General features: G+C 71.8%; 52 protein-coding genes and 1 pseudogene (2 of these 53 cut by a window edge). 34 read left to right on the top strand and 19 right to left on the bottom strand.

From position 1 onward, the window contains the following. From typA to IH25_RS0125220, 6 genes are all read left to right on the top strand, one after another. A protein-coding gene (typA, locus tag IH25_RS0125245) for a translational GTPase TypA (protein ID WP_030614920.1) crosses the window boundary here: on the top strand, window positions 1–969 show its 3' portion. 939 nt of this gene lie to the left of the window's left edge; the window shows 969 of its 1908 coding nt (coding positions 940–1908); the start codon falls outside the window, past its left edge; its stop codon occupies window positions 967–969. Window positions 970–1450: 481 nt separating this feature from the next. Beyond that, the gene (locus IH25_RS0125240) at window positions 1451–2491 is read left to right on the top strand and encodes an ABC transporter permease (protein ID WP_030614917.1); all 1041 of its coding nucleotides are present in this window, start codon (window positions 1451–1453) and stop codon (window positions 2489–2491) included. Window positions 2492–2595: 104 nt separating this feature from the next. After that, window positions 2596–4389, top strand: coding sequence for an ABC transporter substrate-binding protein (locus tag IH25_RS0125235; protein WP_030614914.1), 1794 nt, complete (start codon window positions 2596–2598; stop codon window positions 4387–4389). A 93-nt stretch (window positions 4390–4482) separates the two neighbouring features. Continuing rightward, complete coding sequence (locus tag IH25_RS0125230) at window positions 4483–5460, top strand: ABC transporter permease (protein ID WP_030614911.1); 978 nt, start codon at window positions 4483–4485, stop codon at window positions 5458–5460. Between the two features lie 14 nt (window positions 5461–5474). After that, window positions 5475–6539, top strand: coding sequence for an ABC transporter ATP-binding protein (locus IH25_RS0125225; protein WP_030614908.1), 1065 nt, complete (start codon window positions 5475–5477; stop codon window positions 6537–6539). A gap of 13 nt (window positions 6540–6552) precedes the next feature. Beyond that, window positions 6553–7674 (top strand): ABC transporter ATP-binding protein, encoded by a 1122-nt coding sequence (locus IH25_RS0125220; protein ID WP_030614905.1) that lies wholly within the window; start codon window positions 6553–6555, stop codon window positions 7672–7674. Between the two features lie 170 nt (window positions 7675–7844). Here the strand turns inward: IH25_RS0125220 and IH25_RS0125215 are convergent, their stop codons facing one another. Then, window positions 7845–8468 carry a TetR/AcrR family transcriptional regulator gene (locus tag IH25_RS0125215; RefSeq protein ID WP_245172875.1) on the bottom strand — a complete coding sequence of 208 codons (624 nt, stop codon included), beginning with the start codon at window positions 8466–8468 and terminating at the stop codon, window positions 7845–7847. A 96-nt stretch (window positions 8469–8564) separates the two neighbouring features. Here IH25_RS0125215 and IH25_RS0125210 point away from each other — a divergent pair, with 96 nt between their 5' ends. Further along, a complete protein-coding gene (locus IH25_RS0125210; RefSeq protein WP_030614899.1) occupies window positions 8565–9389 on the top strand; it encodes an SDR family NAD(P)-dependent oxidoreductase in 825 nt (274 codons plus the stop codon). Window positions 9390–9434: 45 nt separating this feature from the next. On the opposite strand, the gene IH25_RS0125205 is transcribed toward IH25_RS0125210, so the two are convergent. The 6 genes from IH25_RS0125205 to IH25_RS0125180 form a co-directional block, all read right to left on the bottom strand. Continuing rightward, on the bottom strand, window positions 9435–10175 hold the full coding sequence (locus IH25_RS0125205; protein WP_030614897.1) for a class I SAM-dependent methyltransferase: 741 nt from the start codon (window positions 10173–10175) through the stop codon (window positions 9435–9437). Window positions 10176–10408: 233 nt separating this feature from the next. Next, window positions 10409–11452, bottom strand: coding sequence for an ABC transporter ATP-binding protein (locus IH25_RS0125200; protein ID WP_030614894.1), 1044 nt, complete (start codon window positions 11450–11452; stop codon window positions 10409–10411). A 26-nt stretch (window positions 11453–11478) separates the two neighbouring features. Continuing rightward, window positions 11479–12504 (bottom strand): ABC transporter ATP-binding protein, encoded by a 1026-nt coding sequence (locus IH25_RS0125195; RefSeq protein ID WP_030614891.1) that lies wholly within the window; start codon window positions 12502–12504, stop codon window positions 11479–11481. A gap of 10 nt (window positions 12505–12514) precedes the next feature. Continuing rightward, window positions 12515–13495, bottom strand: a complete 981-nt coding sequence (locus tag IH25_RS0125190; RefSeq protein WP_030614888.1) for an ABC transporter permease — start codon at window positions 13493–13495, stop codon at window positions 12515–12517. 84 nt (window positions 13496–13579) lie between these two features. After that, on the bottom strand, window positions 13580–15361 hold the full coding sequence (locus IH25_RS0125185; RefSeq protein WP_030614885.1) for an ABC transporter substrate-binding protein: 1782 nt from the start codon (window positions 15359–15361) through the stop codon (window positions 13580–13582). A 78-nt stretch (window positions 15362–15439) separates the two neighbouring features. Continuing rightward, window positions 15440–16468 carry an ABC transporter permease gene (locus IH25_RS0125180; protein ID WP_030614882.1) on the bottom strand — a complete coding sequence of 343 codons (1029 nt, stop codon included), beginning with the start codon at window positions 16466–16468 and terminating at the stop codon, window positions 15440–15442. Window positions 16469–16934: 466 nt separating this feature from the next. On the opposite strand from IH25_RS0125180, the gene IH25_RS0125175 reads away from it, so the two are divergent. From IH25_RS0125175 to IH25_RS0125155, 5 genes are read left to right on the top strand one after another with little or no spacing between them, the layout of a single operon-like run. Beyond that, the gene (locus tag IH25_RS0125175; protein WP_030614878.1) at window positions 16935–18560 is read left to right on the top strand and encodes a peptide ABC transporter substrate-binding protein; all 1626 of its coding nucleotides are present in this window, start codon (window positions 16935–16937) and stop codon (window positions 18558–18560) included. Window positions 18561–18563: 3 nt separating this feature from the next. After that, entirely contained in the window at window positions 18564–19484 is a 921-nt protein-coding gene (locus IH25_RS0125170; protein WP_030614877.1) for an ABC transporter permease, read from the top strand. Next, on the top strand, window positions 19477–20457 hold the full coding sequence (locus IH25_RS0125165; protein WP_030614876.1) for an ABC transporter permease: 981 nt from the start codon (window positions 19477–19479) through the stop codon (window positions 20455–20457). The genes IH25_RS0125170 and IH25_RS0125165 overlap by 8 nt, the downstream gene beginning before the upstream one ends. A 7-nt stretch (window positions 20458–20464) precedes the next feature. After that, window positions 20465–21439, top strand: coding sequence for an ABC transporter ATP-binding protein (locus IH25_RS0125160; RefSeq protein ID WP_030614875.1), 975 nt, complete (start codon window positions 20465–20467; stop codon window positions 21437–21439). After that, window positions 21432–22490, top strand: a complete 1059-nt coding sequence (locus IH25_RS0125155) for an ABC transporter ATP-binding protein (protein WP_030614874.1) — start codon at window positions 21432–21434, stop codon at window positions 22488–22490. The genes IH25_RS0125160 and IH25_RS0125155 overlap by 8 nt, the downstream gene beginning before the upstream one ends. Before the next feature lie 109 nt (window positions 22491–22599). On the opposite strand, the gene IH25_RS0125150 is transcribed toward IH25_RS0125155, so the two are convergent. Further along, window positions 22600–24729 carry a S9 family peptidase gene (locus IH25_RS0125150; protein WP_030614872.1) on the bottom strand — a complete coding sequence of 710 codons (2130 nt, stop codon included), beginning with the start codon at window positions 24727–24729 and terminating at the stop codon, window positions 22600–22602. Between the two features lie 172 nt (window positions 24730–24901). Here IH25_RS0125150 and IH25_RS0125145 point away from each other — a divergent pair, with 172 nt between their 5' ends. The 8 genes from IH25_RS0125145 (at window position 24902) to IH25_RS0125110 (ending at window position 32694) form a co-directional block, all read left to right on the top strand. Continuing rightward, the gene (locus tag IH25_RS0125145; RefSeq protein ID WP_030614868.1) at window positions 24902–25096 is read left to right on the top strand and encodes a hypothetical protein; all 195 of its coding nucleotides are present in this window, start codon (window positions 24902–24904) and stop codon (window positions 25094–25096) included. Window positions 25097–25144: 48 nt separating this feature from the next. After that, complete coding sequence (mshB, locus tag IH25_RS0125140; RefSeq protein WP_030614865.1) at window positions 25145–25999, top strand: N-acetyl-1-D-myo-inositol-2-amino-2-deoxy-alpha-D-glucopyranoside deacetylase; 855 nt, start codon at window positions 25145–25147, stop codon at window positions 25997–25999. Beyond that, on the top strand, window positions 25996–26412 hold the full coding sequence (locus IH25_RS0125135; protein ID WP_030614863.1) for a DUF6113 family protein: 417 nt from the start codon (window positions 25996–25998) through the stop codon (window positions 26410–26412). Before mshB ends, IH25_RS0125135 begins: the two co-directional genes overlap by 4 nt. A gap of 158 nt (window positions 26413–26570) precedes the next feature. Next, window positions 26571–29081, top strand: coding sequence for a hypothetical protein (locus IH25_RS0125130; RefSeq protein WP_030614860.1), 2511 nt, complete (start codon window positions 26571–26573; stop codon window positions 29079–29081). A 142-nt stretch (window positions 29082–29223) separates the two neighbouring features. Then, on the top strand, window positions 29224–30153 hold the full coding sequence (locus tag IH25_RS0125125; RefSeq protein ID WP_030614858.1) for an ABC transporter ATP-binding protein: 930 nt from the start codon (window positions 29224–29226) through the stop codon (window positions 30151–30153). Beyond that, the gene (locus IH25_RS0125120) at window positions 30150–30890 is read left to right on the top strand and encodes an ABC transporter permease (protein ID WP_030614854.1); all 741 of its coding nucleotides are present in this window, start codon (window positions 30150–30152) and stop codon (window positions 30888–30890) included. Before IH25_RS0125125 ends, IH25_RS0125120 begins: the two co-directional genes overlap by 4 nt. Window positions 30891–30922: 32 nt before the next feature. Then, the gene (locus IH25_RS0125115; protein WP_030614850.1) at window positions 30923–32083 is read left to right on the top strand and encodes a sensor histidine kinase; all 1161 of its coding nucleotides are present in this window, start codon (window positions 30923–30925) and stop codon (window positions 32081–32083) included. After that, complete coding sequence (locus tag IH25_RS0125110) at window positions 32080–32694, top strand: response regulator transcription factor (protein ID WP_030614847.1); 615 nt, start codon at window positions 32080–32082, stop codon at window positions 32692–32694. Before IH25_RS0125115 ends, IH25_RS0125110 begins: the two co-directional genes overlap by 4 nt. A 12-nt stretch (window positions 32695–32706) precedes the next feature. Here IH25_RS0125110 and IH25_RS0125105 read toward each other — a convergent pair whose 3' ends face one another. Further along, window positions 32707–33573: a transglutaminase family protein gene (locus IH25_RS0125105; protein ID WP_030614844.1), complete on the bottom strand. Its 867-nt coding sequence runs from the start codon at window positions 33571–33573 to the stop codon at window positions 32707–32709. 169 nt (window positions 33574–33742) lie between these two features. Continuing rightward, window positions 33743–34741, bottom strand: a pseudogene (locus IH25_RS37790) (GNAT family N-acetyltransferase); the annotation flags it as partial. Window positions 34742–34880: 139 nt separating this feature from the next. Between IH25_RS37790 and fdxA the strand changes: the two are divergent. After that, complete coding sequence (gene fdxA / locus IH25_RS0125095) at window positions 34881–35198, top strand: ferredoxin (protein ID WP_030614838.1); 318 nt, start codon at window positions 34881–34883, stop codon at window positions 35196–35198. A 124-nt stretch (window positions 35199–35322) separates the two neighbouring features. After that, on the top strand, window positions 35323–36420 hold the full coding sequence (locus IH25_RS0125090; protein ID WP_030614834.1) for a bifunctional succinyldiaminopimelate transaminase/glutamate-prephenate aminotransferase: 1098 nt from the start codon (window positions 35323–35325) through the stop codon (window positions 36418–36420). Window positions 36421–36571: 151 nt separating this feature from the next. Here IH25_RS0125090 and IH25_RS0125085 read toward each other — a convergent pair whose 3' ends face one another. Both IH25_RS0125085 and IH25_RS0125080 read right to left on the bottom strand, forming a co-directional pair. Further along, window positions 36572–37036, bottom strand: a complete 465-nt coding sequence (locus tag IH25_RS0125085; RefSeq protein ID WP_030614831.1) for a hypothetical protein — start codon at window positions 37034–37036, stop codon at window positions 36572–36574. 315 nt (window positions 37037–37351) lie between these two features. Then, window positions 37352–38344, bottom strand: coding sequence for a heavy metal transporter (locus IH25_RS0125080; protein ID WP_209445368.1), 993 nt, complete (start codon window positions 38342–38344; stop codon window positions 37352–37354). A 95-nt stretch (window positions 38345–38439) separates the two neighbouring features. Here IH25_RS0125080 and dapE point away from each other — a divergent pair, with 95 nt between their 5' ends. After that, entirely contained in the window at window positions 38440–39519 is a 1080-nt protein-coding gene (gene dapE, locus IH25_RS0125075; protein WP_030614827.1) for a succinyl-diaminopimelate desuccinylase, read from the top strand. Window positions 39520–39621: 102 nt separating this feature from the next. After that, window positions 39622–40380 (top strand): LOG family protein, encoded by a 759-nt coding sequence (locus IH25_RS0125070; RefSeq protein WP_030614825.1) that lies wholly within the window; start codon window positions 39622–39624, stop codon window positions 40378–40380. A gap of 42 nt (window positions 40381–40422) precedes the next feature. On the opposite strand, the gene folP is transcribed toward IH25_RS0125070, so the two are convergent. Next, on the bottom strand, window positions 40423–41283 hold the full coding sequence (gene folP, locus IH25_RS0125065) for a dihydropteroate synthase (protein ID WP_030614823.1): 861 nt from the start codon (window positions 41281–41283) through the stop codon (window positions 40423–40425). A 137-nt stretch (window positions 41284–41420) separates the two neighbouring features. Here folP and IH25_RS0125060 point away from each other — a divergent pair, with 137 nt between their 5' ends. Both IH25_RS0125060 and IH25_RS0125055 read left to right on the top strand, forming a co-directional pair. After that, window positions 41421–41792 (top strand): DivIVA domain-containing protein, encoded by a 372-nt coding sequence (locus tag IH25_RS0125060; RefSeq protein ID WP_030614821.1) that lies wholly within the window; start codon window positions 41421–41423, stop codon window positions 41790–41792. After that, the gene (locus IH25_RS0125055) at window positions 41789–42373 is read left to right on the top strand and encodes a DNA-3-methyladenine glycosylase I (protein WP_030614820.1); all 585 of its coding nucleotides are present in this window, start codon (window positions 41789–41791) and stop codon (window positions 42371–42373) included. The genes IH25_RS0125060 and IH25_RS0125055 overlap by 4 nt, the downstream gene beginning before the upstream one ends. 25 nt (window positions 42374–42398) lie before the next feature. On the opposite strand, the gene chcB is transcribed toward IH25_RS0125055, so the two are convergent. Next, window positions 42399–43202, bottom strand: a complete 804-nt coding sequence (gene chcB / locus IH25_RS0125050; protein WP_030614818.1) for a 2-cyclohexenylcarbonyl CoA isomerase — start codon at window positions 43200–43202, stop codon at window positions 42399–42401. Between the two features lie 378 nt (window positions 43203–43580). Here chcB and IH25_RS39770 point away from each other — a divergent pair, with 378 nt between their 5' ends. After that, a complete protein-coding gene (locus IH25_RS39770; protein WP_018544333.1) occupies window positions 43581–43748 on the top strand; it encodes a DUF3117 domain-containing protein in 168 nt (55 codons plus the stop codon). 129 nt (window positions 43749–43877) lie between these two features. Here the strand turns inward: IH25_RS39770 and IH25_RS0125040 are convergent, their stop codons facing one another. Next, entirely contained in the window at window positions 43878–44576 is a 699-nt protein-coding gene (locus IH25_RS0125040; protein ID WP_078844397.1) for an O-methyltransferase, read from the bottom strand. 234 nt (window positions 44577–44810) lie between these two features. Here IH25_RS0125040 and sigE point away from each other — a divergent pair, with 234 nt between their 5' ends. The 5 genes from sigE (at window position 44811) to IH25_RS0125010 (ending at window position 49821) form a co-directional block, all read left to right on the top strand. Beyond that, entirely contained in the window at window positions 44811–45524 is a 714-nt protein-coding gene (gene sigE, locus IH25_RS0125030; RefSeq protein WP_078844396.1) for an RNA polymerase sigma factor SigE, read from the top strand. Next, window positions 45521–46492, top strand: coding sequence for a zf-HC2 domain-containing protein (locus IH25_RS0125025; protein ID WP_030614810.1), 972 nt, complete (start codon window positions 45521–45523; stop codon window positions 46490–46492). Before sigE ends, IH25_RS0125025 begins: the two co-directional genes overlap by 4 nt. Window positions 46493–46598: 106 nt before the next feature. Next, the gene (locus IH25_RS38635; protein ID WP_030614808.1) at window positions 46599–48395 is read left to right on the top strand and encodes a S1C family serine protease; all 1797 of its coding nucleotides are present in this window, start codon (window positions 46599–46601) and stop codon (window positions 48393–48395) included. Window positions 48396–48479: 84 nt separating this feature from the next. Beyond that, window positions 48480–48920, top strand: a complete 441-nt coding sequence (locus IH25_RS0125015; RefSeq protein WP_030614806.1) for a sec-independent translocase — start codon at window positions 48480–48482, stop codon at window positions 48918–48920. Between the two features lie 238 nt (window positions 48921–49158). Continuing rightward, window positions 49159–49821 carry a hypothetical protein gene (locus tag IH25_RS0125010; RefSeq protein ID WP_030614804.1) on the top strand — a complete coding sequence of 221 codons (663 nt, stop codon included), beginning with the start codon at window positions 49159–49161 and terminating at the stop codon, window positions 49819–49821. Between the two features lie 53 nt (window positions 49822–49874). Here the strand turns inward: IH25_RS0125010 and IH25_RS0125005 are convergent, their stop codons facing one another. Then, window positions 49875–52310 (bottom strand): DUF6185 family protein, encoded by a 2436-nt coding sequence (locus IH25_RS0125005; protein WP_280842523.1) that lies wholly within the window; start codon window positions 52308–52310, stop codon window positions 49875–49877. 224 nt (window positions 52311–52534) lie between these two features. Between IH25_RS0125005 and IH25_RS0125000 the strand changes: the two genes are divergently transcribed. Next, complete coding sequence (locus tag IH25_RS0125000; RefSeq protein WP_030614801.1) at window positions 52535–52936, top strand: hypothetical protein; 402 nt, start codon at window positions 52535–52537, stop codon at window positions 52934–52936. Between the two features lie 95 nt (window positions 52937–53031). Here the strand turns inward: IH25_RS0125000 and IH25_RS0124995 are convergent, their stop codons facing one another. The 3 genes from IH25_RS0124995 to IH25_RS0124985 are packed head-to-tail and all read right to left on the bottom strand — an operon-like array spanning window position 53032 to window position 56102. Continuing rightward, window positions 53032–54165: an Mrp/NBP35 family ATP-binding protein gene (locus tag IH25_RS0124995; protein WP_030614799.1), complete on the bottom strand. Its 1134-nt coding sequence runs from the start codon at window positions 54163–54165 to the stop codon at window positions 53032–53034. A 43-nt stretch (window positions 54166–54208) separates the two neighbouring features. Then, a complete protein-coding gene (locus tag IH25_RS0124990; RefSeq protein ID WP_030614797.1) occupies window positions 54209–54823 on the bottom strand; it encodes a DUF1003 domain-containing protein in 615 nt (204 codons plus the stop codon). Continuing rightward, window positions 54813–56102, bottom strand: coding sequence for a magnesium transporter MgtE N-terminal domain-containing protein (locus IH25_RS0124985; RefSeq protein WP_030614794.1), 1290 nt, complete (start codon window positions 56100–56102; stop codon window positions 54813–54815). Before IH25_RS0124985 ends, IH25_RS0124990 begins: the two co-directional genes overlap by 11 nt. A gap of 190 nt (window positions 56103–56292) precedes the next feature. Here IH25_RS0124985 and IH25_RS0124980 point away from each other — a divergent pair, with 190 nt between their 5' ends. Further along, window positions 56293–56375: the beginning of a hypothetical protein gene (locus tag IH25_RS0124980; RefSeq protein WP_030614791.1), read on the top strand. 664 nt of this gene lie beyond the right edge of the window; only the first 83 of its 747 coding nucleotides appear in the window; its start codon is at window positions 56293–56295; its stop codon lies off the right edge, out of view.

Raw genomic sequence — 56375 nt, 5'->3', positions numbered from 1 at the left:
CCGCTGATCACGGTGGACGAGCCGGCCATCTCCATGGTGATCGGCACCAACACCTCCCCGCTGGTCGGCCGCGGCGCCACCGGCAAGGGCGCCGACAACAAGGCGGCCGTCAAGGACCGCAAGGTCACCGCCCGCCAGGTCAAGGACCGCCTGGACCGCGAGCTGATCGGTAACGTCAGCCTCCGGGTGCTCGACACCGAGCGCCCGGACGCCTGGGAGGTCCAGGGCCGTGGTGAGCTGGCGCTCGCCATCCTGGTCGAGACCATGCGCCGGGAGGGTTACGAGCTGACGGTCGGCAAGCCGCAGGTCGTCACCAAGGAGGTCGACGGCAAGGTCTACGAGCCGGTCGAGCGCATGACGATCGACGTGCCCGAGGAGCACATGGGCGCCGTCACGCAGCTCATGGGCGTCCGCAAGGGCCGCATGGACAACATGTCCAACCACGGCTCCGGCTGGGTCCGCATGGAGTTCGTCGTGCCGTCCCGCGGTCTGATCGGCTTCCGTACCGAGTTCCTGACCCAGACCCGCGGCACCGGCATCGCCCACTCCATCCACGAGGGCCACGAGCCCTGGTTCGGCACCCTGCAGACCCGCAACAACGGCTCGCTGGTCGCCGACCGCTCCGGTGCCGTCACCGCGTTCGCGATGACGAACCTCCAGGAGCGCGGCGTGCTCTTCGTGGAGCCGGGCACCGAGGTGTACGAGGGCATGATCGTCGGTGAGAACTCCCGCTCCGACGACATGGACGTCAACATCACCAAGGAGAAGAAGCTCACCAACATGCGGTCCTCCACGGCCGATGTGACCGAGTCGATCGTGCCGCCGCGCAAGCTGTCGCTGGAGCAGTCGCTGGAGTTCTGCCGCGACGACGAGTGCGTCGAGGTGACCCCGGAGGCCGTTCGCATCCGCAAGGTCGTGCTCGACCAGCGTGACCGCGCCCGCGCCGCGAGCCGCGCCAAGCACGGCTGATCTCCCGGCAGTTGAGCCCGGGTGCCCCCGCAAGGGGGGCGCCCGGGCTTTTTGCAACCCGTTTTCGGGGACCCGATGTCCGGCATGCGGTGACCTGTGACCGATAGCCATGTAACACGTCCGTTTCGCGCCTTCTTCCGGCGAACAGTTTGTCCAGATTTTGGAAGGTCTACGGGCGAGCTGTGACTGAATTGAGATCTACGGGCAGTGGTCGGTAGTCGACCGATGGCAGATAGTTAGCGGCGTAGCGCTCGGGTCAATGGGTCTCGCACTGTGGGGACAGTGCCCGACTCACGAGCACCAGGGGGTGTCTGACCCTCCGTCAGGGGTGTCGGAGGGAAGACGGAAACCCCCTCCCGTTGGTGAACACGTGAAGTCATGAGGAGGGAACCCCAGCCATCACGCGCGTCCGACCGCGGTCACGCGCGTCCTCGGAGTACCCGGGTGTCTCTCGCACTTATACCTGTGAAACGGACAAACCGTGACAAGTCCTATCGATACAGAGGGCGGCGGGGCGTCGGTCGTCGGCTCCGGCGCGTTATCGCCGGAGCCGGGGGCCCAGGCCGTCGAACTCGCGGGCCGGTCGCCCGGCCGGCTGATGTGGCTGCGCTTCAGACGCGACCGCACGGGCGTGGTCTGCGCCGTGGTGGTGATCGGCTACTTCGCCGTCGCGCTGCTCGCGCCGCTGCTGGTGAAGCTGCCCGGCACCGATCCGTACACCCTCTACGGCCAGGACCCCACCTACGCCGACCATCCCGTGCTCGACGAATTCGGGCTTCCGCTCGGCTACTTGGGGGGCGTCTCGGGCGCGCACTGGTTCGGCGTCGAGCCGCAGTACGGCCGTGATCTCTTCGCCATGCTGCTGTACGGCATGCGCACCTCCCTGTACATGGCGCTCGGCATCACCCTCCTCATCATGCTCACCGGAGTTGTGATCGGCCTGGTCGGCGGGTACTTCGGCGGCCGCACGGACTACTGGATCGGCCGCGGCACCGACTTCTTCCTCTCCTTTCCGCAGCAGCTGTTCTTCATCGCGTTCATGCCCGTCGTGACGTCGTTCTTCGTGGACCCGCGCGAGGAGACGCCGACCTACTTCCGCGCCGTGGCGATGCTGATCGTGCTGTGGCTGCTGGGCTGGATGGGCATGGCCCGGCTGGTGCGCTCCACCGTACTCTCCCTGCGCGAGCGGGAGTTCGTGGAGGCGGCCCGGGTCTCGGGCGCCTCGCCGTGGCGGATCGTCCGCAAGGAGATCCTGCCCAACGTCGTCACCCCGATCCTGGTGCAGTTCACGTACCAGCTGCCCAGCACCATCCTCAGCATCGCCTTCCTGTCCTTCGCCGGGGTCGGCTTCGTCGAGCCGACGCCCGACTGGGGACGCCTCTTCGCCGCCGGTGCCCGCTACGCCGAACAGGACCCGGCGTTCATGTTCTTCCCCGGGGTGGCGCTGGTGATCTTCGTCCTGTGCTTCAACCTCCTCGGGGACTCCGTACGGGACGCGTTCGACCCCAAGTCCGGGCGTTAGGACGTCCGTTGGGTGGGGGGTGGCTGCCGCCCCCGCCGGCCCGCCCGGCCGGCGCCCGGCAGATCTCACGGATAACGAACCCGACAGGTAGGTGGACAGCCCACATGATGTCTCAGCGTGCCCGCGCAGCGCGTGCCGTCGTGATCGCCCTCGCGGCCGGCTCCCTCGCCCTCACGGCCTGCTCGAAGAACGAGGGCGGCAAGGCCGGCAAGGACACCGAGAAGGACCAGAAGGAGGCCGCGGTCCAGTCCAAACCGGTCGCCTACGCCGACGCCGCCGGCTCGACCGGCCCCGCCAAGGACGTGCCCGGCGCCCGGTCCGGCGGCACGATCATCGTCTACCAGGAAGCGGGCCTGTCCCATCTGGACCCCGGCCAGATCTACGTCGCCGACTCCGGCCAGGTCGCCAATCTGCTCTTCCGCCGGCTGACCCAGTTCCAGGAGGACGACAAGGGCAACGTCACGGTCGTCGGCGACCTCGCCACCGACTCCGGCAAGTCCTCCGAAGGCGGCAGGACCTGGACGTTCACGCTGAAGGACGGCGTCAAGGACGAGAACGGCAACGCCCTCACCTCGGCCGACATCCGGCACACCGTCGAGCGCCAGTACGCGAAGTTCATCTTCGACGGCCCCACCTATCTGCAGACCTGGCTGAGCGGCGCCGACTACCGCAAGGCCCTGCCCGGCGGCGGCTTCGACGGCAAGCACCTGCCGGCCTCGGTGCTGGACACCCCCGACGACAAGACGGTGGTCTTCCACTTCGACCAGCCGCGCCCGGACCTGCCGCAGACGCTCGCCATGGCCGGCTACGCCGTCGTCCCCGCCAAGGGCGACACCAAGGAGCGGTACGAGAAGAAGCCGGTCGCCACCGGACCGTACAAGATCGCCGAGAACAAGGCCGGCAAGAGCCTGAAGCTGGTGCGCAACACCAACTGGGACCCCAAGACCGACGCCGTGCGCCACCAGTACGTCGACGGCTTCGACATCCAGTTCGGCGTCACCGAGTCCACCCAGACCAAGCGGCTGATCGCCGACGAGGGCGACAACAAGAACGCCATCCAGCTCACCCGCGGTGTCGACGCCACCCAGATCCAGGACGTCATCAAGAACCCGGCGGCCAACAAGCGCACCGTCCGCGGCTACCAGCCCTACGTCATGTCGCTGACCTTCAACCTCGACCGGGTCAAGGACAAGAAGGTCCGCGAGGCCGTCACCTACGCGGTCAACTCCAAGTCCCTCATCGCCGGCGAGGGCGGCGCCTACGGCGGTGACGTCGCGCCGAACCTCTTCGCGCCGACGCTGCCCGGCTACGAGCCCACCTACGATCCCTACGGCCGGCTGAAGTCACCGCAGGGCAACCTCGCCAAGGCCAAGGAGATCCTCAAGGACGTCCCGGCCGCCGGGAAGAAGCTCGTCTTCGCCTACGCCAACAGCGAGATCGGCCAGCGCCGCAAGGTCGCCGTCGAGGACGCGCTGAGCAAGGCCGGCTTCGACATCGTCGCCAAGGAGGTCGACGCGGCGAGCTACTACGAGCAGATCGGCAAGCTCGACAACCCCTACGACATCTACATCTCCGGCTGGGGCCAGGACTGGCCGTCCCCCGGCACGGTCGTCACCCCGATCTACGACGGCTCCCAGGTGTTCGACGGGTCCTCCAACTACTCGCACGTCAAGGACCCGAAGGTCGACGCCCTGATCAAGAAGGCGCTGACCCAGCAGCCGGCCGAGGCCGCCAAGACCTGGAAGGAAGCCCACCACTACCTGCTGGAGAACGTCATCCCGGCGGCCCCGCTGTGGTACGCGAAGAAGTTCCAGCTCTCCGGCTCCCACGTGGGCGGCGGACGCTACAGCTCGGTGTCCAGCCTCATCGACATCAACCGGCTGTACCTGAAGTCGTGACGCCCGGCCGGGGAGGCGGGGCGCACCCCGCCTCCCCGGCCGCCCGGCCCGCCCACCGTCCCCACCGACTCCGCAGAGAGCAGCCAGCCCGCCATGGTCCAGTTCATCATCCGGCGCACGGTCGGCGCCTTCGTCACGCTGTTCCTCATCGGGGCGGCGACGTTCTTCCTCTTCGTGGCCGCACCCTCCGACTACGCCTCCCTGGCCTGCGGCAAGGACTGCTCGCCCCAGCGGCTGGCGGACATCAGGGAGGCGCTGGGGCTCGACCTGCCCCTGGCCCGGCAGTTCTGGGACTTCATGTCCGGCATCGTCACGGGCCGGGACTTTCCGACCGGTCACTGCTCGGCGCCCTGCCTGGGCGTGTCGTTCTACTCCGGGGACATGGTCTGGAGCACCATCATGGACCGGTTCCCGCTGACCCTCACCCTGACCGCCGGGGGCGCCGTCGTCTTCCTCCTCGTCGGCATCGGCGCGGGCATGATCGCCGCCTACCGGCGCGGCACCCTGGTGGACAAGGTCGCCACCGGCGCCTCCATGGTGCTCAGCTCCTTCCAGATCTACTTCCTCGGCCCGGTCGTGCTGACGATCCTCGTCTACAGCACCGGCTGGATGGAGGACCCGAAGTACGTGCCCCTCACCCGGGACCCGGTCGGCTGGTTCATCGGGATGTCGATCCCGGTCTGCGTGCTGGCCACGATCTTCACCGCCCAGTACACCCGTATGGCGCGCTCGTCGATGATCGAGCAGCTCGCCGAGGACCATGTGCGCACCGCCCGCGCCAAGGGCATGTCCCGCAGATACGTCTTCCTGCGCTACGCCTGGCGCGGCTCGCTCATCCCCATCGTCACCATCCTCGGCATCGACGTCAGCTCCATGCTGGGCGGTGCCGTCGTCACCGAACTGACCTTCTCCCTCCAGGGCATCGGCCGGCTCGCCGTGGACGGCGCGGTCAACAAGGACCTGCCGCTGACGATGGGAGTGATGCTGTTCGGCGCCTTCTTCATCCTGCTCATCAACATCCTCACCGACATCACCTACGCGTGGATCGACCCGCGCATCCGGCTCTCCTAGGAAGACCAGCCATCGTGACCACAGTGACCAAGGCCGAGGGCGCGCCGGCCCCGACCGGGCCGGGCGGATTCCTCTCGGTGCGCGATCTCCAGGTGACGTTCTCCACCGAGGACGGCCCGGTCAGGGCCGTCGACGGGCTGTCCTTCGACGTCGACCGCGGCCGGACCCTCGGCATCGTGGGCGAGTCGGGCTCGGGCAAGTCGGTCACCAACCTGACCGTCCTCGGGCTGCACGACCCGCTGTTCACCACGGTCGACGGGGAGATCGTCCTGGACGGCAAGGAGCTGATCACCGCCACCGAGAAGGAGCTGGAGAAGCTCCGCGGCAACCGGGTGGCGATGATCTTCCAGGACCCGCTCACCGCGCTGTCGCCCTTCTACACCATCGGCCGGCAGATCGCCGAGCCGTACATGAAGCACACCGGCGCCTCGAAGAAGGCCGCCTGGGAGCGTGCCGTGGAGATGCTCGGCAAGGTCGGCATCCCGCACCCCGCGGAGCGCGCCCGGGACTATCCGCACCAGTTCTCCGGCGGCATGCGCCAGCGCGCGATGATCGCCATGGCGCTGGTGTGCGACCCGGACCTGCTGATCGCCGACGAGCCGACCACCGCGCTGGACGTGACCGTGCAGGCCCAGATCCTGGACCTGCTCAAGGACCTCCAGCGGGAGTTCGGCACCGCGATCGTCTTCATCACCCACGATCTCGGGGTCATCGCCGACATGGCCGACGACATCATGGTCATGTACGCCGGGCGCGCGGTGGAGCGCGGCACGGTCGACGAGGTGCTCCGCGCGCCGCGGCACCCGTACACCTGGGGACTGCTGAACTCCATGCCCCGGCTGGACTCCGACCTCGCCACCCCGCTGTCGCCCATTCCCGGGACGCCACCGAGCCTGCTCACCCCGCCGTCCGGCTGCCGCTTCCACCCCCGGTGCGCCTTCCGGGACCGGGTCGGCGGCGGCCGCTGCGTCACCGAGAGCCCCGCGCCGGCACCGGGCCACCGCTTCTCGGCGTGCCACCTCGGCGCCGCACAGCAACGCACCATCTTCGCCGACGAGATCAGGCCCCGACTGGGCTAGGAGGGCAACCGCCATGAAAGAGGACCTGGTCCTCCCCGCCGCCCGCGGGGCCGCCGCCGACGCGCCGCCGGAACCTTTGCTGGAGGTCTCGGGGCTGGTCAAGCACTTCCCGGTGAAGGGCGGCTTCCCCGTCAAGCGGACCGTCGGCGCCGTCCAGGCCGTGGACGGGCTGGACCTGACCGTGCACGCGGGGGAGAGCTTCGGCCTGGTCGGCGAGTCCGGCTGCGGCAAGTCGACCACCGGCCGGCTGATCACCCGCCTGCTGGAGCCGACCGGCGGCACGATCACCTACCGCGGCCGGGACATCAGCCACGCCACGCGCAGACAGCTCGCCCCCATCCGCTCCGAGATCCAGATGATCTTCCAGGACCCGTACTCGTCGCTGAACCCGCGGCAGACGGTCGGCAAGATCATCTCCGGGCCGATGGAGATCAACGACATCGATCCGGAGGGCGGCCGGGAGAAGCGGGTCCGGGAACTGCTGGAGATCGTGGGCCTGAACCCGGAGCACTACAACCGGTTCCCGCACGAGTTCTCCGGCGGCCAGCGCCAGCGCATCGGCGTGGCCCGCGCCCTCGCCCTGGAGCCGAAGCTGATCGTCGCCGACGAACCGGTCTCCGCGCTGGACGTCTCCATCCAGGCCCAGGTCGTCAACCTGCTCCAGAAGGTGCAGCGGGAACTCGGCATCGCGTTCGTGTTCATCGCCCACGACCTCGCCATCGTCCGGCACTTCTCCCAGCGCGTCGCCGTCATGTACCTCGGCAAGATCATCGAGGTGGGGGACCGCGACTCCATCTACGCCCGGCCGCGCCACCCCTACACCCACGCCCTGCTGTCCGCCGTCCCCGAGGTGACCCTGGCGCCGGACGAGGCGCCCCGGCGGGAGCGCATCCGGCTGGCCGGGGACGTGCCGTCGCCCATCTCCCCGCCCTCCGGCTGCCGCTTCCGCACCCGCTGCTGGAAGGCCCAGGACCGGTGCGCGACCGAGGAGCCCCCGCTGGTCCGGCTCTCCGGCAACCGGGACGGCCACCTGACGGCCTGCCACTTCCCGGAGGAGCCGAGCACCGGGGCCCGGGCCGAGGACATCGTGCTGGACCCGGCCCTGACGGCGCTGGAGGGGGAGCGGACCGACTAGACAGTCCGGGGAGCGGTGCGCCGGCGCCTCACCGGGACCTGCGGACGGCACCAGGGGAACCGGCCCGGTCAGGTGGCCGTCGCCATCCACGCCGGCCGGGCCGAGCGGTCACCGCCCGGCCCCGCCGCCGGGCAGGGGCATCGGCATCGGGCGGCCCTCCCGCCCGGGCCTCATGCGGCCAGGGTCTCCATCGCCCGGTCCAGGAGTACGGAGACGGGGGTGGCCCCGTCGCAGGCCAGCCACGCGGCACCGGCCGCGTCCAGGCATGCGAGCGCGGCACCGACGAGCGCGTGGGCCCGGGGGTCCTGTGCGTCGGCCGGGTCCACGCCCAGCCGCCGGGAGACCTCGGGCACCAGCAAGGTCTGCCAGTGCAGCTGCTTCTCCCAGTGCCGGGCCCTCAGGGACGGGGTCTCGCACAGCATGCGGAGCAGCTTCAGGGTCCGCTCCGGCGACTCCTCCTCGTCCCGGATGATCACGTCGAAGGCGCGGCGCAGTGCCTCCCACGGCGGCTCGCCCTCCGGCCGGGCGGCGAGCGCTTCCGCGAGCGCGTGGCCGTACCCCTCCAGATGGCCGAGGACGATGTCCTCTTTCGTGCCGAAGTGGCGGAAGAGGCTGGCCCGCGACAGCCCCGCCTCGGCGGCGATCTGGTCCACGGTCGTCCCGTCGAACCCCTGCTCGGCGAAGAGCCGGATCGCCACCTCGGCGACCTCGGCGCGCATCACCTGCCGCATGCGGTCCCGCAGTGCGGGCGGACGGGGGCCTGCGTCACCGGGGGTCCTCAAGGAAGTGGCCATGACGACCATCCTAGAGGAAGACCCACTTTGAGACTCAGTCTCAAGCCGAGCTAGAGTCGTATTGGAAAACTTCGTTTCACTTCTGTGAGGATCCCCATGGCCAAGACCTGGTTCATCACCGGCTCGTCCCGCGGTTTCGGCCGCCGGTTCGTGGAAGCGGCTCTCTCCCGGGGCGACAGGGTCGCGGCCACCGCCCGTGACTCCGCCGCGCTCGCGGACCTCGTCACCGCCTACGGAGACGCCGTACTGCCGATAGCCCTGGACGTGACGGACAGGGGTGCCGTCTTCGCCGCCGTCGAGCACGCCCACACGCACTTCGGCCGCCTCGACGTCGTCGTCAACAACGCCGGGTACGCCCTGTTCGGCGCGGTCGAGGAACTGGGCGAGGAGCAGATCCGGGACCAGTTCGAGACCAACTTCTTCGGCGCCCTGTGGGTGACACAGGCCGCCCTGCCCTTCCTGCGCGCCCAGGGCGGCGGCCACATCGTCCAGATCTCCTCCTTCGGCGGCGTCACGACCTGGCCCAACATGGGCGGCTACCACGCCTCGAAGTGGGCCCTGGAAGGGCTGACCGACACCCTGGCCCGGGAAGTCGCCGGGTTCGGCGTCAAGGTCACCCTCGTCGAGCCCAACAACTTCGCCACCGACGCGGCGGGCTCCTCCGGCGTCCACGCCCGGCCCCTGCCCGCCTACGACGGCGTGCGCGCCGCGGTGGCCGCCGCTTTCAGCGGCGCCCCGGCCGGCGACCCCGCCGCGGCCGGCCGGGCGCTGCTGAAGATCGTCGACGCCGAGAACCCGCCGCAGCGTGTCTTCTTCGGCGCCTCCTCCCTCCAGTCCATCGCCCAGATCTACGCCGAACGGCTCAAGACGTGGGAGGACTGGGCCGACGTGTCCGCGCTGGCCGAGGGCTCGCAGCGCTGACGAGGGGGCCGTACGTCGCCCATGGGGCCCTGGGGCACGGCACCCTCAGGTCCGGCGGGCCACCGTGATGATCTCCGGGGCCGTGGGGGTGAGCGGGGACCGGTCCCAGTCGCCGTACCGCGCGGCCACCGTCAGGCCGGCCTCGGTGAGGAAGCCCTCCAGCGCCGTGGCGTCCAGGAAGCGCAGGACGCCGGGCACGGAGCGCGGGGCCGGCCAGCGCGGGCCGGCGTAGGTCTCGGTGAAGCGCACCCGGCCCCGCTCCGGGCCGGTGCCGAGCGTCTCGTGCCAGACCCGCACCGGGGTGCCGTCGGGAGCGGTGATCTCGCGCACCCGGTCCGGGGTCCAGCGCTCCCAGGGCCGGGCGGCGGGGTTGCGGGTCTCGAAGACGAGACGGCCGCCGCTGCGGAGGGCGGCGTGGGCGGCGTGCAGGCAGGTCCGGATGTCGTCGTCCGTCAGCAGCTCCTGGAAGGCGTGGCCGGTCATGACGACCAGGTCGAACTCCTGCTGCCAGTGCCGTACCCGGACGTCGCCGAGGACCCACTCGACGTCGGGGCGCGCCCGGCGTGCCTGGACGAGCATCGCGGGGGCCGGATCGAGCCCCACCAGCCGCCCGGGATGGCCCTCGGCCCGCGCCCGGCGCAGCAACCGCCCGGTGCCGCACCCGATGTCCAGCACGGAGCCGGCCTCGCGCAGCAGCCCGAGGTAGAAGTCGTCATCCGGGCCCCAGGGGTTGAGGCTGTCGTACAGCGCGGCGAGCGAGGGATCGACAAAGGCTTGGTCCACCACCGCGGCAGTGTGACACACCGCACCGGACGACGGGCCGGGAACGGCGTACTTGTTCAAATCCCTTAATAAGCAGGGAAGTTGATGTTCGGTGACCCGAACCGCCGGCACACGAAGGAGGGCCCGCGCCTGGGCAGGCACGGGCCCTCGTCCCCTGGACCGGACGTTCATGGGCTCGGGTCAATGGGCCGGTGAAAGTCCGTTCCGCGAGGGGGCGGCTGACGGAAAGGGGTGTGTCAGGCCGCCGCCTCGGGGTCCTTGGAAAGGCGCGGGGCGGGCACGGTGCCGGCCGTCTCCGGGTAGTGGCAGGCCGTCAGGTGGCCCGGCTTGTTGCCCTCCACCTGCACCAGCGGCGGCGCCTCGGACGCGCACTTCTCGGTCGCCTTCCAGCAGCGGGTGCGGAAGCGGCAGCCGGAGGGCGGGTTGATCGGCGACGGCACGTCACCGGTCAGCCGGATGCGCTCGCGCGGCTCCTCCTCCACCGTCGCCTCGGGCACGGCGGACAGCAGGGCCCGCGTGTAGGGGTGGCGCGGGTTGCCGTACAGGTCCTCGCGGTCGGCGATCTCCACGATCTTGCCGAGGTACATGACAGCGACGCGCTGGGAGAAGTGCCGGACGATCGCGAGGTCGTGGGCGATGAACACGAACGCGATGCCCAGTTCCCGCTGCACCTTCTGGAGCAGGTTGACGACCTGGGCCTGGATGGAGACGTCCAGGGCGGAGACCGGCTCGTCGGCGACGATCAGCTTCGGTTCCAGGGCGAGGGCGCGGGCCACACCGATGCGCTGGCGCTGGCCGCCGGAGAACTCGTGCGGGAACCGGTTGTAGTGCTCCGGGTTCAGGCCCACGATCTCCAGCAGTTCGCGGACCCGCTTCTCCCGGCCGCCCTCCGGATCGATGTCGTTGATCTCCATCGGCCCGGAGATGATCTTGCCGACCGTCTGCCGCGGGTTCAGCGAGGCGTAGGGGTCCTGGAAGATCATCTGGATCTCGGAGCGGATCGGCGCCAGGTCCCTGCGGCCGGCGTGCGTGATGTCCTGGCCCCGGTAGGTGATCTTGCCGCCGGTGGGCTCCAGCAGGCGGGTGATCAGCCGGCCGGTGGTCGACTTGCCGCAGCCGGACTCGCCGACCAGGCCCAGGCTCTCGCCCTCGGCGACCTGGAAGTCCAGCCCGTCCACGGCCTGGACGGCGCCGACGGTCCGCTTGATGGGGAAGCCGCCCTTGATCGGGAAGTGCTTGGTGAGCCCGGAGACGTCCAGGAGGGGGGTGGTGCTGCTCATGGTGGTGAAGTCCCGTCTGAAGACCGTCAGTGGGTGCGGGCCGCGGCGTAGTCGGAGAACAACTCGCGCTTCTGCTCCGGCGTCAGATGGCAGGCGGCGGCCCGCCCGTCCACGAACTCCAGCGCGGGCCGCTCACTGGAGCACCGCCCGCCGGCCACCTGGCCGGCGAACGCGCACCGGGGGTGGAAACGGCAGCCGGACGGCGGGTTGAGCAGGGAGGGCGGCGAGCCGGGGATCGGCGACAGCGGTACGTCGACCGGACCGTCCAGGCTCGGCATGGAACCGAGCAGCCCCAGCGTGTACGGGTGCTGCGGGGTCTGGAGCACTTCCTTCTTGGTGCCGCGCTCCACGCACCGGCCGCCGTACATCACCAGCACGTCGTCCGCGATGTCCGCGATGACGCCCAGGTCGTGCGTGATGAAGATGATCGCGGTGCCGAACTCCTGCTGGAGGTCCTTCAGCAGGTCCATGATCTGCGCCTGGACCGTCACGTCGAGGGCCGTGGTCGGCTCGTCGGCGATCAGCAGCTCGGGGTCGCACACCAGCGCCATGGCGATCATCGCGCGCTGGCGCATACCGCCGGAGAACTGGTGCGGGTAGTCGTCCACCCGGACGTCGGGCTGCGGGATGCCGACCCGGCGGAGCATCTCGACCGAGCGCTCCCGGGCCTCCTTCTTGGAGCAGCCGGTGTGCTTGCGGTACGTCTCGCCGATCTGGGCGCCGATGGTGTGGTACGGCGACAGCGAGGCCAGCGCGTCCTGGAAGATCATCGACATCTTGTTGCCGCGGAGCTGCTCCAGCTCCTTCTCGGTGGCGGTGACCAGCTCCTTGCCGTCGAGCAGGACCTCGCCGTCGAGGGCGGTGTTGCGCGGGTCGTGCAGGCCCAGGATCGCCATGTTGGTGACGGACTTGCCGGAGCCGGACTCGCCGACGATGCCGAGGGTCTTGCCCTTCTCCAGGTCGAAGGAGAGCCCGTCGACGGCTTTGACGATGCCGTCCTCGGTGGAGAAGTGCACCTTGAGGTCGCGGACGGAGAGGAAGGGGGTGCTCATGGGTCTCTCCTTAGGCGAGGCGCACGCGCGGGTCGATCAGGGCGTACACGGCGTCCACAATGATGTTGAAGACGATGATCGCGGCAGCGGCGACCATGATGACGCCCAGCAGGATCGGCAGGTCGTTGGTGCCGACCGCCTTCACCGAGAGCATGCCGAGGCCCTGGAGGCTGAAGGTCGACTCGGTGATGATGGCGCCGCCGAGCAGCACACCGAGGTCGAGGCCGAAGATGGTGATGATCGGGCCCATGGCACCGCGCCAGGCGAACCGGAAGAACACCGTGCGGCGGGACAGGCCCTTGGCGCGGGCGGTGCGCACGTAGTCCTGGGTGAGCGACTCGACCATCTGCGAACGCGTCATACGGGTGTAGTTCGCGGTGAAGATCAGCGACAGCACCAGCCACGGCACCAGCAGACCGGAGAACCACTTGCCGGGGTTGTCGGTGAACGGCGTGTAGCTGGCCCGGTCGAGCAGGTGCAGCTGGTCGACCAGGAGGTAGGTGGCGAACACGCCGACCACGTAGATCTGCATCGAGGACGCGATCAGCGAGGCCGAGCTGGCGATCTTGTCCAGCGGCTTGCCCTGCTTGACGGCGGCCAGCATGCCGGTGCCGACACCGAAGATCAGGAAGACCACGGCGGCGCCGAGGGACAGGGAGATGGTGGTGGGGAAGCGGTCCAGGATGGTGTCCAGCACCGGCTCACGGCTCTGGAACGAGTAGCCCAGGCAGGGCGCGTCGCAGTGCCCGTACGAGGTGTAGTCCCGCCCCACGAACAGGCCCTTGAGCCATTCCCAGTACTGCATGGGGAGCGGATCGGAGATCCCCAGGTTCTTCTTCACCAACTCCAGGGTCTCCGGGGTGCAGACCTTGCCGCAGGCGATGCGGGCGGGGTCGCGCGGAGCGGCGTAGAACAGGACGAACACCAGGGCGCTGATGATCAGCAGAATCACCGCGGCGCCGAGGATCCGGCGGACGAGGAAGCGGAACATGGCAGTTGGGATTTCCTGACGGATGCCGTAGGGGGGAGAGACGGCGGGGCGGCACCGGGGCCGCCCCGCCTAGGGGGCCGTACGTCAGGCCTTGACGAAGGTCTTGTACAGCAGCGTGGCGGAGAAGTTCGGGTCGAACTGCGCGCCGCCGACCTTGTTTCCGTAGACGTAGAAGCGGCGGGTGAACGTCTCCGGGATGATCGGGGCGACCTCCTCCATGATCCGCTTGTCGAGGGCCATCCAGGCCTTGCCGGCCTCGTTCTGGTCGCTGATGACGGCGTTCTTCTTGATGCCCTCGTTGATCCAGTCGATGTCGGTCTGCGAGACGTTGTTCTTGCCGTTGCCGATGGCCTCGCCGTCGTACAGCGGCTGGAGCATCGTGAAGGCGGTCGGCCAGTCCGGGGACCAGCCGCCCCACATCACGTCGTAGCTGTTGTCGACCTGCTGGACCTGGTCGTAGTAGGACGTGGAGTCGATCGGCTTGATGACCGGGGAGAAGCCGGCCGCCTTGAGCGCGTTCTCGATGACGACCTTGGTCTTGTTGTAGGTCGGGTCGTTCGGGAAGGCGTAGACGATCTTCTGGCCTTCCTTGCCGGCCTCCTTCAGCAGCTTCTTCGCGGCCTCGGGGTCGCCCTGCGGCTTCTTCAGCTTGCCGTACACATCGGTCTTCTCGTAGCCGATGATGTCGGGGCTGATGGTCGTCGTGGCGATGTCACCGGCGGACGGGCCGCCGTAGATCTGCCGGATCTGCTGGAGCGGCCAGGCGTGGATCAGGGCCTGGCGGACCTTCAGGTCGGTGACCCGCTTGGTGTTGATCCAGTAGAAGTAGGTGCCGCTGATCAGGCCGTTGAAGGTGCGCTTCTTCAGGTCGGGGTCGGTCAGGACCTTCTGGATGCGCTCGGCCGGGACGCCCTTGTAGATGGAGACCGCGTAGGCGTCGTTGCCCTGGGAGGCGATGAGGCGGTCGGTGGAGTCGAGCGTCTCCACACCGAAGCGGAACTCGAAGCCGTCCGGGTAGGCGTTGCGGATCGGGTCGGTGTTCGGGTCCCAGTGCTTGTTGCGGACCAGCACCATCGACTTGTCGGTGGTGTGCGCCTTGACCATGTACGGGCCGCAGGCGACCGGCTTCTTGTCGTACTTCTCCTTGGTGTCCAGCTTCGCCGGCACCGGGGCGTACGAGTGCATCGCCAGCGTGAAGTTGAAGTCCGGCTTGGCCTCGGCCAGCTTGAAGGTGATCGTCCGCTTCGCCTTGTCGGTGACGATCGAGTCGAGGTGCTTGCCCTTGTACGGGCCCTCGTAGCCCTCACGCCACTTGCCGGCCTTGCCGGTCAGCGCCCGCTGGGCGTAGTCGGCGCCCTCGGTGATGAACGTGGCCCAGGAGCGCTCGATGCCGTGGCGGACGTCCTCGACGGTCAGCTCGCTGCCGTCCTCCCACTTCAGACCCTCCTTCAGCGTGAAGGTCCAGGTCTTGTTGTCGGCGGAGGCGGTGCCGGTGTCGGTGGCCAGGTCGCCGACCAGCTTCTGCCGGCCGTTGGCGTCGATCTTGTAGCCGGTCAGGCAGCGGTGCAGCACGTTCGCGACGGTGGAGTTGTACGCGTAGTAGATGCGCTGCGGGTCCAGGTGCGAGAAGTCGTCCGGGGCCAGACCGTAGATCGTCCCGCCCTTCTTCGCGCCGGGGACCTCCGGGGCCGGGCCGGTGGAGTCGGCCTTGGTGCCGATGGTGACCTGGGCGCCGGTGTACTCCGTGGCGCCGGCGCTCGGGGTGCTGCCACCGCCCCCGTCACCGCTGCTGCACGCGGACAGCACGGTCGAGCCCGCGGCCGCGACGGAGGTGGCGATCAGGAAGTTTCTGCGGGAAAAGGACATGGCTGGCCTGTTCTGCTGGAGGAACGAAGTGGTGCTGGGACCCCGGCCGGGCCCCGTCGCCGTGGCCGGGGATGGAGATCAGCGCTTGGTCTTGGGGTCCAGGGCGTCGCGGACCGAGTCACCGAGGAGGTTGAAGGCGACCACGAAGAGCACCATCGACAGGCCCGGGAAGAGCATGAAGGTGATGTCGTCCTGGTACACCTTGGCGCCGTTCTGGATCATCACGCCCCAGTCGGGGGTGGGGTCCGACAGACCGACGCCGAGGAAGGCGAGGCCCGCCTCCGCCGTGACGTACGCGGGTAGCAGGAGCGTTGCCTGGATGAGGATCGGCGTCCACAGGTTCGGCAGCAGTTCCTTGAAGATGATGCGCGCCGGGGACGCGCCGGTGACCTTGGCCGCCTCCACGAACTCCCGCTCGCGCAGGGCGAGCACCTCGCCGCGCAGCAGTCGGGCGATGGAGGCCCAGCCGAAGGCCGTCATCACGAGGATGAGGCTGGTGACGGTCAGCCAGACCGGGGTGTTCTCCTCCGGCGACACGAAGATGGCCATCACCACGGGCCAGAAGGCGATGAAGAAGAGGGTCTGCGGGAACGCCAGCAGGATGTCGATGACCCGGCCGACGAAGTAGTCAGTCTTGCCGCCGAGGTAACCGGCGGTGATGCCGACGACGACGCCGAGCAGGGTCGTCAGCAGGGCGGCCGCGGTCGCGATCAGCAGCGAGTTGCGGATGCCGTAGAGCAGGAAGGTGAAGACGTCCCGCCCGAGCTGCGGCTCGATGCCGAACCAGAAGTCCGAGCTGATGCCGCCGTTGGGCTTGACCGGGTAGTTGAACTCGTTCAGCAGGCCCGGGATGTTCATGCCGTAGGTGGTGTACGGGTCCTTGCCGTACAGCTTCGCTATGAGCGGGGCGAGGATGCCCACGACGAAGAAGAAGATCACCACGAAGGCGGATATGACGCCCGTCCGGTCCCGCTTGAAGCGGATCCAGGCCAGCCGTCCCGGAGAGCGGCTTTCGCTGCCCTTGGGGGTGCCGGGCTTCGCCGATGCGGCGCTGTCTTCGTCGGTCACCTCGAGCGGGGTGGCCGGGGAAGGGGTTGCGGGGGTCATGATGCTCCGTGCCTTGTGGGTCAAGGCTCCGCAGGGCGCTCCCCTACGGGCTACGCCGGACTTTTTCAACGCAATTCATTCAAGGTCAATAAATTCTCGACGCCCTTGGTTTTCTCTTTACCTTCTTTACTCTCCCTTGATCGTTCCGTAGCTACGCGGGTAGCGCGCCGTAATCAATCCGTGCTTCACATCGGACCAACTGCGCGAAACGGGCAAGGAGTTCGATATGCGGACGGTGGAGTGTCGACATGCGTACATCACCCCGTCCCAATCCAACGTTTCAGCATCGTTACGCGTCGATCTATTGCGCTCGATGGTCAAGATCATCAGTGGCCGGACGCCGGGTGCCTGCAATCGGATGACGCGTCCCCCTAAAGGCCGTCTTTTCGGGCGGTACGCACCGGCCGCGCGCGGTATGTGTCCCTCGACCCGTACTCGTTTTTTCCGGCTCACGAGGAGGCACGCCATGCGGCGCGGTACGCACGCCCGACGGGCCGCCGGAGCGGCGCTGGCCCTGGCGCTCACCGCCACTGGCTGCGCGGGCACGGGCGCCGGCGGCAACGGCGGCGCGGTGCTCAGCTCCTCCTGGGCCGACCCGCAGAACCCGCTGGAGCCGGCCAACACCAACGAGGTACAGGGCGGCAAGGTCCTCGACATGATCTTCCGGGGCCTGAAGCGGTACGACCCGAAAACGGGCAAGGCCCGCGACTGGCTGGCCCGGTCCATCGAGACCCGGGACTCGCGCACCTTCACCGTCCGCCTGAAAGACGGCTGGAACTTCTCCAACGGCGAGAAGGTGACCGCCCGCTCCTTCGTGGACGCCTGGAACTACGGGGCGAGCCTGCGCAACAACCAGAAGAACGCCTACTTCTTCGGCTACATCGACGGCTACGACCAGGTCCACCCCGCAAGCGGCCGGCAGCGCGCCGACACCCTGAGCGGACTGAGGGTGGTGGACGACCACACCTTCACCGTCCGGCTCAACCAGAAGTTCTCCGGCTTCCCCGACACCCTCGGCTACGCGGCCTTCGCCCCGCTGCCCCGCGCCTTCTTCACCGACCACGCGGCCTGGGTGCGCAAGCCGGTCGGCAACGGCCCGTACACCATCGAGTCCTATACAAAGGGCGCGCAGATGTACCTGAAGAAGTGGGACGGTTACCCCGGCCCGGACAAGGCGCGCAACGACGGCGTGACCCTGCTCGTCTACACCGACAGCAACACCGCCTACACCGACCTCCTGGCCGGCAACCTCGACCTCGCCGACGACATCCCCGCCGCCCAGCTGAAGAACGTGAAGAGCGACCTGGGCGACCGCTACCTCAACACCCCCGCGGGCATCATCCAGACCCTCGCCTTCCCCTACTACGACAAGGCCTGGAGCAGACCCGGCGCACAGAAGGTCCGCACCGGACTGTCCATGGCGATCAACCGCAGGCAGATCACCGACACGATCTTCCGCGGCACCCGCACCCCGGCCACCGACTGGACCTCCCCGGTGCTCGGCGCGGCCGGCGGCTACAAGAAGGGCCTGTGCGGCAGCGCCTGCGACTACGACCCCGGCCGGGCGCGCGAGCTGATCGAGGAAGGCGGCGGCATCCCCGGCGGCCGGCTCACCGTCACCTACAACGCGGACTCCGGCTCGCACCGGCAGTGGGTCGACGCGGTGTGCAACTCCATCAACAACGCGCTCGGCGACGACCGGGCCTGCGTCGGCAACCCCGTCGGCACCTTCGCCGACTTCCGCGACCAGCTCGGCGGGCACCGGATGACCGGCCCGTTCCGCGCGGGCTGGCAGATGGACTACCCGCTCATCCAGAACTTCCTCCAGCCCCTCTACTACACCGGCGCCTCCTCCAACGACGGCGCCTGGTCCGACGAGGAGTTCGACCGGCTGGTGGACCGGGCCAACGCCGAGACCGACCCCGCCGGGTCCGTCGCCCTCTTCCAGCGGGCCGAGAAGGTCGTCCGGGACCACATGGCCGCGATCCCGCTGTGGTACCAGAACGGCAACGCCGGCTACTCCGAGCGGCTCACCCACGTGGCGCTCAACCCCTTCAGCGTGCCCGTCTACAACGAGATCAGGGTCGGCTGAGCCATGGGACGCCATGTCCTGCGCCGGCTGCTGCAGATGATCCCGGTGTTCGTCGGGGCCACGCTGCTGATCTTCCTGATGGTCAACGTGATGGGCGATCCCGTCGCCGGCCTGTGCGGGGAACGGGCCTGCGACCCGGCGACCGCCGCCCAGCTCAGACGGGAGTTCGGCCTCGACCAGCCGGTGTGGCGGCAGTACCTCACGTATATGGGGAAGGTCTTCACCGGCGACTTCGGTACGGCGTTCAACGGACAGCCGGTCACCGAGCTGATGGCGACGGCGTTCCCGGTCACCGTCCGGCTGACCGTCGTGGCCGTCCTCTTCGAGGTCGTCGTCGGCGTCACGCTGGGCGTGGTGACCGGGCTCAGGCGCGGTCGGCCCGTGGACACCGCGGTGCTGCTGGCCACCCTGGTGGTCATCTCGGTGCCGACCTTCGTCACCGGCCTGCTGCTGCAACTGCTGCTCGGCATCAAGTGGCAGTGGATCAGACCCTCGGTACACGCCGGCGGCTTCGACGAGCTGATCGTGCCCGGGCTGGTCCTCGCCTCCGTCTCGCTCGCCTACGTCACCCGGCTGACCCGCACCTCCCTCGTGGAGAACCGGCGCTCCGACCACGTCCGCACCGCCGTCGCCAAGGGCCTGCCCCGCCGCCGGATCGTCACCCGGCACCTGCTGCGCAACTCGCTCATCCCCGTGGTCACCTTCATCGGCACCGACATCGGCGCGCTGATGGGCGGCGCCATCGTCACCGAGCGGATCTTCAACATCCACGGCGTCGGCTACCAGCTCTACCAGGGCATCCTGCGCCAGAACAGCCAGACCGTCGTCGGCTTCGTGACCGTGCTGGTCCTGGTCTTCCTGGTGGCCAACCTGCTCGTCGACCTGCTGTACGCCGTACTCGACCCGAGGATCCGCCATGCCTGAACAGCCCTACGAGCCCGAAGGCGCGATCGCCGGCACCGGCATGGGCGGCGCGATGGACCTCGGCGCGAGCGAGGCCGTCACCCTGGAGGGGACCCCGGGCGGACCACCGGGGCGGGGACCGGCGGCCCGGCCGCGCTCGCTGTGGTCCGACGCCTGGCGGGACCTGCGCCGCAACCCCGTCTTCCTGCTGTCGGCCCTGGTCATCTGCTTCCTGGCGCTGATCTCCCTGTGGCCCTCGCTGATCGCCCCCGGCTCCCCCCTGAGCTGCGACCTGGCCCGGTCCCAGGACGGCCCGGCCCCGGGCGCTCCCTTCGGCTACGACGGCCAGGGCTGCAACGTCTACACCCGCACCGTCCACGGCGCCCGTACGTCCGTCACGGTCGGCCTGTGCGCCACGCTCGGGGTGGCGCTGCTCGGCTCGGTGCTCGGCGGGCTCGCGGGCTACTTCGGCGGGATCTGGGACGCGCTGCTGTCCCGGCTCACCGACATCTTCTTCGCCATCCCGGTCGTCCTCGGCGGCCTGGTCCTGCTCTCGATGGTCACCTCCACCACGGTCTGGCCGGTCGTCGGGTTCATGGTGCTGCTGGGCTGGCCGCAGATCTCCCGGATCGCGCGCGGCTCGGTCATCACCGTCAAGCAGAACGACTACGTCCAGGCCGCCCGCGCCCTCGGCGCCTCCGACACCCGCATCCTGCTGCGGCACATCGCCCCCAACGCGGTGGCGCCCGTCATCGTCGTCGCCACCATCGCGCTCGGCACCTACATCGCCCTGGAGGCGACCCTGTCCTACCTCGGCGTCGGCCTGAGGCCGCCCAGCGTCTCCTGGGGCATCGACATCTCCGCCGCCTCCCCCTTCATCCGCAACGCCCCGCACGCCCTGCTGTGGCCCTCGGGCGCCCTGGCCGTGACGGTGCTGGCCTTCATCATGCTCGGCGACGCGGTCCGCGACGCCCTCGACCCGAAGCTGAGGTGACGGTGCCGTGCTGCTCGAAGTGCGGGATCTGCGCGTGGAGTTCCAAACCCGGGACGGCGTCGCCCGGGCCGTCGACGGGGTCGGCTACGCGGTGGACGCGGGCGAGACCCTGGCCGTGCTCGGCGAGTCCGGCTCCGGCAAGTCCGTCACCGCGCAGGCCGTGATGGGCATCCTGGACACCCCGCCCGGCCGGATCACCGGCGGGCGCGTCCTGTTCCAGGGCCGGGACCTGCTCACCCTCAAGGAGAGCGAGCGGCGCCGGATCCGGGGCGCGGCGATGGCGATGATCTTCCAGGACGCGCTGTCGGCCCTCAACCCCGTGCTCACCGTGGGGGACCAGCTCGGGGAGATGTTCGTGGTGCACCGGGGGATGTCCCGCAGGGACGCCCGGGCCCGGGCGGTGGAGCTGATGGAGCGGGTGCGCATCCCGGCGGCGGCCCAGCGGGTGCGGGACTACCCCCACCAGTTCTCCGGCGGCATGCGCCAGCGCATCATGATCGCGATGGCGCTGGCCCTGCGGCCGGCCCTCGTCATCGCCGACGAGCCCACCACCGCCCTGGACGTCACGGTCCAGGCCCAGGTCATGGACCTGCTGGCGGAGCTGCGGCGCGAGTACCGCATGGGGCTGATCCTGATCACCCACGACCTGGGCGTGGTCGCCGACGTCGCCGACCGGATCGCGGTGATGTACGCCGGGAGGATCGTCGAGTCCGCGCCCGTGCACGACCTCTACCGGGCCCCGGCCCACCCCTACACCCGGGGTCTGCTGGACTCGGTGCCCCGCCTGGACCGCAGGGGCCGGGAGCTGAACGCCATCAAGGGCCTGCCGCCGAACCCCCTGCGCGTCCCGCCCGGCTGCTCCTTCCACCCGCGCTGCCCGATGGCCCAGGACGTGTGCCGCACCGACGAGCCCCCGCTGTACGAGGTCCCCGGCGGCCGGGGCAGCGCCTGCCACTTCTGGAGGGAGTGCCTGCGTGGCTGAGCCGATCCTGGAGGTGACCGGGCTGGTCAAGCACTACCCCCTCACCCGGGGCGTACTGCTGCGCAGGCAGATCGGCGCGGTGAAGGCGGTCGACGGCGTGGACTTCACGCTCGGCCGGGGCGAGACCCTGGGCCTGGTCGGCGAGTCGGGCTGCGGCAAGTCGACGGTGGCCCGGCTGCTGTGCCATCTGGAGCGCCCGACGGCCGGCACCGTCCGGTTCAAGGGCGAGGACGTCACCGCCCTGTCCGGCCGTGCGCTGAAGGCCGTGCGCCGTGCCGTCCAGATGGTCTTCCAGGATCCCTACACCTCGCTCAACCCGAGGATGACGGTCGGGGACATCGTCGGGGAGCCGTTCGAGATCCACCCCGACGCGGCCCCCAAGGGCGACCGGCGCCGCCGGGTGCGGGAGCTGCTGGACGTGGTCGGCCTGGACCCGGACTACGCGGGGCGCTACCCCCACCAGTTCTCCGGCGGCCAGCGCCAGCGCGTCGGCATCGCCCGGGCGCTGGCGCTGCGCCCCGAGATCGTGGTCGCCGACGAGCCGGTGTCCGCCCTGGACGTCTCGGTGCAGGCCCAGGTGGTCAACCTGCTGGCCCGGCTCCAGACGGAGTTCGGCCTGTCGTACGTCTTCATCGCGCACGACCTGTCGGTGGTGCGGCACATCTCGGACCGGGTCGGGGTGATGTACCTGGGCCGGATCGTGGAGAGCGGCCCGGCCGACGCGATCTACGACCACCCGACCCACCCCTATACCCAGGCCCTGCTCTCCGCGGTGCCCGTGCCCGACCCGGGGGCCCGCGACCGGCGCGAGCGGATCATCCTCACCGGGGACGTGCCTTCGCCGGCGGCCGTCCCGTCCGGGTGCCGCTTCCGCACCCGCTGCTGGAAGGCGCGCGAGCGGTGCGCGCGGGAGGTCCCGGCGCTGGCGGTGCCGTCCGTCTTCCGGGACGCCGGCGGCCCCGCGGCCCACCCGTCGGCCTGTCACTTCGCCGAGGAGAGGCCGGCCGTCGCGGCCGGGGAGCCCGGGGACAACGGGAACGGGCCGGGGTGACATGGTCAGCCCGGCCCGTTTACGGCACCCGCACGGCCGTACGCGATTCAGGCTGCCGTGTCCGTATATCGGTACCGCTTCCGCGGAGTTGCCTGCGTGTTAACGGTGTTCACGGGCGTTTCACCGGGGGCAGGGAGCGCCGCAGGAAGTCCAGCTGGAGGCGGAGCAGATTCTCCGCGACCGTCTCCTGCGGGGTCATGTGGGTGACCCCGGACAGCGGCAGCACCTCGTGCGGCCGGCCGGCGGCCAGCAGGGCGGAGGACAGCCGCAGCGAGTGGGCGACCACCACGTTGTCGTCCGCGAGGCCGTGGATCACCATCATCGGGCGGTGCGGCTCGGCCGCGTCGACCAGCCCCGCGTCGTCGATCAGCGAGTTGCGGCGGTAGACCTCCGGCCGCTCGCCCGGGTCGCCGAGGTAGCGCTCCTGGTAGTGGGTGTCGTAGAGCCTGAGGTCGGTGACGGGCGCGCCGACCACCGCCGCGTGGAAGACGTCCGGGCGGCGCAGCACCGCCAGCGCCGCCAGATAGCCGCCGAAGGACCAGCCCCGGATCGCCACCCGGTCCAGGTCCAGCGGGTACCGCTCGGCGAGCGCGTGCAGCGCGTCGACCTGGTCCTGGAGCACCACGGCCGCGAGGTCGTCCCGGACCGCCTTCTCCCAGGCGGGGGAGCGGCCCATGGTGCCCCGGCCGTCGGCGACGAGCACCGCGAAACCCTGGTCGGCGAACCACTGGGAGGTGAGGTGGGCGTTGTGCGCGGCCACCACCCGCTGGCCGTGCGGGCCGCCGTAGGGATCCAGCAGCACCGGCAGAGGAGTGTCACCGGGGTAGTCCCGTGGCATAAGCACGGCGCATGGAATTCGGCGTGCGCCCCCTTCGGTGAGCGTCACCCGCGGACGCAGGCCCGGATCCTCGGCGTACGACCGGATCGTGGCCGCCGGCTTCCCGTCGTACAGCACCCGGACCCGGGTACCCGGCCGGTCCAGGGCCGCGGACACCAGGACGGTGACGCCCCCGGCGCGCACCGCGGAGTGCACACCGGGCCCGTCCGACACGCGCTCCACGCCCAACTCGTTCACCCTGTACACATGAACTTCGCCAATTTCCGGCGCCGCGGCCTCCGGACCGGAAGAGGCGGAAACCAGTAGGTCCTGCGAACCGACGTCCAGAACCGCACGAATGTGCAACTGAGCGCTGGTCAACGGCCGTTCTCCGACCGTCAGCACCCGGGCGCCGCCCTCGTCCGCGATGCGGACAAGCCGCCCCGAGGGGCTCCAGCAGGGCACACCAGCGAATAGTTCAAGCCAATCTGGGTCTTCGTCGGCGTGCACCATCCGGGTGGCCCCGGAATCGGGGTCCACGGCCAGGAACAGCTGGCTGCGCTGGTCCCGCGCCTGCACCAGCAGCAGCGGCGCACCCGCCTCTGACCAGTGCACACGTGCCAGATAGGGGTAGCGGTCCCGGTCCCAGACCACCTCCGTGCGGCTGCCGTCCAGCCCGAGAACGAACAGGTGTACGTCCGCGTTGGGGGTGCCCGCCGCCGGGTACCGGATGTTGAGTGGCTCACGTTCCGGACGGGCCGGATCCGTGATCCACCACCGCCGCACCGGCGTGTCGTCCACGCGCGCCACGAGCAGCCGGTCGGAGGACGGGGCCCACCAGAAGCCCCGCGAACGCCCCATCTCCTCGGCCGCGATGAACTCCGCGAGCCCGTAGGAGACCTCCGCCGACTCCGGCTCGGCCAGCGCCCGGTCGCCCTCCCCCTCGGCGCCCACCACCCGCAGCGCGCCCCGCGCGACGTAGGCGACATGCCGCCCGTCGGGGGACGGACGGGGGTCGATCACCGGCCCCGGAACGGGGAGTTCGCGTGCCGTCCCGGCCCGCAGCTCCGCCGTGAAAAGCCGCCCTGACAAGGCGAAGGACGCCACCTCCACGGAAGTGTCGGTGGCATAACCGACGATGCCGGCACCCCCCTCCCGGCTGCGCTCGCGGCGGGCCCGCTCCTCGGGCGACAGCTCTTCGGGGGAGCCCTGGAGCAGCACCCCGGGATCGGCCGCCAGGCGCTCGGTGCCGTCCGGAAGATCCAGTACCCACAGGGAGTTGGCCCGGTCGGTGCCCGAGCCGGAACGCAGGAACGCGACGCGCGTGCCGTCCGGCGCCACGGTGAACGAACGCGGCGCGCCGAGCGTGAACCGCTGGGTCCGGGCGTACCGGCGGGGGAAGGAGTCAGCCTCGGTCGTCATACCCCGACCATATTGGCCATGCGCCCCCTTGTGCGGCTGTGCGCCGAGCGATGCGCGCACACGGATAGTTATGATCACTACCGCTGTGTGGGTATGAACCCGCTGGCGTCTGCATGGATTTGCTCAACTGATCTAGAACCCGCGTCCCTGGGATCTTTGGAGGTGAGCCGCCGTGGCACTCTCGATTTCGGCGGTGGTGCTGCTGGCGATCATCGTCTTCCTGTTGATCAAGAAGTCAGGACTGAAGGGCGGCCATGCGGTCGTCTGCATCCTGCTCGGCTTCTATCTCGCCTCCTCGACCATCGCGCCCACGATCAGGGAGCTGACGACCAACGTCGCCGGCATGATCGGCAGCATCAAGTTCTGAGGGCCGGTGTCACCGGGGGCGGTGCGCGGAACCTCGTAGGGTGGTGCCATGACGGAACTGCCCGCGCGGCGTCTGCTGCTGGTGCACGCGCACCCGGACGACGAGTCGATCAACAATGGCGCGACCATGGCCAGGTACGCGGCCGAGGGCGCCCATGTGACGCTGGTCACCTGCACCCTCGGCGAGCGCGGCGAGGTCATCCCGCCGGAGCTGCGGCATCTGACGGGCCCCGCGCTGGGCACCCACCGGCGCGGTGAGCTGGGCGCGGCCCTCGCCGCGCTCGGCGTCACCGACGGCCGGCTGCTCGGCGGCGCCGGACGCTACGGCGACTCCGGGATGACCGGCACCGCCGACAACGACGACCCCGGCTGCTTCTGGCAGGCCGACGTGGACGAGGCCGCCGGCCACCTCGCCGAGGTGATCCTGGAGATCCGCCCCCAGGTCCTCGTGACCTACGACGACAACGGCGGCTACGGCCACCCCGACCACGTCCAGGCCCACCGCGTCGCCATGCGCGCCGTCGACCTCGCGGCCGAACGCGGCCACCGCATCGCCAAGGTGTACTGGAACCGCGTCCCGCGCTCCGTCGCCGAGGCCGCCTTCGCCCGCCTCCAGGGCGAGCTGGACACCCTGCCGTTCGACAAGAGCGCGACCGTGGACGACGTACCGGGCGTGGTCGACGACGAGCGGATCACCACCGCGGTCGACGGCGGCGCGCACGCCGCCGCCAAGGCCGCCGCGATGCGCGCCCACGCCACCCAGATCGAGGTGGCCGGCCCGTACTTCGCCCTCTCCAACGCCCTCGCCCAGCCGCTGTTCACCACCGAGTACTACGAGCTGGTGCGCGGCACGGCCGAGCCCGGCGAGACCGACCTCTTCGCGGGTGTCGGGGAGGCGTCATGAGCGGCGGCCGGCCGGGCCCGCTGCTCGCCCAGCCGCTGCGCCCGCCCTCCCCGGGCCGGGCCGCCGCCCTCGCCGGCCTGTTCCTGCTCGGCGCGCTCGTGGGCGCGGCCGGCGCCCTGGTGCAGGCCGCCTGGTTCCCCGGCGGGCTGCTGCTCGCCCTCGCCGGCGCCGCCGGGGCCTTCCTCGGCGGCTCCTACGCCACCCGCGGCCGGGGCGGGGCGGTCGCGCCGGCCGTGGGCTGGCTCGTCGCCGTGGTCCTGCTCACCACCACCCGCCCGGAAGGCGACTTCCTGTTCGGCGCGGGCGGCGGCTCCTATCTCTTCCTGCTCGGCGGCATGGTCCTGGCTGTGATCTGCGCCACCGTCGGCGTCGTACGGCAACCCGGCGGCGGCCCCGCCCGACTTGGGAAGTGACGTACCACTTCGCCGTGCGGCGCGCGTGCGAGTCCCGTGTGGGTTTCCTCAGCGGTCATGGGATGCGCGCCAGACGTGGCCAGTATGGTGGTGCGCGCCGCCGAGCCGCCCGAGCAGTCAGGTCGTAAGGGCGGCGGAGCCAACCGGGAGAACCTGCCTTGAGTCGTGAAACTGACACTCCGTCCTCCGGGCCCAACGGGCGCGGCGGAGCCGCATACCCCTCCGGCACACCGCCGTACGGGACCCCCCTGGCTTCCGACGACGGTATGGGCGCGGGCCGTTCGGGCACGCGGCCGGACGAGAAGAAGACCGAGACCACGCTGACGACCCGGATCCGGATCAACATCCCCGGATCCCGGCCCATCCCGCCGGTCGTCGTGCGCAAGACCGTCGCGGACGGCGAGGGCGGCGCGGACGAGACGCCGGCCGCCGAGGAGCGGCCCGCGGCGGACCGCGCGCCCGCCGCCGACGGCACCGCCGAGGTCCCGGCCGAGCCCGCCGGCCCGGCGGAGGAGAAGACCAGCGACTGGTTCGCGCCCCGCAAGTCCGGTGCCCCGAAGGGCGGTCCGGGCGGCGGCGGCACCAACGGCGCCGGGATCCAGGGCGGTTCCGCCGCCCCGGCTCCCGCCTCCGGCGCGGCGGGCCCCCGTAAGGGTGGTCCGGGCGCGTCCGGCGCGTCCGGTGCCACCGGCGCGCGCTCCGGCGGACGTCCCGGCGGGGTGGTCGGCGCCATGAGCGCGCCGGGCGGTTCCCGTCCCGGCGGCCGCAAGGGCGGCGCCGCGAAGGGCAAGGGCCTGCCCGGTGCCACCGGCGGCCCCGTCGCCCCGGGCCACGGCGGCGGCACCGGCTCCTTCGACGTGACCGAGGCGCTGACCGCGGGCCCGCTGGGCGGCGGCTCCCGCCCCTCCGCCCCCGGCTCCGGCACGTCCCGCTCCGGCTCCGGCACGTCCGGCTCCGGCGAGCCCGGCCGCGACGACCTGCCGTACTTCTCGGCGGACCGCCCGGCCCACGGCAACCAGGACGGCTACGGCGGCGGTGCGAGCGGCCCCGGCGGCTTCGGCGCCGGTCCCGGCGGACTCGACGGCTACGGCGGCGGTGCGAGCGGACCCGACGGCTTCGGCGGCGCGGCGGGCGGTGCCCCCGGGCAGGGCGGCGCCGGCGACTTCACCGGACGCGGCGGCCCCGGCGGCGCCAGCGGCTTCAACGGGCCCGGCGGATCCGGCGGCCCCGGCGGCCCGCAGGGTCCGGCCGGACCCACCAGCGGCCCGGTCACCGGCGACGGCCCCCTCGTGCCGCCGTCCGGCCCGGGTGCGGGCGGCCCCTTCGGCGGCCCCTCGGGCGCGGGCGCCGGCCACCCCGGCCAGGGCACCCCGCGCAGCGCCCTGACCGACCTCGCCGGCCTCGACGGCCCCGGCGCCGGTCCCGCCGGCGCGGGCACCCGCCCGGGCGGCCGCGGACCCGGTGGCGGGCTCAGCGACGACACCGCGATCCTCACCCCGCAGAAGCCGGCCCCCGAGCCGGGCACGCCCGGCTACCGCTCGCCGGCCGCCGGCAACGTCTCCGGGCAGACCGTCACCAGCGGCATCCCGGTCGTCCCCGGCGCGGGCGGCGGCGCCCCGTTCGGCACCTCCGGCGGCGGCTCCGCGGCACCCGCCGCGCCCGCCGCGCCCAAGCCCGCGCCGGCCCCCGCCGGCAAGGCGGCCAAGCCGAAGAAGAAGGGCCGCAGCAAGCTGATGCTGCTCGGCGCCCTCGTGGTCGTCGCCGCGGGCGGTGCCTACGGCGCCGGACTGCTGATGAACCACACCGACGTGCCCAAGGGCACCACCGTGCTCGGCGTCGACATCGGCGGCGGCACCCGCGACGACGCGGTCAAGAAGCTGGACGACGCCTTCGGCAAGCGGGTCGACAAGCCGCTGAAGCTCGCCGTCGGCGGCAAGACCGTCACCCTCACCCCGGAGAACGCGGGCCTCCAGTTCGACTACCAGGCCACCGTCAGCGAGGCCGCGCACAGCGACTACAACCCGGTCCACGTCGTCGGCTCCCTCTTCGGGCAGAAGCGCGTGGTCGCCCCGGTCATGCCGGTGGACGAGGAGAAGCTGCACGCCGCGCTCCAGCAGGCCGGCGGCGGCTCGCAGGCGGGCGCGGGCGTGGCCACCGACGGCACCATCGAGTTCAAGTCCGGCAAGGCCGTGCCCGTCTACGGCAAGGCGGGCAAGGCCGTCGACGCCGAACACTCCGCCCAGGCGGTCGAACAGGCCTACCGCGCGCTGGTGGAGACGGGCAGCGCCACCCCGGTCGCCGTGCCGACCACCACCCGGCAGCCCACGGTCTCCAACGCCGAGGTCGACCGGATGATGAAGGAGTTCGCCGAGCCCGCGATGTCGGGCCGGGTGACGGTCCAGGTGGACGCGGCCCACTCGGTGCCCTTCAGCCCGCAGAACTCGCTGTGGAAGTTCCTCCGGGTCACGGCCGTGAACGGCAAGCTGGTCGACAAGCCCGACCTGACCGCCCTGAAGGAGCTGTACGGCCAGGCCTTCGACGGGGTGCTCATCACCCGGGGCAACGGCCAGAAGACGGCCGTCACCCCCCAGGACGTCTACGCCGCGCTGCGTCCCGCGCTGATGAGCAGGACCAACCGGGTCGGGATCATCGACACGAACCCGAGCTAGTCACCGCACCGTAAGCGGGGCGTCCCCACCGAGGGGGCGCCCCTCGCCGTACCCGTCACCCGGCGCGCATGACATCTGTCACCCGGCGCTCAGGACCCACGGCACTGCCGGACGCCCACCCGCTGCCGCCAGCATGGACGCCATGACGACGACAGCGGTACCGGCCACCGCCACCCCGGTGGTCGGGTTCGACCAGGTGACCAAGACGTACGGGAGCGTGCGGGCCGTGGACGGCCTCTCGCTGCGCCTGTACCCGGGCGAGACCGTCGCCCTCCTCGGCCCGAACGGGGCCGGCAAGTCCACCACCCTGGACCTGCTCCTCGGGCTGAAGCAGCCCGACAGCGGCTCGGTCGGCCTGTTCGGCACCACCCCGCGCGAGGCCATCGTGGCCGGCCGGGTCGGGGCCATGCTGCAGAGCGGCGGGCTGACGGACGGGGTCACCGTCGCCGAACTGGTCAAGCTGGCCTGCGCGCTGCACCCGCGGCCGTACCCGGTCGCCGACGTGCTGGCGCGCGCGGGCCTCACCCGGATCGCCGACCGCAAGGCCGACAAGCTGTCCGGCGGCCAGGCCCAGCGGGTCCGGTTCGCCCTCGCCACCGCCGGCGACAGCGACCTGATCATCCTGGACGAGCCGACCACCGGCATGGACGTCTCCGCCCGCCAGGCCTTCTGGGCCACCATGCGCGAGCAGGCCGACCAGGGCCGTACGGTGCTGTTCGCCACCCACTACCTCGAAGAGGCCGACGCCATCGCCGACCGGGTCCTGGTGCTGCACCGGGGCCGCCTGCTCGCCGACGGCACCGCCGCCGAGATCAAGGCCAGGGCGGGCGTCCGCCGCGTCTGCTTCGACCTGGCCGGAGACATCGACCAAGACGCCCTCGGCGCCCTGCCGTCCGTCACCCGGATCGACGTCTCGGGCCAGACCGTCCGCATCCAGTCCGCCGACGCCGACGCCACCGTCCACGCCCTGTACGGCCTCGGCCTCTACCCCCGCAACCTCGAAGTCGCCGGCCTCGGTCTGGAGCAGGCCTTCGTCGCCATCACCGCCGCCGAGGAGGCGAAGCAGCAGTGAACAGCCTGATCAAGCTGGAACTCGTGCGCGCGCTGCGCAACCGCAAGTTCCTGTTCTTCACCGTGATCTACCCCTCGGCCCTGTTCCTGCTGATCGCGGGCAACGCCGACAGCCACACCGAGGTCGACGGCACGGGGCTGACCCTGCCGACGTACATGATGGTCTCCATGGCCTCCTTCGGCGCCCTGACCGCCACGCTCATGGGCAACAGCGAGCGCATCGCCAAGGAGCGCGAGAACGGGTGGGTACGGCAGCTGCGGCTGACCCCGCTGCCCGGGCGCGGCTACGTCCTCGCCAAGACCGCCGGCGCGGCCGTGGTCAGCCTGCCGTCCATCGTCATCGTGTTCGCGGTCGCCGCCCTGGTGAAGGACGTCCGCCTCGACGCCTGGCAGTGGTTCGCCCTGAGCGGCGCCGTCTGGGCCGGCAGCCTGGTCTTCGCCGCGCTCGGCGTCGCCCTCGGCTACCTGGCCACCGGCGACGCGGTCCGCCCCATCACCATGATCATCTACTTCGGGCTGTCCATGCTGGGCGGCCTGTGGATGCCCACGACCACCTTCCCGGGGTGGCTCCAGGACATCGCCCGGTGGCTGCCCACCCACGCGTACGCTGCCCTGGGACGGGCCATCGAACAGAGCCAGGCCCCGCACGCCCGGGACATCGCCGTCCTCGTCGTCTCCTTCGTCCTGTTCGCGGGCGGCGCGGCCTGGCTGTACCGGAAGGACACGCTGAAGGCGTGAGCGGCACCACGACGGAAGACCGGCACACCGCGATGCCGCGGCACACCCCCGTGGGCTGGCCGCCCACCAGCCGGCGCGACCTGATGATCAAGGCGCTGTGGATCCTGGTCTGGCTGGTCTTCCTCAGCTCACCGGTCGAGGACCTGGCCGGCGGACACCACTCCACCGCCGCCACCGTGGCGGGCTCCTGCGGCCTCGCCGTGTTCGTCGGGGTCTACCTGACGATGGTCTTCCGCAACATCGGCCGCCCGTTCTCCCGGGGCGTCGTGCTCGTCCTCGGCGGGATCCTCGGCGTCCTCGCCCCCGTCCTGGCCTACACCCTCGGCAGCGCCTGGCTGGGCCTGTTCGTCTACCTGGCGGTCGCCTACGGCGCCACCCTGCCGCTGCGCGCCGCCTACTTCGCCATCCCGGCCTCCGCCCTGGCGATGTACCTGATCGGCCTGCGCTCCGCCGAGAAGGAGGCGCGCGGCCTGGTCGTCCTCGTCGTGCTCATCGGCTTCGCGATGACCGGCGTCGGCCAGCTCGTGCGCACCACCATCGAGCTGCGCAAGGCCCGGGCCACCGTCGCCCAGCTCGCCGCCAACGAGGAGCGCCTGCGCCTCGCCCGCGACCTGCACGACCTGCTCGGTCACTCGCTCTCCCTGATCACGCTGAAGAGCGAGCTGGCCGGCCGGATGCTGCCCGGCCATCCGGAGCAGGCGGCCCGGCAGATCGCCGACATCGAACAGGTCAGCCGGCAGGCCCTGGTCGACGTGCGGGAGGCCGTCACCGGCTACCGGCGGCCCCGGCTGGCCGCCGAACTCGCCGGCGCCCAGGTCGCCCTGGCCGCCGCCGGGGTGGCCGCCGAGGTGCCCGCCGACCCCGGCCTCGCCGGCGTGCCGGAGGAGGCCGAGTCCGCCCTCGCCTGGGCGCTGCGCGAGGCGGTCACCAACGTGGTCCGGCACAGCGGCGCCGAGCGCTGCGCGGTACGCCTGCTGCGCCACGAGACCCTGGACGGCCCGGTGCTCGAACTCACCGTCGAGGACAACGGTTCCGGCGGTTCCGGCAAGGGCCCCGGCAACGGTCTGACCGGCCTGACCGAGCGGCTCCAGAAGGTTGGCGGGACCCTGCGGGCAGGCCGGACAAGACAGGGATTCCGGCTGGTCGCCCGGGTGCCGGCGGCCCCCCGGACCGACATAGGATCCGGGGCATGACGAGCACGATCAAGGTCCTGCTGGCCGAGGACCAGTCGATGGTCCGCGAGGCGCTGGCCGCGCTGCTCGGCCTGGAGGACGACATCGAGGTCGTCGCCCAGGCCGCGCGCGGCGACGAGGTGCTCGCCGCCGTCGGCGCGCACGGCGTGGACGTGGCGCTGCTCGACATCGAGATGCCCGGCTGCACCGGCATCGAGGCCGCGGCCCGGGTGCGCCGCGCCTACCCGGACGTGAAGCTGGTGGTGCTCACCACCTTCGGCCGGCCCGGCTATCTGCGCAGCGCCATGGAGGCCGGCGCCGACGCCTTCCTCGTCAAGGACGCCCCCGCCGCCCAGCTCGCCGAGGCGATCCGCAAGGTGCTGGCCGGCGAGCGGGTCATCGACCCCACGCTGGCCGCCGCCGCGCTCGCCGAGGGCGCCAACCCGCTCACCGAACGCGAACGCGAGGTGCTCCGCGCGGCGGCCGACGGCTCCACCAACGCCGAACTGGCCAAGGCCCTGCACCTGTCCCCGGGCACGGTCCGCAACTACCTGTCGACGGCCATCCAGAAACTGGCGGCCCGCAACCGGGCGGAGGCGGTGCTGATCGCCCGGGAGAAGGGCTGGCTGTGAGGGGCGGCCCGGTCAGTTGAGCGTGGCGCGTGCGGTGCCCGCCTCCTGCCGGATGGCGCGCGCCGCCGCCTCGTCCACCACCTCGATCAGGTCGGCGTAGTGCTCCATCTCCTCGGCGCCGGCCGCGAACTGCCCGCACCGCACCAGCAGTTGCCCGCGCTCGTAGCGCAGCCGCGCCGGATGCGAGGGGATGAGCAGCGCCAGCTCCACGGCCCGCAGTGCCACGTCGGACCGCTCCGGCCGCGCCGCCGCCCACGCCCGCATGTTGTTCAGCACCCGCTGCACGACCTCCAGCGGCGGCGCCGGCTCCAGCATCGAGGGGTCCGGCGGCGCGCCCGTGGCGCCCACCACCAGCAGCTCGGCGTCCGTCCCGGTCAGCACCCGCCCGCCGTCGAAGGGGTCGGCCAGCACCCGGTCCGCCGCCGGCCCGAACCCGACCACGAAGTGCCCCGGCAGCGCGACCCCGTACACCGGCGCCCCGGCCCGGCGCGCGACCTCCAGCCAGACCACCGACAGCAGGATGGGCAGCCCGCGCCGCCGCCGGAGCACCTCGTGCAGCAGGGAGGACTCCAGCCGCTGGTAGTCGCCGGGCGTGCCGTGGAAGCCGTGGCGGTCACCCAGCAGCCGGCGCGCCGCCTCCGCCCACGCGCGCGGCCCGCCCGGCCGGTACGGCAGCTCGCCCGCCAGCAGGTCCAGCTCCGCCTGCGCGGCGTCGATACCGGCGTCGTCCAGCGAGCCGTCCAGCTCGGCGCCGATCAGCAGGCACAGCGCCGACAGATCCGGCCGCTCGGCCCGCGTCTCCTCGGCGAACCGCCGCCGCAACTCGGCGGAGCGCTCCGGCGGGGGCGGGTACGGGGGCGGCAGATACGGCTGACGCATGACGGGTTCAGGCCCTTCCACGAGAGGTGGGGGGCGTGACCGGGCGCTGCGGCGTGCGGCCGGGCGCGTCCGGTTGTTCCGGCGTGGCAGGGGTGGCCGGGGCGGCCGGTACCTCCGGTACGGCGTCGGACGTGGCCGGTACCTCCGGTACGGCGCCCTGCGCCGTCGGTGCTTCCGGGGCGCGGTAGTGGTGGTAGGCGTGGTGCGGCAGGAAGCCGAGCGCGCGGTACAGCGCCCGGGCGCCCTCGTTGTCCGCCTCCACCTGGAGCCACGCCGCCGAGGCGCCCTCGTCCAGGGCGCGCCGGGCCAGCGCGGCCATCACCTCGGTGGCCAGCCCCTCCCGGCGCCGGGCGGGGTCCACCTCGACGGCGGCGAACCCGGCCCACCGGCCGTCCACGACGCACCGCCCGATCGCCGCCGGCGGCTCGCCGCCCCCGGCACCGGGCACGGTCGCGAACCACACCGACGGCCCGCCGTGCAGCACCCGCAGGGCCACTTCGCTCACTCCCTTGCGCCGGTACCGGGCGAGCCATGCCTCGTCCGCCGTCCGGGACAGCGCCACACCCTCGCCACCGGCCCGGTCCGCGACCGGCGCCAGCGCCCCGGTCCACACCTCGGCGGTCACCTCCCGCACCCAGCCGCGCCGCTCCAGCTCCGCGCACAGCAGCTCCTGCGTGCCCTCCGCGCCGGTCGCGGTCTGCACCCGCGCCGGCAGGCCGCGCTCGCCGTACCAGCGTCGTACGGCGTCCAGGGCCGCGTCGAGCCCGAGCCCCGGGCCGCCCAGCGGCAGCGCGCTGTTGGCGCGCCGGGTGAACCCGGCGGCGGCCCGCAGCTCCCAGTCGCCCAGCGGCTCGCTCTCCACCGGCGGCCAGGCGCGCGCGGCGATGCGCGCCAGTTCCGGGTACGTGGCTGCGGGGCCCCGGCGGCGCGCCGGTGCGGCGGGAATCACTTTGCCCGCGACCAGCGCGGATTCGGGAATCCCGACACTTTCGCCGTCCCGGCGTGTGATCATGAGCACGCCACCGTCCCAGGATGTGAGAACACCCACCGTGTCAGTGAACTTCTCCGGTCCGGCACCGGGTTCGCCCAACCGCCGTACAGAGACCCGTTTCCCCACGTCAGCAGGGGTGATTCGGACCTCCAGGCGTCCTGTCGCCGAGATTTCCACCGGTCAGTTCACCCCTCCTGTTCGGATCATGCTCCGGAACGGAGATACTAGGGGCGGGCATCGACGACGCCGCGCTCCCGCGCGCCAGGCGGCGGGCCTGAGGAGGCCCGCCAGCGCCCTATCGAGGAGGAACGACAGCGTGACCTACGTCATCGCGCAGCCTTGTGTCGACGTCAAGGACAAGGCGTGCATCGAGGAGTGCCCGGTCGACTGCATCTACGAGGGCCAGCGGTCCTTGTACATCCACCCGGACGAATGCGTCGACTGTGGTGCCTGTGAGCCGGTCTGCCCGGTCGAGGCGATCTTCTACGAGGACGACGTCCCGGAGGAGTGGAAGGACTACTACAAGGCGAACGTCGAGTTCTTCGACGAGCTGGGCTCGCCCGGCGGCGCCAGCAAGCTGGGGCTGATCGAGCGCGACCACCCCTTCGTCGCCGAGCTGCCGAAGCAGGGCTGACCGCCCGCCTGAGCGCCAAGCGGCCGCAACCGCGCCGCCTCGGTCCCGTACGGCCCGATCCTCCCGATCAGCGCCGCACGGGACCGAGGCGTTTGCCGCACCGTACGAAAGTGAGCCACTGATCGTGTCCGCAGTCTCCGACCGGCTTCCCGTCTTCCCGTGGGACAAGCTGGAGCCGTACAAGAAGACGGCCGCCGCCCACCCGGACGGCATCGTCGACCTCTCGGTGGGCACCCCGGTCGACCCGGTGCCCGAGCTGATCCGGAAGGCCCTGGTCGACGCGGCCGACTCGCCGGGCTACCCGACCGTCTGGGGCACCCCCGCGCTGCGCGACGCGATCACGGGCTGGCTGGAGCGCCGGCTGGGCGCCCGCGGGATCACCCACCGGCACGTCCTGCCGGTCGTCGGCTCCAAGGAACTGGTGGCCTGGCTGCCCACCCAGCTCGGTCTCGGCCCCGGCGACAAGGTCGCCTACCCGCGCCTGGCCTACCCCACCTACGAGGTCGGCGCCCGCCTCGCCCGCGCCGCGTACGAGGTCTACGACGACCCGCGCGAGCTGGACCCGGCGAACCTGCGGCTGCTCTGGCTGAACTCCCCGTCCAACCCGACGGGCCGGGTGCTGACCAAGCGGGAGCTGACGGACATCGTCGCCTGGGCCCGCGCCCACGGCGTCCTGCTCTTCTCCGACGAGTGCTACCTGGAGCTGGGCTGGGAGGCCGACCCGGTCTCGGTCCTGCACCCGGACGTCAACGGCGGCTCCTACGAGGGCATCGTCGCCGTGCACTCCCTGTCCAAGCGGTCCAACCTGGCGGGCTACCGCGCGGCCTTCATCGCCGGCGACCCGGAGGTCCTCGGCCCGCTGCTGCAGATCCGCAAGCACGGCGGCATGATGACCTCCGCGCCGACGCAGGCCGCGGTGGTGGCCGCGCTCGGCGACGACGACCACGTGCGGGAACAGCGCGAGCGCTACGCGGCCCGCCGCGAGGCCCTGCGCTCGGCCCTCCTCGCCCACGGCTTCCGCATCGAACACAGCGAGGCGAGCCTGTACCTCTGGGCCACCCGGGACGAGTCCTGCTGGTCCACGGTGGCCCACCTGGCCGACCAGGGCATCCTGGTGGCCCCGGGCGACTTCTACGGCGAGGCGGGCGCACGCCACGTCCGGGTGGCCTTCACGGCGACGGACGAACGCGTCCAGGCGGCCGTCGCCCGCCTGACCCGCTGACATGCCGACGCGCTGACGGGCCGGCCCGCCGATCCGCTGACCGACGGGCCGCACGCGCGGCGCCGGGCGCCGGAACGGCACCCGGCGGGGGCACGACGGCGAACGGGGCCCAGGGAACTTCCCTGGACCCCGTTCACCGGTACCGGCGGCCTCAGCCGAGCGGCAGGCCCTGCGTGGGCAGACCCTTCGTCGGCAGGGAGTCCGTCGGCAGCCCGCCCTTGGTGAGCGAGTCGATCGGCAGACCACCCTTGGTCGCGCCGACCGCGGTGTCCCCGAGGACACCCCCCGCGGCCCCGGCCGTGTCGCCGACGGCCTTCTGCGCCACCGGGGTCGTCCGCTTCACGGCGCTGCCGCCGGTCTTGCCCGCGGCCGGCACCGCCTGCTCGACCGCCTTGCCGCCCGTGTGGCCCGCGACCTGGGTCACCTGCCGCGCGGCGCTGTCGACGGCGTCACCGGCGTGCGCCCCGTCCAGCGCGGTCAGCCCGCTCAGGTTGGGGCCGACGTCGGGCAGGTTCGTGGCCGCACCGGCGGAGCCGGCCGCACCGACCCCGGCGGCCGCTCCCGCTGCGACGAGCAGCGCGGCACGGGCGATCCGGCGGGTCAGAGGGAGGGACATGATGCTCCATTCGACGGGAGAGAACGGTGTCTGCGCCCGAGCCCGTCTGGCGGCTCGGACGCCGTGACTACCGCTCGAAGCCCGCGAAGGTTGCGGACGCCCCGGGTAAAGAATGGATAACGCATCGCATTATCGGGTGTGGATAAAAACGGGCAAAGAACGTTCGTGCGCACCCGCGCGGAAACCTTCCAGCCCCTGATTTCCCAAGGATTTCCGCCCCCGGAGAGGCCCCCGCGCCGACCACCCCGTCACTCGGGCGGAGCACAACCCGCAGGAGTGATCAACCATACGGCTGTGCGACCGGCGGTCAACGGCCTACTGCGCGGCGACGATCCGGACGGCCCCGGCGGACCGCTCCGCCCCGGCGGCCCCCTCGGAGGCGACAGGGCGCCACTCGTCGGAGTGGTTCCCCACGGTCCACTCCCGCCCCGCGTACGTCACCCGCTCGATGCGCAGCGCCGAGGAGTTGGCGACGGCCCAGTGCGCCAGCTGCCAGCCCCGCTCCCGCTCGTCGCGCCCGGTGGCGTCCGTCTTCGCGCCCTCCGGCACCGGCACCGTCACCGTCCGCCCGCGCGCGGTCGCGGTCACGCTCGGCGACGGGGACGGCGCCGGCACGGGCGTCCCGCCCACCACCGCGCCGGTCTCCTGGAGCGCGTCGCGCCCGAAGTCCCGTACCAGCGCGGCCCGTACCGCGTCCGGGCCGGTCTCGGGCGCCGTGTGCTGCGGGCGCCCGTCACAGGTCAGCGTGGCCGCCGCGCGCCCGGTCAGGGCCTCCGCCAGCAGCGTGGCGTCCGACTCGTGCTTGGCGTACGCCTCCGGGTAGCCGCTGCGCTGCACCCGCTGCGCGGCCACCGTCAGCGGCAGCTCCGTGTAGTGCGGCACCTTGGCCAGGTGCGCGTAGAAGATGCCCGCCGCGTACGACGGGTCCATGATCTGCCGCTCGCTGCCCCAGCCCTGCGAGGGGCGCTGCTGGAACAGGCCCAGCGAATCCCGGTCGCCGTGCCGGATGTTGCGCAGCCCCGACTCCTGGATGGCGGTGGCCAGCGCGATCGTCACGGCCCGCTCCGGCAACCCGCGGCCGGTGCCCACGGCCGCGATCGTGGCCGCGTTCTCCGCCTGCTCGGGCGTGAACTCGTAGGCGGCCCCGTCACCGGAGGCCGAGACCACCGCGCAGCCGCGCGCTCCGCCGCCTCCGGTGACGTACTGCACCACGAGGTACGCGGCGACACCGCACAGGACCAACAGGGCCGCCGTGAAACGGAAACGGCGACCACGGCGTACGGGAGAGGTGGGGGACGGCTCTGGCACGCGTACAAGGTACTGGAGCCCGGCCGGTGCCCCGCGTGCGGTCACCGCCGTCGGCCCGGCGGTGTTCCGGCAGGTGGCGCGCTAGGGTCGAGGTCATGCCCGACACCTCCCTTGACCTCACGCTGGACGCCGCCACGCTCACCGCGCGGCTCGTGGACTTCCCGTCGGTCAGCGGCACCGAGAAGCCGCTCGCGGACGCCATCGAGACGGCTCTGCGCGCCCTGCCGCACCTGACCGTGGACCGGTACGGCAACAACGTGGTCGCCCGGACGAACCTGGGCCGCGCCGAACGTGTCATCCTGGCCGGCCACATCGACACCGTCCCGATCGCGGACAACGTGCCCTCGCGGCTCGACGCCGACGGCGTGCTGTGGGGCTGCGGCACCTGCGACATGAAGTCGGGCGTGGCGGTGCAGTTGCGCATCGCGGCCACGGTCCCCGCCCCCAACCGCGACCTGACCCTCGTGTTCTACGACAACGAGGAGGTCGAGGCCGAGCGCAACGGCCTGCGGCATGTCGCCGAGGCCCGCCCCCAGTGGCTGGAGGGCGACTTCGCGGTGCTGCTGGAGCCGTCCGACGGCGAGGTGGAGGGCGGCTGCCAGGGCACGCTGCGGATGCTGCTGAAGACCTCGGGCGAGCGGGCGCACTCGGCGCGCGGCTGGATGGGCTCCAACGCCATCCACGCGGCGGCCCCGATCCTGGCCCGCCTGGCGTCCTACGAGGCGCGCCGGCCGGTCATCGACGGGCTGGAGTACCGCGAGGGCCTGAACGCGGTGCGCATCGGCGGGGGAGTGGCGGGCAACGTCATCCCCGACGAGTGCGTGGTGACGGTCAACTTCCGCTACGCCCCCGACCGCACCGAGGAGGAGGCGATCGCGCACGTCCACGAGGTGTTCGCGGACTGCGGGGTGACGGAGTTCGTCGTCGACGACCACAGCGGGGGCGCGCTGCCGGGCCTGTCGCACCCGGCCGCCGCGGCCTTCATCGAGGCGGTGGGCGGCACCCCGCGGCCCAAGTACGGCTGGACGGACGTGTCCCGGTTCTCCGCGCTCGGGATCCCGGCGGTCAACTACGGCCCCGGCAACCCGCACTTGGCGCACAAGCGGGACGAGCGCGTGGAGACCGCGAAGATCCTGGCGGGCGAGGAGCGGCTGCGGAACTGGCTCACCGCGTAAGGGCGCGCGGGCCGGTGCCCGCCGGACACGCCGGGGTCCCCCGTCCGTAACCCGGATGGATCTAGGCTGGGAACGAACTACCGGCAAGCGGAGGGAGCCCACATGCCTACCGGCAACCCCGAGGGGAAGAAGCAGCCGCCGGACGAGCAGCGGCTCGGGCCGGTCCTCCGGCGGCGGGGCCAGGTCACCGCCAGCACGACCGACCAGCGGCTGCTGGACGAGCGCGCTCCCTCCGACTGGGTGCACACCGACCCCTGGCGGGTGCTGCGCATCCAGTCGGAGTTCATCGAGGGCTTCGGCACGCTGGCCGAACTCCCGCCCGCCATCAGCGTCTTCGGCTCGGCACGGACGCCGGCGGACTCGCCCGAGTACGACGCCGGGGTGCGGCTCGGCCGGGGGCTGGTGGAGGCCGGGTTCGCGGTCATCACCGGCGGCGGCCCGGGCGCCATGGAGGCGGCCAACAAGGGCGCGTGCGAGGCGGGCGGCATCTCGGTGGGCCTCGGCATCGAGCTGCCCTTCGAGCAGGGCCTCAACCCCTACGTCGACATCGGCCTGAACTTCCGCTACTTCTTCGTCCGCAAGATGATGTTCGTCAAGTACGCGCAGGGGTTCGTGGTCCTCCCCGGCGGCCTCGGCACCCTGGACGAACTCTTCGAGGCCCTCACCCTCGTCCAGACCCAGAAGGTCACCCGCTTCCCCATCGTCCTCTTCGGCAGCGAGTACTGGGGCGGCCTGGTGTCCTGGCTGAGAAACACCCTGGTCGCCCAGGGCAAGGCGGCGGAGAAGGACCTCCTCCTGTTCCACGTCACGGACGAGGTGGAGGAAGCGGTGGCCCTGGTGTCGAAGGAGGCGGGGCGGTAGGCCGCCGCGAATACACCGGCCGCACCCGCGAGTGACCGGCGGCTAGGCCAGGCCCCGGCGGGCCACCGTGGGGGTCCGGTGGCCGGCGATGGCGGTCACCATGTCCAGTACCTGACGGGTCTGAGCCACCTCGTGCACCCGGTACACCTGCGCCCCGAGCCACGCGGAGACGGCCGTCGTGGCCAGCGTGCCGATCAGCCGCTCCTTCACCGGCCGGTCCAGGCTCTCGCCGACGAAGTCCTTGTTGGACAGTGACACCAGCACCGGCCAGCCCGTGGCCACCATCTCGTCCAGCCGCCGCGTCGCCTCCAGGCTGTGCCGGGTGTTCTTCCCGAAGTCGTGCCCGGGATCGATCAGCACCGACTCCCGCGGCACCCCCAGCGAGACCGCCCGCTCGGCCAGCCCGAGGGTCACGTTCAGGATGTCGGCCATGACGTCGTCGTACGTCACCCGGTGCGGCCGGGTCCGCGGCTGCGCCCCGCCCGCGTGCGTGCACACCAGCCCCACCCCGTACCGCGCCGCGACCTGGGCGAGCCCGGGGTCGACGCCGCCCCACGCGTCGTTCAGCAGATCCGCGCCCGCCTCGCACACGGCCTCGCCGACCTCCGCCCGCCAGGTGTCCACGCTGATGATCACATCGGGGAACCGGCGCCGTACCTCCGCGACGAAGCCGACCGTCCGGCGCGCCTCCTCCTCGGCCGAGACCTCCTCGCCGGGCCCGGCCTTGACCCCGCCGATGTCCACGATCGCGGCGCCCTCGGCCACCGCCTGCTCCACCCGCGCCAGCGCCGGTTCGTCGCGGAACGTGGCCCCTTGGTCGTAGAAGGAATCCGGCGTCCGGTTCACGATCGCCATGATCACCGGCTCGTGCGGCCCGAATTCCCGCTTGCCCAGCCTGAGCATCCGCCCTGCCCTCTCCTAGTACGTCCCGCTGTACAGCCGCCTGTGACCCTAACTGTCAGACTCGCATGGCACGATCGGACCCTGACAGATACCGCTGCCGGCACAGCGTCCGGTACGAGCGTGGGGACCCTGAGGCGATGGTGATGTTCTTGTTCCTGGTCGTCGCGCTGGCCGTCGTGGTCGCCGCGGTGACTCTGGCCGTGGTCGGCGGCGGGGAGAGCGCCCCGCTGCCGGAGGCGGCGCCGGAGCGGCTCCAGGACCCGCTGCCGCCGGACCGCCCGGTGGACCGCGCGGACGTGGAGAGCCTGCGCTTCCCGGTCGCGCCGCGCGGCTACCGCATGGCCGACGTCGACGACGCGCTCGGCCGGCTCGCCGCCGAGCTGGCCGAGCGGGACGCCCGCATCGCCGGCCTGGAGTCCGCGCTGGCCGGCGCCCGGGCCGCCGCGCGGGAACAGCGGGCCGAGCACCCGCGGACGGAGCCGGACGAGGACCGGGAGGAGCAGCGATGACCGGCCGAGCCGCCGTCGCCGGGCCGGACGGCGCCCTGCGCTGCCCCTGGGCCCTGTCCACCGACGACTATGTGGCGTACCACGACGAGGAGTGGGGCCGCCCGGTCCACGGCGACGACGCCCTCTTCGAACGGCTCAGCCTGGAGGCCTTCCAGTCCGGCCTGTCCTGGATCACGATCCTGCGCCGCCGCCCGGGCTTCCGCGCCGCCTTCGCCGGCTTCCGCATCGAGAAGGTCGCCGCGTTCACCGACACCGACCGCGAGCGCCTGCTGGCCGACCCGGGCATCATCCGCAACCGCGCCAAGATCGACGCCACGCTCGCCAACGCGCGCCTGCTCGCCGGCTGGGCCGAGGGCGAGCTGGACGAGCTGATCTGGTCCCACGCCCCGGACCCGGCGGCCCGCCCGGCCCCGAGGACCCTGGACGACGTCCCGGCGGTGACCCCGGAGTCCACGGCGCTGTCCAAGGCGCTGAAGAAGCGGGGCCTGCGGTTCGTCGGCCCGACGACGGCGTACGCCCTGATGCAGGCGTGCGGCCTGGTCGACGACCACCTGGAGGCCTGCGTGGCCCGCACCCCGTAGCCGAACCGACGGCGTCAGACAGGACCTAGCGGCCCAGGTACTTCGGCTTCTCCTTGTTCACGAACGCCTGGACGGCGATGTGGTGGTCCTCGGACCGCCCGGCCCGGGTCTGCAGCTCGTCCTCCTTCTCCAGCGTCTCCTCCAAGGAGTGCGTCAGCCCGTAGGCCACCGCCTCCTTGAGTGCCGCGTACGCCACCGTCGGCCCCTCGGCCAGCGCCCGCGCCACCTTCGCGGCCTCGGCGCGCAGTTCGCCCGCCGGTACGACGCGGTTGGCGATGCCCAGCTCCAGGGCGTCCTGGGCGCTGATGCTGCGCGGGAAGAGCAGCAGGTCGGCGGCGCGGCTCGGGCCGATCACCCGGGGCAGTGTCCAGGAGATGCCGGAGTCGGCGGTCAGGGCGACGCCCGCGAAGGAGGTGTTGAACGCGGCGGTGTCCGCCACCAGCCGGTAGTCCGCGGCGAGCGCGAAGCCGAACCCGGCGCCGGCCGCGACGCCGTTCACCGCCGCGACCACCGGCTTCGGCGCCCCGGCCAGGGCCCGCACGATCGGGTTGTAGTGCTCCCTGACCGTGCTCATCGTCTGCCCGGTGCCGGTCTCCCGGTCGCCGGCCAGCAGCCCGATGTGCTCCTTGAGGTCCTGGCCCACACAGAAGGCCCGGTCCCCGGCGGCGGTCAGCAGGATCGCCCGGACGGCCGTGTCCCCGGCCGCCGATTCCGCCGCCTCCCGCAGGGCCGTCTTCGTCGCGATGTTCAGCGCGTTCATCGCCTCGGGGCGGTTCAGCGTGATCGTCGCGAGTCCGTCGCTCACCTCGTAGAGCACGGTGTCGGCCATGGCGTGTCCCCTCCGGAGTAACCGCTGGTGACGTACCGCTCAGTACGTCCCTGTCTGAGGACAGCATGGCGGAGATCACCGGCCGGCGACCGGAGCGGACGTGTGACCTGCGTCAAAGAAATCGGGGACGGAGCCGGCCGGGAGGACCTCACGGGGTGGCGCAGTATCGCAGGCACATCCCCGAATTGGGTGGTTTTGCTCGCGCGCGTTGCCCAAGCGATCCCGACCGATGTTGGTCATCGGGTCCTGCCATGCGGGATAATGGCCAGGAAGCAATGTGTTCGATGCCGGTGTCGCGTGTCCGTTCCGGATGGCGGGTGCCCCCTGCGCGGGGGTACCGGCAGAGACGATGAGCTGGTTTCAGGAAGGGGAACGAGCATGGCGGCCATGAAGCCGCGGACGGGTGATGGCCCGCTCGAGGTGACCAAGGAGGGGCGGGGCATCGTCATGCGCGTTCCGCTCGAAGGCGGCGGTCGACTCGTCGTCGAGCTGACCCCTGACGAGGCCGAGGCGCTTGGCGACGCCCTCAAGAAGGTCGTCGTCTGACGTCCCGATTCTGTCCTCGCGCCTGCCCCGGCATCGTACGCGGTGCCGGGGCAGCCGCGTCTTCGGGGGCGGCCGGCGCGGCCCGCACAGCCGGTACCGCGGGCACCCCCCTCACCCCGCGCACCGCCGTCATCGCTTGACGGCGCAGAGCAGCCCGTCGCCCACCGGCAGCAGCGAGGACACCAGCTCCTGGCTCTCCCGCACGGTGCGCAGCAGCTCCCGCAGCCGCAGCACCTCGGTGGGCTGGGGCCCCGAGTCGACCGTACGGCCGTCCGCGAAGACGCCCTCGAAGACCACCAGGCCGCCCGGCCGCAGCAGGCGCAACGATTCGGCGAGATAGTCCGGGTACTCCAGCCGGTCCCCGTCGCAGAACACGAGGTCGTAGCCCGCGTCGGCGAGGCGCGGCAGGACGTCCAGGGCGCGGCCGGGGATGAACCGGGCCCGGTTGCTGGCGAAGCCGCAGCCGCGGAAGGCCTGCCGGGCGAACTGCTGGTGGTCCGGCTCCGGGTCCACGGTCGTGAGCACCCCGTCCGGCCGCATCCCGTGCAGCAGATGAATGCCGGACACCCCGCAGCCGGTGCCGATCTCCGCGACCGCCTTCGCGTCCACGGAGGCGGCGAGCAGTCGCAGCGCGGCGCCCGTGCTGGGCGACACCGAGCGCAGCCCTGCCTCGCGGGCCCGTTCGCGGGCCCAGCGCAGCGCTTCGTCCTCGGCGACAAAGGCGTCGGCGAACGCCCAGCTCGTCTGCCGGTTGGCGGTAATGACCCTCTCCTGTCCCCGTGGTTGCCTGGGCGTGACTGTATCCGTTGGCGGCGGGAACCCGCAGATGAGCCCGTGCGTTTACCAGGTTGAGACGGTGGCCGGCGACGCGACGGGGGGCGAGCGGTGAGGCAGGACGGCGAGCAACTGCTGACGCAGCCGGATGAGCCGGATCAGCAAGTATCAAATTCTCGTAAAACCGCTTATCCGGAGCTAACGGGCGAGGTGGCTATGGTAGGGGCTCCACTGGACACCACCAGAGCCGACAGGGGAGGTGCGGCTGCGCCCGGGGATCGGGGCGGAGTGCTGCGGCGCTTCCTCGGGTCGGCGGGCAGGCCGAAATCCGTGACCGACACCGCTGCTGACAGCCACGCCGCCGGGTCCGCCGCAGGCGAGCCCCCGACCGCGACCTTCGCCACCGACGCGGACGGGCAGGCGTGGACTCCGCCCACGTGGGACGAGATCGTCAGCACGCACAGCGGCCGGGTCTACCGACTGGCCTACCGCCTGACGGGCAATCAGCACGACGCCGAGGACCTCACCCAGGAGGTCTTCGTCCGCGTCTTCCGCTCCCTGTCGACGTACTCGCCGGGCACGTTCGAGGGCTGGCTGCACCGCATCACCACCAACCTCTTCCTGGACATGGTCCGGCGCAAGCAGCGCATCCGCTTCGACGCCCTCGGCGAGGACGCGGCCGAGCGCCTGGCCAGCCGCGAGCCCACCCCGCAGCAGCTGTTCAACGACGCCCACTTCGACGCCGACGTCCAGCAGGCCCTGGACACCCTGGCGCCCGAGTTCCGCGCCGCCGTCGTCCTGTGCGACATCGAGGGACTGTCGTACGAGGAGATCGCCGCCACCCTCGGCGTGAAGCTCGGCACGGTCCGCTCCCGTATCCACCGCGGCCGGTCCCAGCTCCGCAAGGCCCTCGCGCACCGCTCCCCGGAGGCCCGCGCGGCCGAGCGGCGCTCCTTCCTGGCCCGGGTCCCCGCGCTGGGGGGAGGGGGCGCGACCGCGTGAGTGGATCTCGGTCGAAACCTGCCGAGGAGACACGCCTCGCAGAGCAGCACCTGGGAGACCGGCTCTCCGCCCTGGTGGACGGGGAACTCGGTCATGAGACGCGTGAGCGGGTCCTCGCGCACCTGGCCACCTGCGCCCGGTGCAAGGCCGAGGCGGACGCCCAGCGCGCGCTGAAGAACGTCTTCGCGGAGGCCGCCCCGCCCCCGCCCTCGGCGAGCCTCCTGGCCCGTCTCCAGGGCCTTCCCGGGGGCGGTCCGGACGGCGGCGGCACACCGTCGCCCGGACCCGGCACCTCCACAAGCCTCGGACCCTTCGGGGCGCGGCGCGGCGACAGCCTGCCGTTCGGATACGTCCCGGCCCGCCCGCACGGCCTGCTCCCGACGGGCGCGGACGGCGCCGGCGGCCCCCGGGACGACGGCTTCCGCATCCACCCCGTCGGCCGCCCGGACGACGCCCGCGCCGCCTCACGCGGCCGGCGGTTCGCGTTCGCCGCCGCCGGCGCGGTGTCGCTGGCCGCGCTGGCCCTCGGCGGCGTGACCACCGGCTTCCCCGGCGACCCGGCCACGGACGCCCGCGGCGGCTCCGGCGTCATCCCGGTGCGCTCGGCGGGCTCGGGCTCGGGCGGCGGCGCGGCCACGCCGGACAGCCAGCGCCGGCGCCCCGTGGGACCGCTGCTCGCCCAGGGCGGCGCGCTGCTCGGCTCCGCCCCGGTGGCGCCGACCACGCTGTCCGCGCCGCTGCTGCCCGGGGTTCCCGCCCCGGCCTCCCGACAGGCCCGGGCCGAGGCGGTACGCGCGCTGACCGCGCCGGTGTTCGCCGGGGCGGCCGCCATCTCCCCGCTGATACGCCCGCTGGACGAGACGGTGGCGCTTCCGCTCACCGACTGGCCCATGCCCCCCGGGGCCACCGGCTCCGGCCCGCTGTCCGCCCCCGTCCCCGACACCACGCCCTCGCCCTCCTCGCCCTGACCGTCACCGCGCCACGGCCCGCGAACCTGGTTGAATCCTGGAGGCCGTGTCCGTGGCGCCGACCCGGGGCGGCAGCCGATGTCCCGTGACCAGCCGTGGGGAGAGCATGAACGAGGGGAACGGCGTGCCGCCGGCGGACGGACCGCGGGGGACGGCGGGGACGGCACCGACCGCTCCGGCCCCGCCCCCGCCCCCGCCCTCCGACGGTGACTTCGAACTGGCCAAGCCGGCACCGGCCGCGCCGCCCGGCACCCCTGGAGAGGCCGAGGGGGAGACCGGGGGACAGGCCGAGGGAGAGGCCGGGAGAGCAGCTGGGGAGAGCGCCGTACCGGGCTCCGGTGAGCGGGCGCAGGCCGAGCGGGTCACGCCCCTGCACGACCCCGACCCCTACAGCACCCCGCCGTACGGCCAACCCGGCCCTTGGGCGCCCGCACCACCGGTGCAGCATCCGGCGGTCACCCCGGCGCACGGTACGGCCGTACCCGCACCCCCGACCCCGCCCACTGCGCCCGTACTCTCCGTACCGCAAGGCACGCCCGCCCCGCAGGCACCGGGCTCCACCACGGCCCTCACGCCGCAGACGCCCGCGCCCGCCACGCCACCCGTGCCCCAGTCGGCGGCTCCCGTGCCCGTCCCGGCCCCCGCCCCGCGGATGCCCGCCCCCGACCCGGCGCCCCCGGCTGCCGTACCCCCCGTCCCCGAGGGTGGTGCCGACCCCTGGGCCGGTTACGACCCCTGGGCCGCGGCTCAGGCCCGGGAGCCCCTTCAGCAGACGGGCGCCAAGGTGCTGACGCCGGCGCAGCGCAAGCGGCGGGCCTGGCGGTGGGTCATCGGGTGGACCCTCGTCGTGGCCGTCGTCTCCGGCGGCACCGGCGGAGTCGTCGGCGCCTACGTCGAGCGTGAGGGACACGGCGGGCAGCCCGGCAGCGTGCCGGCCGGCCGCGCTCCGGACAGCGTGGCCGGGATCGCCGCCCGCGCCCTGCCCAGCGTGGTCACCCTGCACGTCCGGGGAGACGGCGCGGCGGGCACCGGCACCGGCTTCGTCCTCGACGCCCAGGGGCACATCCTCACCAACAACCACGTGGTCGAGCCCGCCGGGCCGGACGGCGAGATATCCGTGACGTTCAGCAGCGGCGACACCGTGAAGGCGGAGGTCGTCGGCCGCGACGGCGGCTATGACCTCGCCGTCGTCCAGGTGCACGGCGTCCACGGACTCACCCCGCTGCCCCTCGGCGACTCCGACGACGTCCGGGTGGGCGACCCCGTCGTGGCCATCGGCGCCCCCTTCGACCTCGCCGACACGGTCACCTCCGGCATCATCAGCGCCAAGGAACGGCCCATCACGGCCGGCGGCGAGAAGAGCGACGGCAGCGACGTCAGCTACGTCGACGCCCTCCAGACCGACGCCCCCATCAACCCGGGCAACTCCGGCGGCCCGCTGCTCGACTCCCACGCCCGGGTCATCGGCGTCAACTCCGCCATCCGCTCGGCCGGCGGCGGCTCCGGCACCGACGGCGGGCAGGCCGGCTCCATCGGCCTGGGCTTCGCCATACCCGTCAACCAGGCCAAGCGGGTCGCCGAGGAGCTGATCGACCACGGCCACGCCACCCACCCGGTGATCGGCGTCACGCTCGACATGGGCTACACCGGTGACGGCGCCCGCATCGACGACAAGGGCGCGAACGGCGGCCCCGCGGTCACCCGGGGCGGTCCCGGCGACCGGGCCGGGCTGGAGCCGGGCGACGTCGTCACCGAGGCCGACGGCGCCCGCGTGCACTCCGGCCGGGAGCTCATCGTCAAGATCCGCGCCCACCGGCCCGGCGACCGGCTGCGCCTGACGGTCGACCGCGACGGCATGAAGCGGGAGGTGTCAGTCGTGCTGGGCGCGGCGGAGCAGAACTGACAGAAGTCTCACCTCGGGACGGTACCGGTCGGACGGGATGGCCGGGTACCGTTGAGCGACCGAGGACATCGCAAGGAGCGTCAGGTGTTCAATGACATAGGGCCACTGGAGCTGGTGACCATCATCGTGCTCGCCGTGCTCGTCTTCGGTCCGGACAAGCTCCCCAAGGTCATCCAGGACGTCATGCGCACGATCCGGAAGATCCGCGAGTTCTCGGAGAGCGCCAAGCAGGACATCCGTAACGAACTCGGTCCGGAGTTCAAGGACTTCGAGTTCGAGGATCTCAACCCCAAGACCTTCATCCGCAAGCAGCTGGACAACGAAGACCTGGGCCTGAAGGAGATCCGCAACGGCTTCGACCTGAAGAAGGAGATGGCCGAGGTCACGGACGCCGTCCACGGCCGCGACGCGGAGGCGCCGTCCTCGTCCTCGCCGCCCCCGGCCTCCGGCGGGCGCGTCGACATGACCAAGAAGCCCGAGGGTCCGGGCGACGACCGCCCCCCGTTCGACATGGACGCCACGTAGGCCCCGCTGCCTCCTCCCGACACGCAGGCGGGCGTACGCCGCACACGTGACGTGTTTCATAGCGCGCGCCCGCCGCGCACGGCGTGAACAGGCCGTTCGCGCGACCCACGCATCCAGAGCCTGCCCTGCCGCTCTCAGCGGTGTGGATATGCTGCCGAGTTGTTGTGCGGACCGGACGCGTACGCCCGAAGGGGGGCGGGCCAGCCGGTCCGACGAGAGCGAGGAGGCGTCCGGGCAGATGGAGACGACGAGTCGGGTGGGCGCGCAGGCGCCGGCCGCGGAGGGCGGACAGCAGCTCCCCTCCGCCCGGCGTACGGTCGACGGTTACCTGCGGGCGCCCTTCCCCTGGTACGGGCTCGACGAGGCGTTCACCGGGCCGCGCTGGCTGATGCAGGTCGGCACGACGTCCGACGGTGCCGTGGAGCACGGCTCGATCGGGCACGGGGACGAACCCTCGCTGCGGGGCGAGACCGGTTCCGGTGAGCCTCGGGAGAAGTTCGCGGTGGTGGTGACCGTCGCCGCGCAGCCGTCCCGGCGCACCGCCGACGGCACGGGCCTGCTGGAGGCGACGTCGGTGTCCTCGGCGGCGTGGCTGGCCGGCGTCGGGCTGCTCTCGTTCACCTGGCCGGGCCAGATGGACCACAGCCTGCGCGACGACTGGCTGGAGCAGCAGACCGAGACGGCCTGGGCACTGGCCGACGACCTCGACGGCCCCGAGTGGTCCAGACTCTCCCTTCCCGTGGACGGAGCCGCCGCCTCGTTCCACTACCGGGAGTCCGAGTTCGGGTGGGTGCTCGCCGGCACGACCGGGGCGGGGGTCCATCTGGGGGCGTACGGGCGGGGGATGAGCGCGTACGGGCTCGGGTTCGCCCCGATCAAGGACATCACGGCGTACGCGTAGCCGACGGGGGCCGGGGGACCGCCGCGGCCGGGCGGCGGTCCGGGGCCGGCCGGCTAATCGATCAGGTACTCCCAGAGCGTCGCGGCCGCGGCCAGCTGGGCCAGGAACCAGGCGATGTACGCGGCGAAGCCCTGGAGCCGGTAGATGGACACGACGAGCGCGAAACGACTGTGCGTGTACTGCTGGTCCTCGCTGAACGTCGACGCGTCCATGAAGATGCTGGTGGCCGTCAGGACGACGGCCATGAACAGGGAGTAGAGGAGCAGGCGTGTGAAGGCCCCGCCGATGAGGAGATTGAGCAGGACGGCCAGGCAGGCGGGCACGGCATAGGCGAGGACCAGGCTCAACGCCCGGACCGGGCTCGGACGGCCGGGCAGCAGGCGCCACAGCGCGCCCAGGACGAAGCCCGCGGCGGCCCACGCCGCCTGCAACGCGATGAACCTGACGACGATCTCCGGGAGCGCGATGGGGTCGTATTTGAGCCGCATCTGCTGGAGTCGTGGCTGTAGTTCCAGCAGAAGCAGCCCCACCGTGCCCGGGATCCCGAACCAGAAGGCCACGCGCGCGGCGCGGACCGCGTTGTCCCACCAGTGGCCCTCCGGCCCCCAGGCCAGGGCGATGTCCATGACGGACATGTGGGCGGGCGGTGGCCGGTCGCTGTCGCATCCGGCCAGCAGCCATTGCCGCAAGTCGCGCTGGCGGGATTCCACCTGATCCAGCGTCATGCTCGCGGCACCCCCCTTGCCGAGCACACGCGATTCGTTTTCGAGGAAGCGGTACTCGTGGGCCCGCTCCATCAGCTCACGGCGCCACTCCTCGCTTCTCATCCTGTGCAGGCAGAAGGTTTCGCCCACGCGGCCCAGTACCGACCACCGTCGTCCCACCGAGAGGACTCCGAACAGCGAGGCGATGTTCAGCAGGAGCCAGATCGGGTACTGAGCGGCGTTACCGGCGACCGACGCGCCCTGCACACCCGCGGTGAAAGCGAAGAGCCCCGCGGTGAGCAGTACGTCGGGTCCTTCCGGCCCCGGCGCCGACCTTTCCCGGCTCTCATCGGCCTGCTGCCGCGTCCTGGTGCGGTAGCTCAAGAGGGCCAGGAGCGCGATCCCCGTCAGGACCCAGCTGTCAGCGAAGATCAGCGTCAGATGGGACAACGAGAAGTTCGCCAGGTAATTGGCGACGTTCGCCCCGTGCGTCTGCCCGGCGGTTTGACCGGCAGGCCAGGAACTCCTCTCCCATTGGTTCTCATTCGCCCAGGAGAGACATCCGAGCAGGGCGCCGGCGACCGCTCCGAGCGCCACGGAGACGACGGTGACGCAGAGAACCGGAGCCCTGTTCCATCTGTCCGTCCAGGAGGCGGGGAGCATGAGCCCCTCGCGGGCGAAACGCCACGCCCACGCGGTCAGGGCCGCCAGCCACAACCACACGGCCGCCAGACCCATGAGCACATAACCCACCTTGCCCAAAAGGCTCGGTTCGGTCTTCGCAACCAGATGCGGCGGCAGGTAGAACAGGTGGGGTGCGACGACCACCAGCAAACCGGCCGCCGCCACGGAGATGACCGCGCCTCGCACGGCCCGGGCCTGGAGCGGCGTGCCACCGAGCCAAGGGCGGGCGACCAGGGTCAGGGCCAGGCCGGCCGAAATGCACATGAGGGCATTCCACGGCGGACTGACATGCTGGTAGCTGATCACGATCAGCATCACGGCGACCGACCCGCTGAGCGCGGCCCATTGCAGTACCGCCTGGACCGCGCTGTCCTTGCGGCCGTCGCTCCCGGAGGAAGGGCGCCTCGGCCGCCCGCGCAGCGCGGCCAGCGCGACCACGACCGAAGCGCACACCCACCAGGCACCGACGCCGATCTTGCTCCAGAACGACCGGCCGTAGGTCAGGACCCACCAGCGCTGCCACGGAAGACCGAGGTCGAAGGTGATCCGGCTGGGCGGGTCCCCTTCCCACATCCACTTGCCGTCGTCAGGCGAGGCGGTTTTCGACGTGTCGACGAATCTCAGGCCCCCGAGGTCCGCCTGCACTTTCCAGTGGGCTTTCTGCAGCGTCGTCGGGCTGAACCGAACCGTCCATGTGCCGCCCTTCTTCCACTTGATCACCCATGGGCCGAGCTTGATGGGGGAATAATCCCTGATCCATGCGTAGGATTCATACCTCACCCGAATGTCTTCCCCCTGCTCCTTCACCTCCGGGTCATCGAACCGCCATTCCGACCGCCGGAGTGCCGTGTCCTTCCCGCGCAGCAGGCACTGCATGGCATTCCTGTATTCTTCGGAATGCTTGTCGAGAAGCAATCGGTCGGCCAGTACCCACCCGGCCAAGGGAATCTCGACAGTCATTTCCGAGCGGATTCTGACGGCGTCTCTGTCGCGTTGGTCGAAGTGAATCAGGGCGTCCACGCGACTGCTCTCGAGCTGGCTTTCCCAGCATTGGCTGCTATCGCTCTGAAGGGCTTCCGAGGGAGAACACCCCCACCACATCACAGTCGCAACAATCAATGGCAGTAGCTGCCACCACCGGATTCCCTTCATTGTCCGCCACCTCCTCCCGGAGGAATTTATCGGCGTTGCGCGCGGGATGCCCAGGGACACGCGAAGCGGTTTCGGCAGGCCACCCCATCGGCTGTCGCCCGTCGAATTGCGGGAAAATAGTCCCCGGTTGATACTGGAATCCGATGTGCCGTCAACTGTCCGACGGAGGGGTCATGACCGACATGAACGTTTCCGCTTCCCGGGCCCCGCTGCCCCGCTTCGAGGAAGCCGAGGGGCTGGGCCCCGAGGACTCGGAATTCGTCAGGGACATCGTGGCGGTGCTCGCCAGGCACGGCAACCTGGACCGCTTCGGCCTGTGTCTGCTCCACGACCACTTCCCGCTCGCCGCGGACGAGGTCCTCGTGGAGACCAACGACCCCAGGGCCCGCACGCTCCGGGTCCACGTGGAGAAGGCGGACAGGACCCGGCACGCCAAGGCGTCGCAGTGGCGGTTCGTCCCGCATGCCGAGCGCGAGCCCGGAGCGGGGCCCGAGGGTGGCGCGTACGAGGAGATCCTGCTCTGCACCAAGCTCGACCTCTGCCCGGGGGACGAGGGCGACCGCGAGGGCCGCTGAGCCTCACGCGGGGCGGCACAGGGGCGCCGTCGCGGCATGACGAAGGGGCGCCGTCCGGAAGGACGCGCGCCCCGTGCCGCCTGGGACAGGCCGGATCAGAACTTGTTCTTCGGCGTCAGCCCCAGCGACAGGCCCGACAGACCGCGCTGCCTGCCGCCGAGCTTGCCGGCGATCGCGCGCAGCGCCGAGCCCGCCGGGGAGCCGGGGTCGGTGAGGACCACCGGCTTGCCCTCGTCGCCGCCCTCGCGGAGGCGGACGTCGATGGGGATGCTGCCGAGGACCGGGACCGTGGTGCCCGTGGTGCGGGTGAGGCCGTCGGCGACCAGCTGGCCGCCGCCCGTGCCGAAGACGTCGACCATCTCGCCGCAGTGCGGGCAGGGCAGCCCGGACATGTTCTCGACCACGCCGACGATCTTCTGGTGCGTCTGCACGGCGATGGAACCGGCGCGCTCGGCGACCTCGGCCGCCGCCTGCTGCGGAGTCGTCACGACCAGGATCTCGGCGTTCGGGATCAGCTGGGCCACGGAGATCGCGATGTCACCGGTGCCGGGCGGCAGGTCCAGCAGCAGGACGTCCAGGTCGCCCCAGTAGACATCGGCGAGGAACTGCTGGAGGGCGCGGTGCAGCATCGGGCCGCGCCAGACGACCGGGGCGTTGCCTGGCGTGAACATGCCGATGGAGATGACCTTCACGCCGTTCGCGGACGGCGGCATGATCATGTTCTCGACCTGGGTGGGCCGGCCGTCGGCGCCCAGCATGCGCGGCACGCTGTGCCCGTAGATGTCGGCGTCCACGACACCGACCTTCAGGCCGTCGGCCGCCATCGCCGCCGCCAGGTTCACCGTCACCGAGGACTTGCCGACCCCGCCCTTGCCGGAGGCGACCGCGTAGACCCGGGTGAGGTTGCCCGGCTTGGCGAAGGGGACCTCGCGCTCGGCCTGGCCGCCGCGCAGCGCCGCCGCCAGTTCCTTGCGCTGCTCGTCGCTCATCACGTCCAGGGTGACGTCGACCCGGGTGACGCCCTCGACCCGCGAGACCGCCTCGGTGACGCGTTGCGTGATGGTGTCCCGCATCGGGCAGCCGGACACCGTCAGGTACACGGTGACCGCGACCGCTCCGTCCGCGCCGATCTCCACGGACTTGACCATCCCGAGTTCGGTGATCGGGCGGTTGATCTCGGGGTCGTTCACCGTCGCCAGTGCCTCGCGCACCGCGTCTTCCGTAGCCATAAGGACGATGGTACGGCCCGCCGAGGGGCCTGAGGGATGCCCTTCAGCGGTCGTCTGTGTCACGTCCCGGCGGGCGTTCCGCCCGTTCTGCCGGGAATACGACCTGACCCCCGTGCCCGTCGTGCCGGCGGCGCTCCTCCAGCTCCTTCAGCAGGTCCTGGAGCTCGGAGCGGATCCAGTCGCGGGTGGCCACCTCGCCCAGTCCGGTGCGCAGCGCGGCCACCTCCCGGGTCAGGTACTCGGTGTCGGCGATGGACCGCTCGTTCTGCTTGCGGTCCTGCTCCAGGTTGACCCGGTCGCGGTCGTCCTGCCTGTTCTGCGCGAGCAGGATCAGCGGGGCCGCGTAGGACGCCTGGAGCGACAGCATCAGGGTGAGGAAGATGAACGGGTACTCGTCGAACCGCAGTTGGCGGGGCGCGGCGATGTTCCACAGCACCCACGCGATGATGACGACCGTCATCCAGACGATGAAGCGCCCCGTGCCCAGGAACCGGGCGATCTTCTCCGACAGCCGGCCGAAGGCCTCCGGGTCCCACTCGGGCAGGAACCGGCGCCGGGGCGGGCGCGGCTGGTCCAGCCGGGGCATCCGGGGCCGGCCGGCGGCCGTGGCGCCCGCCGGCTGGCGCTCGCGGGCCGCGGTCTCGCGCTCAGGAACCATGCGGGGGCGCCTCCTCTCCCTCGTCCAGGTGGAACTCCGTCTCCCGCCAGTCGTCGGGCAGCATGTGGTCCAGTACGTCGTCCACGGTCACCGCGCCGAGCAGCGACCCCGACTCGTCCACCACGGGCGCCGCCACCATGTCGTAGGCGGCGAAGAACCCGGCGACCACCGGCAGCGCCGCGTCCGGGTCCAGGGGCTGCAGATCGTGGTCGACCAGCGAGCTGACCAGGGTGTACGGCGGGTCGCGCAGCAGCCGCTGGAAGTGCACGGTGCCCAGGTACTTGCCGGTCGGGGTCTCGTCGGGCGGGCGGCAGACGTAGACCTGCGCGGCGAGGGCGGGGGAGAGGTCCGGGTTGCGGACCCGGGCGAGCGCGTCGGCCACGGTGGCGTCCGGGCGCAGCACGATCGGCTCGGTGGTCATCAGACCGCCGGCCGTGTGCTCCTCGTACGCCATCAGCCGGCGCATGTCGGCCGCGTCGGCGGGCTTCATCAGGCTCAGCAGCCGCTCCTTGTCCTCCTCGGGCAGCTCGCCCAGCAGGTCGGCGGCGTCGTCCGGGTCCATCGCCTCCAGCACGTCCGCCGCGCGCTCCTCCTTCAGCTTGCCGAGGATCTCGATCTGGTCGTCCTCCGGCAGCTCTTCGAGGACGTCGGCGAGCCGGTCGTCGTCCAGGGCGGCGGCCACCTCGGCGCGCCGCTTGGGGGACAGATGGTGCAGGACGTTGGCGAGGTCGGCGGGGCGCAGCTGCTCGAAGGTGGCGAGCAGGCTCTCGGCGCCCTGCCCGTGCTCCTCCAGGGAGAACCCGGTGACGGCCGACCACTCGGCGGTCAGCGTCTCCCCCTTGGCCCGCCGGAAGGCGCCGCCCTTGCGTCCCTTGCGCAGGAAGACCCGGTCGACCTCCCAGTCCCGGCGGGCGGGCAGCTGCTGCACGGACACGTCGAGGACGGTGACCTCCTCGCCGGTCTCCACCAGCGTCACCCGGCGGTCCAGCAGCTCGCCGAAGACCAGCCGCTCGGTGGGCCGCTGCTCGAAGCGCCGGACGTTGAGCACGCCGGTGGTGATGACCTGGCCCGACTCGATGCCGGTCACCCGGGTCATGGGCAGGAAGATGCGGCGCCGGGTGGACAGCTCCACCACCAGCCCGAGGACCCGCGGAGGCCGTCGCCCGACGCGCAGCATGACGACCACGTCGCGGACGCGGCCCACCTGGTCGCCGGCCGGGTCGAAGACGGGCACCCCGGCGAGGTGCGAGACGAAGATCCGGGGAGCGCCGGCTGCCATGGCTGTGCTTCCTTTGCGTGGGGATCGGGGGAATTGCTCGGACATGCCCGCACGGGTGCGCTTCAGGCTAGCCCGTCCCGGTCGGATACGCCCTGGTGGGCGGTCCGGACGGACCGGCTCCGCCGGGTGGCGGGCGCCCCGGTACCCTGCGGTACGCCGCTCAGGAACCGTCAGAAAGGCAGCTCCCTTGGTGACCGCGATTCCCCGGGGCCGTACCCGCCGCACCGCTTGGGTGACCACGGCCTGCGCACTGGCCGTGACGGGAGCGCTGGC

Origin of the sequence: Streptomyces achromogenes subsp. achromogenes (genome assembly GCF_000720835.1) — a bacterium.
Classification (GTDB): domain Bacteria; phylum Actinomycetota; class Actinomycetes; order Streptomycetales; family Streptomycetaceae; genus Streptomyces; species Streptomyces achromogenes.
The sequence above is the reverse complement of the archived record's forward strand: the minus strand, read 5'-3'. Positions and strand labels throughout refer to the sequence as shown.

Excerpts from the sequence above, each read along its gene's own strand:
- IH25_RS0125195 (WP_030614891.1), bottom strand. The coding sequence starts at position 12,504 with ATGAGCACCCCCTTCCTCTCCGTCCGCGACCTCAAGGTGCACTTCTCC.
- IH25_RS0125150 (WP_030614872.1), bottom strand. The coding sequence starts at position 24,729 with ATGACGACCGAGGCTGACTCCTTCCCCCGCCGGTACGCCCGGACCCAG.
- IH25_RS0125175 (WP_030614878.1), top strand. The coding sequence starts at position 16,935 with ATGCGGCGCGGTACGCACGCCCGACGGGCCGCCGGAGCGGCGCTGGCC.
- IH25_RS0125230 (WP_030614911.1), top strand. The coding sequence starts at position 4,483 with ATGGTCCAGTTCATCATCCGGCGCACGGTCGGCGCCTTCGTCACGCTG.
- IH25_RS0125210 (WP_030614899.1), top strand. The coding sequence starts at position 8,565 with ATGGCCAAGACCTGGTTCATCACCGGCTCGTCCCGCGGTTTCGGCCGC.
- IH25_RS0125105 (WP_030614844.1), bottom strand. The coding sequence starts at position 33,573 with ATGCGTCAGCCGTATCTGCCGCCCCCGTACCCGCCCCCGCCGGAGCGC.
- IH25_RS0125165 (WP_030614876.1), top strand. The coding sequence starts at position 19,477 with ATGCCTGAACAGCCCTACGAGCCCGAAGGCGCGATCGCCGGCACCGGC.
- IH25_RS0125185 (WP_030614885.1), bottom strand. The coding sequence starts at position 15,361 with ATGTCCTTTTCCCGCAGAAACTTCCTGATCGCCACCTCCGTCGCGGCC.
- IH25_RS0125115 (WP_030614850.1), top strand. The coding sequence starts at position 30,923 with ATGCCGCGGCACACCCCCGTGGGCTGGCCGCCCACCAGCCGGCGCGAC.
- IH25_RS0125000 (WP_030614801.1), top strand. The coding sequence starts at position 52,535 with ATGACCGACATGAACGTTTCCGCTTCCCGGGCCCCGCTGCCCCGCTTC.
- IH25_RS39770 (WP_018544333.1), top strand. The coding sequence starts at position 43,581 with ATGGCGGCCATGAAGCCGCGGACGGGTGATGGCCCGCTCGAGGTGACC.
- IH25_RS38635 (WP_030614808.1), top strand. The coding sequence starts at position 46,599 with ATGAACGAGGGGAACGGCGTGCCGCCGGCGGACGGACCGCGGGGGACG.
- IH25_RS0125125 (WP_030614858.1), top strand. The coding sequence starts at position 29,224 with ATGACGACGACAGCGGTACCGGCCACCGCCACCCCGGTGGTCGGGTTC.
- IH25_RS0125190 (WP_030614888.1), bottom strand. The coding sequence starts at position 13,495 with ATGTTCCGCTTCCTCGTCCGCCGGATCCTCGGCGCCGCGGTGATTCTG.
- IH25_RS0125110 (WP_030614847.1), top strand. The coding sequence starts at position 32,080 with ATGACGAGCACGATCAAGGTCCTGCTGGCCGAGGACCAGTCGATGGTC.
- IH25_RS0125220 (WP_030614905.1), top strand. The coding sequence starts at position 6,553 with ATGAAAGAGGACCTGGTCCTCCCCGCCGCCCGCGGGGCCGCCGCCGAC.
- IH25_RS0125135 (WP_030614863.1), top strand. The coding sequence starts at position 25,996 with ATGAGCGGCGGCCGGCCGGGCCCGCTGCTCGCCCAGCCGCTGCGCCCG.
- IH25_RS0125055 (WP_030614820.1), top strand. The coding sequence starts at position 41,789 with ATGACCGGCCGAGCCGCCGTCGCCGGGCCGGACGGCGCCCTGCGCTGC.
- IH25_RS0124995 (WP_030614799.1), bottom strand. The coding sequence starts at position 54,165 with ATGGCTACGGAAGACGCGGTGCGCGAGGCACTGGCGACGGTGAACGAC.
- folP (WP_030614823.1), bottom strand. The coding sequence starts at position 41,283 with ATGCTCAGGCTGGGCAAGCGGGAATTCGGGCCGCACGAGCCGGTGATC.
- IH25_RS0125060 (WP_030614821.1), top strand. The coding sequence starts at position 41,421 with ATGGTGATGTTCTTGTTCCTGGTCGTCGCGCTGGCCGTCGTGGTCGCC.
- IH25_RS0125200 (WP_030614894.1), bottom strand. The coding sequence starts at position 11,452 with ATGAGCAGCACCACCCCCCTCCTGGACGTCTCCGGGCTCACCAAGCAC.
- IH25_RS0125180 (WP_030614882.1), bottom strand. The coding sequence starts at position 16,468 with ATGACCCCCGCAACCCCTTCCCCGGCCACCCCGCTCGAGGTGACCGAC.
- IH25_RS0125215 (WP_245172875.1), bottom strand. The coding sequence starts at position 8,468 with ATGGCCACTTCCTTGAGGACCCCCGGTGACGCAGGCCCCCGTCCGCCC.
- IH25_RS0125235 (WP_030614914.1), top strand. The coding sequence starts at position 2,596 with ATGATGTCTCAGCGTGCCCGCGCAGCGCGTGCCGTCGTGATCGCCCTC.
- dapE (WP_030614827.1), top strand. The coding sequence starts at position 38,440 with ATGCCCGACACCTCCCTTGACCTCACGCTGGACGCCGCCACGCTCACC.
- IH25_RS0124985 (WP_030614794.1), bottom strand. The coding sequence starts at position 56,102 with ATGGCAGCCGGCGCTCCCCGGATCTTCGTCTCGCACCTCGCCGGGGTG.
- IH25_RS0125085 (WP_030614831.1), bottom strand. The coding sequence starts at position 37,036 with ATGTCCCTCCCTCTGACCCGCCGGATCGCCCGTGCCGCGCTGCTCGTC.
- IH25_RS0125170 (WP_030614877.1), top strand. The coding sequence starts at position 18,564 with ATGGGACGCCATGTCCTGCGCCGGCTGCTGCAGATGATCCCGGTGTTC.
- chcB (WP_030614818.1), bottom strand. The coding sequence starts at position 43,202 with ATGGCCGACACCGTGCTCTACGAGGTGAGCGACGGACTCGCGACGATC.
- mshB (WP_030614865.1), top strand. The coding sequence starts at position 25,145 with ATGACGGAACTGCCCGCGCGGCGTCTGCTGCTGGTGCACGCGCACCCG.
- IH25_RS0124990 (WP_030614797.1), bottom strand. The coding sequence starts at position 54,823 with ATGGTTCCTGAGCGCGAGACCGCGGCCCGCGAGCGCCAGCCGGCGGGC.
- IH25_RS0125005 (WP_280842523.1), bottom strand. The coding sequence starts at position 52,310 with ATGTGGTGGGGGTGTTCTCCCTCGGAAGCCCTTCAGAGCGATAGCAGC.
- IH25_RS0125010 (WP_030614804.1), top strand. The coding sequence starts at position 49,159 with ATGGAGACGACGAGTCGGGTGGGCGCGCAGGCGCCGGCCGCGGAGGGC.
- IH25_RS0125070 (WP_030614825.1), top strand. The coding sequence starts at position 39,622 with ATGCCTACCGGCAACCCCGAGGGGAAGAAGCAGCCGCCGGACGAGCAG.